A 57,278-nucleotide genomic window follows, 5' to 3' on the forward strand; every position below is an offset into this window, starting at 1 on the left:
GACGGGTCGGGTTCCGGGAACACATTTCATCAGCGTTTTGCTGTTCAGTTTTCAAGGTTCATGTTTGCCGCTCCGAAAGCGACTTCTCTATGATAGCACCGGTCAACTTCAGTGTCAACACTCTTTTTAAAGAAGTTTTGACGCCGCGTTTTCGCCGGCCGCCGCTCTCAAGCGACGTTTACTATCGTACTCAGTTCCTGTCTTTCCGTCAAGCGGTTTTTCAAAAAAACTCCGGATGCTCCCCAATCACTGTTCTGTGATGGGAGCCACCCGGTAGTTCCTGTGCTCGATCCTGCCGTCCTTGGCCTTCTTTCGTACAACTTCTATAAGGCCTCTTTCAATCAGATATTCAACAAACACTTCCAGGTCCACGGAATAGTTCCGGAGTTCATCGTGTTCGTGAAGCTCCTGGATTGTCCAGTCCTCTTTCTCGGACATTGCGGAGAGAATGTGGCGTGCTCCGTCCGTCACCTTGGAATTGATGAAAAACTCGCCCGCCAGGAACAGAAGCTCCAGTCGCTTTTCAAGCGTCTCGTCACTCAGCACAAGTTCTTCATATAGCTTATAGATGGCAGGGTCGATCTTTTTAACCTGTGACCAGACCGTCACTTCGGGAAGCAGCCCGCTTTCAAGCACTGCCAGACGGGCGAGCCCGTGTAGTGAGCGGACGACATGATTATAGGCGTCCAGAAAGTTCTGTTGTTCATAGAACATGCGCCCTTCCATATAGTTGCGGATCAGGCGTGCGAATTCGAGTCCGGTCTTGATCTGCCGTCCGTAAAACGGAAAATCCTTGAGTTCCGTCTTCAGATTTTCGATGTATTCGTTCCGATCGAAGAGGATGCGCCCGAAAAAGAGCCAGTCCACGATTTTGCGGTTTGTGCCGAGGAGGAGCCATTTCTTAAGCTGCCGCTCCGCGACAACATGCATGGCCGCCTTTTCCTGGCCGTCCGTATAATGTTTCGTGAATACCGGCCGCTCCGCATCCTGTACCAGGATGAGAAGAATGGCATCGAACGTATCGGTCACGGGGTCAAGCTTTCCCCGCTTCTCGACCAGAATGACACCAAGCGTGTTCGGGTCGCCCGCACGTTCCTGATAAATCGGCCGCAATAGATGCTCCATGGGGATTCCTCCTTTTATCTCCTGTTGCAAATTCGACAAGCATCGGCCGATTCCTTCCCGCCTCAGAAAAAAGGAAAGTCAAATTCCCCTTCCCTTCTTAAAATCGTCAATCTTGTGGATGCCTGACAGGAAACGGCGCCGGAGAATTGTGGTATAGTAGACGGGAAATGAGGAGGAAATCGATACATGAAACCATATAAGAATAAAATCAACCGGATCCGGTCCTTTGCCCTGGCATTGATCTTTATCGGATTTGTTGTAATGTACTTCGGAATCTTCTTTAAGCAATATCCGCTTGTCATGGTCATCTTCATGATTCTTGGGCTACTCTGCATCATCGCAAGCACCGTCGTCTACTTCTGGATCGGGATGCTGTCTACCAAGGCCGTCCAGGTCGTCTGTCCGAACTGCGGCAGAGAGACAAAAATGCTCGGCCGTGTCGATATGTGCGGCCACTGCCGCGAACCCCTCACGCTCGACCCTGAACTGGAAGGGAAAGAATTCGACGAATCCTATAACCGCAAAAAACCTGCACAATCCGGAGAATGATCCGTACAGCCGCCCCGTTGAAAGGGCGGTTTTTTTATTGGAAATAAAAAAACACACGGGGCAAGGCCCGCGTGAGTCCGGTCCTTTACTGGACCACTGAATTGGATTTGTTTTCTGCGCAGTCCGGGCATTTGCCGTAGACTTCCATCCTGTGGGTATCGACTTGGAATCCCGTAATGTGGGAGGCCAGATGCTCGACTTCGTCCAATCCCGGATAGTGGAAATCGACGATTTTTCCGCAGTCATTGCAGATGATGTGGTAATGGTGATGAGTCACAAAATCAAATCGACTCGAGGAATCTCCATAAGGAAGTTCCTTTACCAAGCCCGCCTCGCGAAATACGCGAAGGTTGTTATAGACGGTTGCGACACTCATATTCGGGAACTTATCCTCCAGCGCGCGATAAATTTCATCGGCAGTCGGATGGGACATGGAAGTTACGAGAAATTCAAGAATCGCATGCCGTTGGGGCGTAATTCTCACGCCGCTCGTCTTCAACGTATCCAGCGCATTCTGCAGCACAGTTTCAGACATGGACATGCCCACCTCTTTCCATAGAGATTCCTTTGTAATAATTGTTATAAATAGTTTATAGGAAAGAAGGCATTCCTGTCAATGAAACCCCCTTGCCGCTTTATTCCGCGTGAAGCACATCCTCCGAGCGCCCCAGCTTCATATTGACATAGCGCGCTGCAACGAACAGGAAGTCCGAAAGGCGGTTCAGGTAAGCGAGAACATCCGGATTTACATGATCACCGACCCGAAGGGCGCCCCGCTCCGCCTTGCGGACGACTGTCCTTGCATAGTGCAGCCCCGCTGCCGCCGGGTGTCCGCCAGGCAGGATAAAGTTTTTGAGCGGTGTCAGTTCTGCGTCGTACCGATCGATCCATTGCTCGAGCTTCTCGATTTCAGTTTTTTCCAGTTTCCACTTGACCTCTTTCCCCTCAGGTGTCGCAAGCTCCGCGCCTACATGGAAAAGCACTGTCTGGATCTGGTGGAAAGTGGCCAGAAGCTCATCCTTCCCATCAAAGAACTCCTGATGAAGGTGCGAAAGTCCGAGTCCGATTGCACTGTTGGCTTCATCACATGTCCCGTATGCATCAACGAGAGGGTCCGTCTTCGATACCCGCTTTCCATAGATGAGGGAAGTCTGTCCCTTGTCGCCTGTCCGCGTATATATCTTCATATTTAATATCCCCTTTCCGGATCGACCCGGTTTTCCATTTGATCCGCCTTTCCTTCCAGGTAGGCCCGAAGGTTCGGCATGAAGATTTCCAGGGACCGATCGATATACTTGCCCGAATGTGATGAGATGTGCGGGGAAACGGTCACATTTTCCATCTTCCAGAGGGGATTGTCCGCAGGAAGCGGCTCCGTTTCGAACACATCCAGAACAGCAGCGGCAGGACGGCCGTTCTCCAGGGCTTCGATCAGCACCTTTTCCTCGTAGAGATCGCCTCTCCCGAAATTGAGGAACAGTGCCGTGTCTTTCATCGCGGCGAAATGATCCCTGCCGAGAAGACCTTTGGTTTCCGGGGTGCTCGGCAGGACCGAGATGACGGTATCCATCTCGGGAAGCGCTTCAAGCAGACCGTCGAAAGAAACCATCTCATCCATATATTCCGCGGGCCTGCCGGAGCGGTTGCAGCCAAAAGTCCGGACACCGAAAGCCTGCAGAAGCCTCCCGACTTCTCCCCCGATTGCGCCCGGCCCCAAAATCAGCGCCTTTGAGTCGAGCAGTTCCGTGCCGCGGATCTTCTGCTTCCACTCACTCCGCTCCTGTTGGTCATACACATCCCTTAACTTCTTCTTATATGCCAGAATATGCGCCAGCATCGTTTCGGCCATCGGCGTCTTATGGATTCCCCGCACATTGGTTACGGGAATATCCATCTCCGCGATCCGGCCAAGTGGCATCTGTTCCACTCCTGCCGACGCCACCATGATCCATTTCAGATTCTTCGCGCGATCCAGGACATTTTCATCGATGTCCACACCATAGGTGACAATGATTTCACTCGTCTCAATTGCAGGGTCGTCCGTCTTCCGGTCGAACAGGAAATGGACTCCCGGAAACTCTTTCTCCAGCATTTCTTCATGATGTTCCCTGATCCTGAATAAAAACAATACATCCACAGCCGGCTCCCCCTTATTTGTCTGTCAGTTGCCCCAGTGTCTCCAGTGCCTCTTCGACATGCCCCTTCACGCGCACTTTCCGCCATTCCTTGACGACCGTGCCGGTCGGGTCGATCAGGAAAGTCGAGCGCTCGATTCCCATGTATTCCTTCCCGAAGTTCTTTTTCAGCGTCCAGACGCCGTATTGTTCCGCCACCTTGTGGTCCTCATCAACCAGCAGCCTGAACGGCAAGCCGTGCTTGTCGATGAATTTCGCGTGGCTGGCTTCGCTGTCCGGGCTCACGCCGAGGATAACCGCGTTCAGCTTTTCGAATTCTCCGTGGCTGTCCCGGAAGTCGCACGCTTGCGTCGTGCATCCCGGTGTGTTGTCCTTTGGATAAAAGTAAAGGATGACATACTGCTTCCCCTTATAGTCGGACAGCGAGACCATGTTCCCCTCGTTGTCTTTTAGTGAAAAATCCGGTGCTGTCAGGCCTTCCAGTGCTTCTGCCATTCCCAATCCCTCCATGAATTCGTTTTCTTCATCGTACCGGAGCGCACGGAGCATGACAATTTTTTTGGTGTTCGCGGCTCTCTTTGTCTACAATGAGAATCGGAGATTATGATTGGAGGGGTTCCATTGGAACGGAAACAGTCTGAACAGGTATACGGCGAAGCGCTGAAGCATATCGTAGGCGGGGTCAACAGCCCGTCACGCGCCTATAAGGCGGTCGGCGGAGGCGCCCCTACCGTAATGGAACGTGCGGAAGGCGCGTACTTCTGGGATGTCGACGGCAATAAATACATCGACTATCTTGCCGCGTACGGCCCGATCATCACCGGCCATGCGCATCCGCATATTACGGAAGCGATCACGCACGCTGCGCAGACCGGTGTACTTTACGGCACACCGACCCGCCACGAAGTGAAATTCGCAGAGATGCTGAAGGAAGCGATCCACTCACTCGACAAGGTGCGCTTTACAAATTCCGGCACGGAATCCGTGATGTCCACGATCCGTGTCGCCCGCGCCTACACCGGCCGCACGAAGGTGCTGAAGTTCGCCGGCTGCTACCACGGACACTCGGATCTTGTCCTCGTTGCCGCAGGCTCCGGCCCTGCGACTCTCGGCACACCGGATTCAGCAGGAGTTCCCAAATCCATCGCGGAAGAGATGATCACCATCCCGTTCAACGACACGGAATCCTACCGCAAAGCGATGGAACAATGGGGAGACGAACTGGCCTGCATCCTCATCGAACCGATCGTCGGCAACTTCGGCATCGTCGAACCGGAAGAAGGATTTCTCGAGCTGGTACACGAGCTGGCCAAAAAACATGGTGCACTCACCATCTACGATGAAGTCATCACGGCGTTCCGCTTCCACTATGGCGGCGCACAGGACCTTCTTGGCCTGACCCCGGATCTTACCGCGATGGGCAAGATCATCGGCGGCGGACTGCCAATCGGCGCTTACGGCGGCCGCAAGGAGATCATGGACCATGTTGCACCGCTGGGACCGGCCTACCAGGCAGGCACGATGGCAGGAAACCCTGCATCGATGCTGTCGGGCATCGCCTGCCTTGAAGTGCTGAAGGAACCGGGAGTCTACGAGGAACTCGATCGCCTCGGCGCAATCCTCGAAGAGGGCTTGCTCGAAGCTGCCCGAAAGCACGGCATCACCATCACGATCAACCGTCTGAAGGGTGCCCTGACGGTGTTCTTTACGGAGGAAACCGTTAAAAACTATAAGCAGGCCGAAGACAGTGACGGCGAACAGTTTGCGAAATTCTTCCGCCTCATGCTGGAGCGCGGCATCAACCTCGCCCCTTCCAAGTACGAAGCATGGTTTCTCACAACCGCCCATACGGAAGAGGATATCCGCGAAACGATCAAGGCGGCGGACGAATCCTTCGCTGAAATGGCCCGCGGATAACCGGGACTATCGGAAACGATTGATTTCCCTTCCGACGTTGGGGTAAAGTATGGAAACAAAGTAAACAGCGCGGAAAGGACAATCACTGAATGAAACTCGGTGCACGCATCTTAAAAACCGGTGTCGCGATCGTCCTTGCCCTGTTCCTTGCACAGACGTTCGGGCTGCCGACACCGCTCTTCGCGGGGATCGCGGCCATCTTCGCAATCCAGCCGTCGATCTACCGCTCTTTTCGGACTATCATCCAACAGGTACAGGGAAATGTCATCGGGGCTTTTATTGCGATCATCTTCGCCCTCATCTTCGGTGACCACCTGATCGGCGTCGGTTTTGCCGCCATCACGATCATCGCAATTATGCTGAAACTGAAGCTGAGCGATGCGGTCACCCTCGCACTCGTCATGATGATCGGGATCATGGAGCTGCCGGACGAACATTTCATCTTGTATGCCGTTCTCCGGTTTGCGACAATGCTGACCGGGATCTTCTCGGCATTTCTCGTCAACATGCTATTCCTGCCGCCGAAATACGAGCCGCGCCTGTTCCAGTCACTTTATGATGTGCAGGATGAGATCATCCGCTGGACGCGGCTGACCGGACGCCAGGCATCTGAGCACTCTGCAACGAAAAAGGCCATGGGCAAAATTAGTGACCGGTATGACAAGATCGACACGTATTATTCCCTTTTCAAAGAGGAACGGGGCTTCACGAAGGCATTCACCTTCCAGAAAGCGCGTAAGCTTGTCATCTATCGGCAGATGCTCGCTGCATCCCGGGACGGTTTCGATATCCTGAAACAGCTTCACCTCTATGAGAATGAACTGATCGATATGCCGCCGCATTTCCGGATGATGATCCAGGAACTTCTTGATGAACTGCTCACCTATCACGAGCAGATTCTCCTGAAGTTTGCAGGCAAGCTAAAGGACGACCGGATGAGCCGTTCCGGACTGGAAGGAAGAATGGACCGGCATGAAGTGATGGACATCTTCGTCAAGGAAATCAACATCGCCAAGCAGGAAGAGGAACAGGACTTCTCCGCCTATCACCTTCTGCACCTGCTTTCCTCGCTTCTTCAATACGAGGAGCAACTGGAGGACCTCGACCGGATGATTGTCCGGTACGTAAAGCGACACGGAGACGAAATGGACGAAAAACTGCAGGAAGACATCATCTAATGGCAAGAAACCCGGGGCATCCGATGCCCCGGGTTTTTTCAGTCTTTAAGCGTTTGAATTCGCCCCATACTACGATTTCCTGACCCATACTACGAGTTTAAACGTCATACTCCGATTTCAGTCGCGATAATCCGAAACTGCAAATTTAACTACGAATCCGGCTGCGATAGTACGATTTTCTTGCCCGTACTACGATTTTTGAAAGCCAAGCTGGCACGGTCCTCCCATCTGTCCGCTCAAGTGATTACTGTTTTCCACAGCAGGAGGCCCGGTTACATCATTCGCCCGGTAGGTTTCATCATCCACAGTCCCAATCTCGTCATTCGCCCCCTTCAGTAAAAACCGGCAGGGTAAACTCCGGTTCACAGCAAGACAAATTCGCCCGCTGATCAACAACAGCGGGCGCAGCATTAATTTAGCTTTTCATTTTCGGGTCAAGCGCGTCGCGCAGGCCGTCGCCCATCAGGTTGAACCCGAGGACGGTGAGCATGATGGCGAGTCCCGGGAAAATCATTGTCCACGGGGCGTCCCGGAGATAGTTGCGGGCATCCGACAGCATCTTGCCCCACTCCGGATCCGGCGCCTGGGCACCGAGACCGAGGAATCCGAGCGCAGCCGCCTCGAGGATCGCCGTGGCGACCGCGAGCGTACCCTGGACGATGACCGGGGCCATCGAATTCGGCAGGATATGAGAGAACAGGATTCTGGAATCCTTCATGCCAATCCCCTTAGCCGCGGTGATGTATTCATCCTGCTTGATGCTTAGCACCCTGGATCGGATGAGCCGCCCGAAGTTCGGGACGTTAATGACGGCGATCGCGATGAGCGCGTTCTGGAGTGATGGACCGAGAACGGACACGATTGCGATGGCAAGCAAGATAGACGGGAACGCAAGCATGATATCGAACAGACGGGAAATGATTGTATCGACCCATCGTCCGTAATAGCCCGCAATGATTCCGAGCAGGCTCCCGACGATCACTGACCCGATCACCGAGAAGAATCCGACCCATAGAGAAATTCTCGCACCGTGGACGACGCGCGACAGAATATCCCGTCCGAAGTCATCGGTACCGAACCAATGCTCAGCGCTCGGCGCCATCAGTCGTTTGGACATATCCTGCTCATTGATTCCTTCTGGCGCGATCAACGGACCGGCAAAGGCAAGCAAAACAAACATCAGGACAATTGCCGCACCGAAGAGGGCGGCCTTGCTTTTCTTGAACCCGGTCCAGGCCTCTCTCCAGGGGCCGGCCGCTTTCTCTTCCTGCGGCGATTCCGGAACCGGCTGTGTAATTGCTTCAGACATGGCGCATCCCCCTTTCCTCAGTCATACTTGATGCGCGGATCGACGACGCTGTAAAGGATGTCGACGAGCAGGTTGATCATGACAAAGAAGAACGCGACGACGAGGATTCCGGACTGGATGACCGGATAGTCCCGGAAGCCGATGGCGTCATAGATATAGCGCCCGATACCCGGCCATCCGAAGATGGTCTCGGTCAGTATGGCACCGCCGAGCAGGATCCCCATCTGCAGGCCGATCACCGTCAGCACCGGGATGATTGCGTTCTTGAGCGCATGCTTGTACACGACGAGCGACATCCGCTGTCCCTTCGAGCGCGCCGTGCGGACAAAGTCTGAACGCATGACTTCAAGCATGCTCGAGCGCGTCATCCTGGCAATGATCGCCATCGGGATGGTCGCAAGCGCGATTCCCGGCAGGACCAGGTGCCTGAGCACCTCACCAAGCTGGTCGAACCGCCCCTGGATGATCGTATCGATCACATACAGTCCGGTGATCGCGGTCACGGGATTCCGTACTTCCTCCCGGCCCGTCGTAGGCAGCATGTCCAGCTCGATGCCGAAGATCCACTGTTCCATGAGTCCGAGCCAGAAGATCGGCATCGACACCCCGATCAGGGCAACCACCATCGCCGCGTAGTCGAACCACGAGTTCTGGAACCAGGCGGAGATGATGCCGGCATTGACGCCGATTACGATCGCGATGATCATGGCGAACACGGCAAGCTCGATCGTCGCCGCCAGATACGGCCAGATTTCCTGTGCGACCGGCGCGCGTGTCCTGAGCGATTCGCCGAGATCACCGGTCAGGATGCCGGCAAGAAAGTCAAAGTACTGCGTATACCACGGCTGGTCAAGGCCGAGTTTGGCTTCGAGTGAGGCGACCGCCTCCGGAGATGCCTGCTGGCCGAGGATGACCTGCGCCGGGTTGCCCGGGATCGCCCGGATGATCATGAAGACGATGAAAGTCATCCCGAGCAGCACCGGGATCAGCTGCAAAAGCCGTTTTCCGATGTATTGGAGCATTGGTTACCACTCCCTGAGTTCAGATTCCATGAATGGGAAAGGGGAAGAGGCGGTCACGCCCTTCCCCTCCTTTTATCAGTTGAAGTCGACGTTGCTCAAGATGTCCGAACCCGTCGGATGCGCCTTGAAGCCGGTGATGTCCGCCGAGCCTGCAAGGAGCGGTGTGGAGTGAGCGAGCGGCACCCAAGGCGCGTCATCATGGATGATCTCCTGGGCTTTTGCATAAAGTTCGTTCCGCTTGTCTTCATCCACTTCGGATTGCGCTTCAATCAGGATGTTGTGAAGCTCATCGTTTTCATAGTACGTATAGTTGTTGCTTCCGATATTGTCCTGGTCAAGGAGTGCGTAGATGAAGTTGTCCGCATCCCCGTTATCGCCTGTCCAGCCGAGAAGGAATGCATCCGCTTCCCCTTTGCTCGCCTTTTCAAGGTAAGTGGCCCACTCATAGGAGACGATTTCTGCCGTCACGCCGATGTCGGCCAGGTTCTTCTGGATGACTTCCGCCACTTTCGCGCCATCCGGCATGTACGGACGAGGAACCGGCATCGCCCACAGCTCCATCTCGAAGCCGTCCGGGTAGCCTGCCTCGGCAAGAAGTTCCTTTGCTTTCTCAGGATCATACTCATAGCCTTCGATGCTGTCGTTAAATGCAGGGATCGACGGCGGAATCGGGTTCTTCGCCGGCTCTGCCGCCCCCTCGAAGAACGCATCGATGATCGCCTGCTTGTCAATTGCGTGGTTGAACGCCTGGCGTACAAGCTTATCGCCGAACGGTTCACGCGTCACGGTCATGCCAAGGTAACCGATGTTGAGCGACGGGCGTTCGAACAGCTGCAGATTATCATCACCGTCGATCGTTCCCTGGTCGGACGGGTTGATGCCGTCAGCGAGGTCGATGTCACCCGTGATGAGTGCATTGAGGCGGGCACCGTTGTCCGGAATGGAACGGAAGACGACGCGGTCCAGCTTCGGAAGGCCTTCCTTCCAGTACTCTTCATTTTTCTCGATTGTAATTGAATCGTTGCGCTTCCACTCGACAAACTTGAACGGCCCGGTGCCGACCGGATTTTCGCCGAAGCCTTCGGAATCCGCTTCAAAAGCTTCCGGGCTGCCGATGCCGAACATTGTCATCGCGAGGTTTTTCAGGAACGGTGCCTGTGGGCGTTTCAGTGTGAAGACGACTGTATGATCGCCATCAGCCGTCACCGACTCGATGACATGGCCCTCATCATCCTTGAAGCCGCCGAACATCGACTGGTAGTAAGGGAAGGTATCTGCATCCCCGTTTGCCCAGCGCTCGAAGTTCTTGACGACCGCTTCGGCGTTGAAATCGGTACCGTCGTGGAACTTGACGCCTTCCTCAAGCTGGAGTGTATAGGTCAGGCCATCCTCCGATGCCTCCCACTCTTTGGCGAGTCCCGGCTGAAGCGTCGTGTCCTGTTCGCCGAAGTTGATCAGTGTTTCAAAGATATTGGCCGCGACTTTCATCGACTCTCCGTCCGTCACGCGGGACGGATCAAGCGAAACGGAGTCACCGCCGCGTCCGAAGACGAGTGTCTTGCTTCCCCCACTGCTCTCGCCTGCATTATCGCCTTCTGCCTCTCCTTCGTTCCCGCTGTCTGCACTGCAGGCCGCGAGGACCATGGAGACGATCAGCAGGACGGCAAGCGTCCATAATTTCCCCTTTTTCACAATGACCCCTCCGTCACTAGTGTTTTATTATCATCGCCGCGCGCTTCCTCCGTATAGAGGTGGCACGCGACAGAATGACCGGTTTCCTGTTCCGTCAGAGCCGGAACCTTTGACTTGCAGATTTCCATCCTGAACGGGCAGCGCGAATGGAACGGGCAGCCCGGAGGCGGATCGGCCGGGCTCGGGATGTCGCCTTCGAGGACGATCTGCTCTCTGACAAATCCCGGGTCCGGCACAGGCACCGCCGAAAGCAGTGCCTGCGTATACGGATGGAGCGGCATCCCGTAAAGCCGGTCGCTTTCCGCAATCTCAACGATCCGTCCGAGGTACATGACCGCGACACGGTCGCTGATGTGCCGTACAACGCTCAGGTCATGGGAGATGAAGATGTATGTGAGCCCGAACTCCCGCTGGAGATCCTGCATCAGGTTCAGAACCTGGGACTGGATCGAAACGTCGAGCGCCGAAACCGGCTCATCCGCGATGATCAGCTTCGGGTTCGTCATAAGTGCTCTTGCGATACCGATCCGCTGGCGCTGCCCTCCGCTGAACTGGTGCGGATATCTGGAGGCATGGTAGCCGCTCAGCCCGACAATCTCGAGAAACTCCCGAACCTTCCGCTTACGCACTTTCGGGTCCTTCACTCCGTGAACAAGAAGCGGCTCCTCAAGGATTTTCCCGATTGTATGCCGGGGATTGAGTGATGCATAAGGGTCCTGGAACACCATCTGGATGTCCCTGCGCATCTTCCTCATCTCATCTCCGCCGAGCGCCGTAAGCTCCCTGCCGTCGAAAGTGACCTTCCCTTCGGTTGGCTCCAGAAGCCTCATCAAAAGACGCCCGGTCGTCGACTTCCCGCATCCCGACTCGCCGACTATGCCGAGCGTCTCACCCGGCATCACGTCAAAGCTGACTCCGTCGACCGCCTTCACGTGCCCCTTCACCCGGCCGAGCGCCCCCTTTCTGACGGGGAAGTGCTTTTTCAGACCCTCAACCTTCAGCAAGGGCTCCTTCATATGCGGCCGCCTCCTTTCTTTCTCTCAGGAAGCAGCGGGCACGATGACCGTCCCCTGTTTCATAGAGTTCGGGATCTTCCCCGGTGCACCGTCCGAATGCATATGGGCACCGTGCGGCGAAGCGGCATCCGGTTTGGATCGATCCAGGCCGCGGGACATTTCCCGGGATCGGGTCGAGCCGTTCCTGCTTGAACCGCATGTCGGGCACTGATTTCAACAGGCCTTCCGTGTACGGATGCTGGGGATTCCGGAAAATCTCCCCGACCGGGCCTTCCTCAACCACCTTGCCGGCATACATGACAATGACCCTGCTGCAAGTTTCCGCAACGACCCCCAGGTCATGCGTGATGAGAAGAACCGCGGTGTCCAGCCGCTCGTTCAGGTCCTTCACCAGCTTGAGAATCTGCGCCTGGATCGTCACATCCAGAGCAGTGGTCGGCTCATCGGCAATCAGCACTTTCGGCTCGCAGATGAGCGCCATCGCGATCATGACACGCTGGCGCATTCCTCCCGAAAGCTGGTGCGGGTATTCGTCCATGATTTCCTCGGCACGCGGTAGGCCGACGAGCCGGAGCATGTCGACCGCCTTGCCGCGGGCTGCCTTCTTGCTGATTTTCCGGTGGATGCGGAGCGGTTCGATCATCTGATCACCGATTGTGAACAGCGGGTTCAGTGAAGTCATCGGCTCCTGGAAAATCATCGCAATCTCATTTCCCCGGACTTTGCGCATTTTACGCTCATTGAGTTTCAGAAGATCCGTACCCCCATATACGATCTCCCCGCCGGTCACTTTGCCCGGCGGATTGGGGACAAGCCCCATGACAGAGAGCGATGTGACACTCTTGCCGCAACCGGATTCCCCGACAATCCCCAGCACCTCGCCCCGGTAAAGGTCAAAATCCACTCCATCTACTGCCGGCACGACGCCCCCGTCGGTAAAGAATGACGTACGCAGCCCGCTCACCTCGAGCACTTTCTGTCGGCTGTCCATGCCGTCTCCCCCTTTGTCTCTCTGCAGGTTTTTGCATTACCAGATTTGCATGCGCTTCCATTTTTCCGATGATTCTGCGTTATCTTATTATACAAATCCTTACCAGAGATTCAAGGCTTTCTTTGGAAGTCATACCTCTTACATGGTGAAATAGTCCCGAAATGACAAAAATCCCGATTCTCCTAGGAGAATCGGGATATAGAATCATTGCTTTGATGAAATTAAATCTGCTACTAGAACATAGCGTTCCGGAGATGCTCCGATAAAATCAAATGGATAACATGTGGTAACAGTTAATACAGCCTTGGGTTTTGGGACAATCACTGTCCGGTCATCCTTGTCAACAATACGGACATTTTTTACTTTATAAGTAAATTCCCCTGCAGATGTTTGAACGACAAGCAAATCCCCTATTCCTACCTCGCCCAGCTTGCGAAATACTGTATCACGATGCCCGGACAAAACTGAGTTATCATTTTCACCAGGCAAAACGCTGCCTGCGAAATGTCCGACTCCCTTTTCCAGTTCTTCTTCCGCAGTACCATGGTAGATCGGAAGCTTTGCCTCTAATTTCGGGATAATCAGATCCCCTATATTCTCCCCTTGATTTGGACGTTCAGGATATAGGGTTGCCGGTTCCTGTTCTATTGTTTGATCCCCTGTATGGATCTCTTCGAAGTCTTGTATCTTGTAGTCTTCAGCTGCTACTTCGCCAGTCTTAAAAAGCAGATAGCCTTTTAAAAACGTATAGGCATTTGAACTGCCGAACCACAGCCCAAAACCAATCAGCACAACTGATAAGGAAAGAAGAACCAAACGCCTGATGCGCCTGCTTCTTCTTTTGTTTGACCTTTTCATCAATCAGATCCCTTTGACTTTAAAGCGTCGAAGCAGGAAGACGCCAACCAGAACAATTGCCAGGCCGGCAATAGCGTTACCAGCGTAGTTGGAAGCCGTTTTTGGCAGCTTTCCTCCTTTGATTGTCTTGACGGATTGTTTCGGCTGAACGGACTTGGTGACGCCGGAAACAATTCCCTCTGCCTGTTTAATGTCATTTCCGGTTTCTTTAATGAGCTGAGAGCCAAACATGTCTGCTGTCAGCAATACGTCAGCAAGAAATACCCCTTGCTTGTTGTAGATCTCGATTAACAGGTCATAACTGTCTGTTGTGTCCATGTTCATCAATGTTTCAAATGAAACGGTCTGTTTTTCTCCATCTTTTACAAGATAGTATTTGGCATCCACTTGGAAAAGATTTAGCATGTCAGAGAAAATATCAATGAGTTCCGCGATTTGTTCAGCAGAAAGTTCGTCTGCAGTATCAAATTCCTCAAACGCCATCATTCTGTCGCTGAGTTCAATGAGTTGATTCAAAAAAGCAGGGTCTTCAAAATCAAGTGTCTCCAGATGAGCAAACAGTTTATCGAGCTCTTCATTAGTTAGGCCGATTTCTGTGAAAAGCCCATATATCTCTTCGTCCAGATATTCGTCAACCGGCGTTTCTTCCCAATCATTCAAATAAAAGTCGACACTTTCATGAAGTTCTTCAGAAAAAATAATATACGTACCTTCTAATACGTCTTGTCCTTCTTCCAGCTCCCCAAATTCAACGAGCAGATCATTTAGCTCTTCACGATTCAAACCGAATTCAGCAAGTACAGTTTGGACAGTTTCTTCGGTAATTGGTGTACCCAATTCATCGACGGACTCGAAATCCTCTAAATACCATCCTTTCTTTTCAAGATAATCAATATAATCTTGCTTATCCCAACCGATGCTTCTTAAAAACTCTTCGAAACCTGGTTCATTGGACTCAATCGCATAGGTCATCGCAGGTAAAGCTCCAATTCCAATTACAAAAGCCAACAGTACCGAAAGTAAACGTTTCATCACTTGCCCCCCATATCCTTTTAAATTTTCTAAAGTAGTATAATTCTCAAAAATCCGTTTGGGAATAGGCCTTATGAACCTCCAAATAACTAAAGAACTATATTAATCCAATAGCCCCTTGTATATTCTTTGCTGAATTGAATTTGACTGCCACAGCAAAAGGAACAGTGGATGTGCCGCAACCATAAAAACCCTGCTCCTCGCAGGAGGAGCAGGGTTTTATCGTCATTTATCCGTTACATCCAGTTCCTGGACCTGGAACAAGTCATGATAGATTCCGCCTTGTTCGATTAGTTCGGAATGGGTGCCGCTTTCCTTGAGTTCACCGTGGTCGATGACGAAGATGTTGTCGGCATGGGTGATCGTGGAAAGGCGGTGGGCCACGATGATGGTGGTCCGGTCATGCGCGAGCCGTTCCAGCGAGTCCTGGATGAGGGCTTCGCTTTCCAGATCAAGAGCGGAAGTCGCTTCATCGAGAATCAGGATCGGCGGGTTTTTCAGGAACACCCGGGCGATCGCGATCCGCTGCTTTTGTCCGCCGGAAAGCTTGACGCCGCGTTCCCCGACTTCCGTGTCATACCCTTCAGGGAGACCCATGATGAAGTCATGCGCGTTCGCGGCTTTTGCGGCCGAAATCACTTCTTCATCCGTGGCCTCAGGCTTGCCCATCAGGATATTGGATTTGACCGATGCGCTGAACAGCAGATTATCCTGCAGGACGATTCCGATATTCTTCCGCAGTGACCGGACTGTCACATCGCGGATGTCATGGCCGTCGATCCGGACAGCCCCTCCGGTCACATCATAGAACCGGGGGATCAGGCTGATGATTGTCGACTTCCCGCCGCCGCTCATTCCGACAAATGCGACCGTTTCGCCCGGGCTGACAGTAAGGTTGATACCCTTCAGCACATCCCCTGCTTCTTCCTCGTATCGGAAACGGACATGGTCGAACTCCACTTTGCCCTTGGCTTCCGGCATGGCGGACGCACCCGGCTTATCCGTGATGTCGTATTCCTCATCCATCAGTTCGAATACCCGGTCCATCGACGCAATCGACTGGGTGAGTGTCGTGGACGAGTTGACAAGCCGGCGGAGCGGGTTATACAAACGGTCGATATAGGCGATGAACGCAACCATCGTCCCGATCGACAGGTCACCGCCGATCACATGCCAGCCCGCATAGGCAATGACGAGAAGCGGCGCGACATCAGTGATCGTATTGACGACAGCGAACGCTTTGGCGTTCCACTTCGTATGGTCGATCGCGGCGTCGAGGAATTCGCCGTTCGTTTCGTCGAATAGCCCCTTTTCCCGTTTTTCGAGCGAAAAACTTTTGATGACGCTCATGCCCGATACCCGCTCATGCAGATAGCTCTGGACGTTTGCGAGCTTCTGTGAACGTGCACGGGTGAGTTCACGCAGCCTGCCGAAGAAGTGCTTGACGCTCCATGCGTAGAAAGGGAAAGCGAGAAGCGTCACGAGGGTCAGCTTCACGTCCATCGTCAGCATGATGCCGACCGCAATCAGGATTGTGGCAAGGTCAAGCCAGACGTTCATGAGGCCGATCATGACAAAGTTCTTTGTCTGCTCGACATCATTGATGACCCTGGAGATGACCTCCCCCGCGCGTGTATTGGAATAATACTTGAGGCTCAGCTTTTGAAGATGTTCGTAAATCTGGCTCCGGATATCGAAGAGAATCTTATTCGATGTGTACTGGGCGTAATACTGCCGGAAATACTCGACCGGCGGACGGACGAGGAAAAACACCAGCATCGTGCCGCCGAGCCACCAGAGAAGCTGTTCTTTCTTATCTGCCGCGCTCATTGTTTCCACCGTGATGATATTGTCAATTACGATCTTGATGAGATAAGGAATAAAAAGAGGGATTGCAAACTTTAAAATCCCGATGAGTAGCGTGAGGATAATCATCCAAGTGTACGGTTTGACGAACGCCATGTACCGTTTCATGCTGCCGATGCTGCATCATCCTTTCAATAAAGACAACGGAACAGCCCGCCCGGATGTGGGCAGGCTGTCATTTCCGCGTCTGGAACTGTTTCTGGAATTCATAACGGGACGTCCAGACGTCGATAAAGTCCGGTGCGAACGGTCCGCGCCGCTGTTTGATCCATCCGATCAGTTTATCGACGTTGCGCTTCAGGATTTTGTCGATGACGTCAGGATACTTCATTTTCGCCTTATGGTCTTCATACTCATCCTCATCCAGGATGTTGTATGACATGTCCGGAAATACCTTCACATCCAGGTCATAGTCGATGTACTTGACCGTATTGTTATCAAAGACGAAGGGAGAGCTCATGTTGCAGTAGTAATAGACGCCGTCATCCCTCAGCATGCAGATGATATTGAACCAATGCTGCGCATGGAAATAGACAATCGACGGTTCTCTTGTCAGCCAAGTGCGGCCGTCGGATTCGATGACCAGCGTGCGCTCGTTTGCTCCGATCACTACATTGCGCGTTCCTTTCAGCACCGTCGTTTCCTGCCAGACCCGATGGATTTTTCCATCATGCTTGTAGCTGTGAATCTGGATCGTTTCCCCTTCTTTCGGGTTTGCCATAATCAACCCACCTTTGTCTGACGGCTGTTCGGAATGTTTTTGTATCGTTCTATTATATCAATGAACCCCTGAAAGCGAAATCAAAAAGAGCCGGCAGGGCAAATTGCCCCGCCGGCCGGTGGTTTCCATCCATTCCGTTATTTGTTGAAGCGATTGTTCGCGCGACCAGAGTTCTGCTGCTTTTTAGCTTCAGACTGCTGGTTTTGGCGACGAACCTGCTGCACGTCCGTTTCAGAACCGAACTCTTCGTTGCGGATCTGTTTGCGAACTTGCTGAATGTCCGTCTCAGTGCCAAATTCTTCACGCTGAGGCTGCTGCTGGTTGTTGCGCTGGTTGTTGCGTTGGTTGCGCTCATCCTGCTGGTTACGCTGCCTGTCGTTGTTCTTCGTCATGGATTTCTCACCTCCGTGCTCATTAAGATGGCTCGCAGGCGGGTGGAATATTCAACTGGATTTTTTTTTATTTTTCAAGGGTGGAAATCGGCTGCAGAGCAACTGCTCCCGGTGCGGTACACCTCTCGCCCTGCATATGCTCATATTCAGAGCGCTGCCCGCACCTTTTTCGTGGGATTGGGCAAAGTAAGGGCATCAAGCTCCTCGGGCAGGAACCAGCCGCTCCGGTCCGCGGGTGTGCCACCATCCGGAACGGATGCAGTGTATGCAGTGACTTCCCAAATCCGGTGGGTGAACACATGCCGGAAACGGACCGCTTCTTCAATCGGGCCGACAGACAGGCCGTGGCGTTCCGAGATCATTCGGACAGCCTCTGCCGGATCCGCGGTTTCCGCAGTGGGAAACTGCCACATGCCTGCGAGCAGCCCTTCTTCCGGCCGCTGCTCCATGAGCAAGCGACCTTCCCGGTCCTGTACGGCGATGACTATATAGGGGTAAGACTGCTGTTTTTTCTTTTTCGATTTGACCGGAAGCTCTTCTTCCCTGCCTTCATGGTAAGCTCCGCAAAAATCCCTCACGGGGCACAGCAGGCACTTGGGCCGCCTCGGTGTGCAGACGACGGCCCCCAGTTCCATCAGTCCCTGGTTAAACGAGGAGGGATCTTCCGTGTCGATCAGATCCATGACCGCCTCTTCAAACAGGCGGCGGGTCTTCGGCTTGGCGATATCTTCATCGATCAGCAAGATACGCGAGAGGACCCGCATGACGTTCCCGTCAACTGCCGGTGCCGGGATGCCGTAGGCGATGCTCATGACCGCGCCTTCCGTGTAGGGTCCGACACCTTTCAGCTTGCCGAACCGTTCCGGGTCAGCCGGCACCTCTCCGTAGGTTTCGTAGGCCTCCCGGACGGCCGATTGCAGATTTCTAGCCCGCGAATAATAGCCGAGCCCTTCCCACATTTTCATCAGTTCCTCTTCAGGAGCATAAGCAAGTTCCTTCATATCGGAAAATCGCTCTGTAAACCGGGCATAATAAGGGATGACCGTATCAACCCGGGTCTGCTGCAGCATCACTTCCGAAATCCAGATAAAATACGGGTTACTGGTGTGCCGCCACGGCAGGTCCCGCTTTTCTTCACGGTACCAGCCGGTCAGCGCTTCCCGGAATTCTTGTTTCCAATTCAGCGGCTTCACGTCTTGCCTCCTGTTCGTGTTATGCTACGATTACTCCAAAACATTCAAGGGTATATTATTGTGTAGATTCCGGACGCACAAAGCGCCCGGCAAGAAAGGGGGATGGCGCAGATGGATACGGGAACCCATATAGTGATGGGGCTTGCGCTGTGCGGACTCGCACAGGCCGACCCTCTTGTGGCAGAGCATGTGCCGACGGCGACCGCTGTCTATGCCGGCCTCATGCTCGGCTCCCAGGCACCGGATGTGGACACCGTCCTGAAGCTCAGGAACAACGCTGTCTATATCCGCAACCACAGGGGATTCACCCATTCGATCCCGATGGTGCTCGCCTGGCCGCTCATCATCTCGCTCCCCCTCGCGCTGATCCTGCCTGAAGCGGATCTTCTCCATCTTTGGCTCTGGACACAGCTTGCTGTCTTTCTCCATGTGTTTGTGGATATATTCAATTCATACGGCACGCAGGCGCTCCGGCCGTTTTCAGAACAGTGGGTGGCACTCGGTGTCATCAACACCTTCGACCCGATCATCTTTTTTGCACATCTGGTGGCGCTCGCCGCCTGGTTTTTCGGTGCCGAACCGGTTCTGACGATGCTGATCCTGTACGCATTGCTGGCGCTTTATTATTTTGTCAGGTTTTCCGTACAGGCGGCCGTCCGCCACGCCGTCCGGAAGACGATTCCGGATGCGGGCGATATCATCATTGCTCCGACGATGCGGTTTTACCAGTGGCGCATAGCGGCATGCTCCGATACCCACCATTATGTGGGCCGGGCATACGGCCGCTCCATCACCATTCTCGACAAGTTTCCGCGTCGGCCGATTCCGGACAACGAACTTGTCCGGACCGCTTTCACAGACCCGAATTTCCGGGCATTCATCGCATTCTCCCCAATCTACCGCTGGGAGATCACCGACCTTGGAACGGTCTGCGAAGTGCGGCTGATCGACCTTCGCTACCGCAGCAAGGAATATTATCCGTTTGTCGCCGTCGCTCATATCGATGAGGAGATGGAGATCCGGAATTCATTCACCGGCTGGATCTTCAGCGAGGATAAATTAAGGAAAAAGCTGAGCTTCGCACACGAAGAGGGCTGAAAACAAAAGCGCAAGCGCCCGTTCAGCAACGTACAAACTGGAGCCCTTCGCAATGAGATAAAGGAAACACGGCGAGGAACGAGCCGATGTTGACTTATCGCAGTCTGGAAGTGGCCAACACGTGAATAATATGATCCACAGAGTAAAGTTTTAGAATTCCCTATGCTACAAGGGAAACCGCCGGACCGGGTTGGCCTGGCGGTTTTTTCGTGTGCGGATTCAGTGAAGCATCCCATCTTTCCCGAGCAGTTCCCTGATCCTCGGGTTCGAAGCGACAAACTCATCAAGCCGGTTCCCATAGGCGTCAATCCAGCGCATAATCATCTGGGAAACTTGTTCTTCGTCCATCATCCCGTACCCGGCTTTGGCATAGGAGGATTCAATGTCAGACGCCATGAGTTCGATCCAGGTTCTCGCCTTGTGGGCGGACAGCTGAGCGTTGCCATCCATCAGGCGGACTGCCAGACGTTCGATCAGATCCGGTGACATCCGGTTCACTTCCCCTTCTTGAGATTCTGGAGCATCGAGATCGGCAAAGCTTCCGTATGCAGTTCGCCGCCGAGCCGGTGACCCCAGGCAAACCGTCCCTTCAGATAGTCCACTTGGAAGAAGTTTCCTTCATCACCGAGGATCCGGTACACTTCCCCCGGAATGATCTCTTTCGGGTCCATCATATAAGCCTGCGCCATCAGCGCCTTCCGTTCGTATACCGCAAATTCATTGATGATGCCGAGCTGCTCGGCCTTGCGGGCCTTTTCCTTCAGGCGCGCGATTTCCTGCCTGAGTTCGTGCTCGGTCATTTCGCTGTAATTTTTCTCACTCATTTTCCAATTCTTCCTCCTTCGCCTCGATGAACCGGCTGATCCGATCCGGCGGGATGCCCTTCTGGTACATCGCCTGCTGCACACGGCGCCGGAGTTCTTTGCCGCTGTGCTTTCTGCTGTAGGTGCGCCAGGCTTTTTCGCCTGTTTTTTCCGTGAGCTCGTCCCATTCGTCTTCTTCAGGCTCGAGATCGGTTTCAATCCTCTCGATGGCCGTGCTGATGATGTCATAGGAATAACCTTTTCGCATGAGTGAGTCCTGGATTTTCTGACGGATCTGCTGTGGCGTCTTTCCTGAAGAGCGTGCGGCGATCTTCCCCGCCAGTTCTTCCGCCAGCTTCAGCTGCTCCTCCTCGGGAAACGCGTCAAGGGCTTCTTCCTGGAGCTCCTTGCTGATTCCCTTCCGGACCAGTTCCTGCCTGATTGCTCCAGGGCCTTTTTTGGCGGTCCGCTTGCGTGTCTCGAGAAGCGCCTTTGAAAACGAGTCGTCGTCGAGGAACTTCTGCTCCTTCAGCTTATTGATGGCCTCCAGCGCCACCGCCTCGCCGAATCCCGATGCCATCAGTTTCTCCTTCACTTCATGCTCGCTGCGCATCCGGAATCCGAGAAAATGAAGCGCCTTATTGTAAGCTTTGCGGATCTCGTCGCCAAAGATGATCTCATCGATCTCCCAATCGTCGAGCACTTTGCCCTTGGTCAGGCCGAACTGGATCAGCACCTGCTCATCGGCGCTGAATGAATACTTTCCGTCCAGGAAAATATTATATCGTTCCGCATTGTTTTTCTGCGTTGAAATCTTGGTGATTTCGGGCATTATCCGTACCCCCAATCTTCCTTTCCATTATACCTGTTCGGGGAGATTCCTTCATCCATGCGGCATGGATGGTAAAACGGGTATACTGGTTGAAAATGGAGGGATGCCGACATGAGAGTGGCCATAGCGGGAGGGACCGGATTCCTCGGTTCCGTCCTGGTGAGACTGCTGAAAGAAAACGGACATGAGGCCATCATCCTGACGAGAAGGTCGGAAGCCTCAGATAATCCCCGGATGGTCGGGTACCTTTCTGAAGGTGCCAGGCCCGAGCGGGAACTCAAAGATATCGATGCATTTGTCAACCTGGCCGGCACCTCGATCAATGCCGGAAGATGGACGGAACAAAGGAAGCAGGACATCCTTACAAGCCGGATTACGGCGACAGATGAGATTGTCAGGATCATCCGGTCCATGAAAAAGAAGCCGGATGTGCTCGTAAATGCAAGTGCCATCGGTCTTTATCCGACGTCAGAAACCGCCATCTACAATGAAGAAGGCGACTCAGGCAACGATTTTCTTGCAGATGTCGTGAAAACTTGGGAGCACCGGGCCGCGGAAGCCGGCAAAGAAGGTGTCCGGACCGTGTTTATGCGGTTCGGCGTGATCCTGGGCAAAAACGACGGAGCCCTGCCGCTGATCACGCTGCCTTACCGCCTTTACGCCGGCGGAACGGTCGGCACCGGCCGGCAGTGGGTCAGCTGGATACATGTGCTGGATGCGGCGCGAGCCATCCTGTTCGCATTAGAAAACGACTCGGTCAGAGGGCCTGTCAACACTGTGGCACCGAACCCGCTCCGCATGAAAGAGTTTGGCCGGACGGTCGGCCGTGTACTCGGCAGGCCGCACTTCCTGCCGGTTCCCTCCTTCGCACTGAAAGTGGCACTCGGGGAAAAAAGCAAGCTTGTCCTGGAGGGCCAGCGCGTTGCACCGTCAAAGCTCGGCAGCCTTGGTTTCCGCTTTCTGTATCCCGATGCAGAAGAGGCGCTCCGCGAAATTTTAAAAAACGAATAATCCCAAGCCTCTTGCGCAACCTAACGAAAAACGAAAGGTTGCGTTTTATTATGCTCAGAAACCATATCGCCGGTTTTATGCTGGCTTCGGTCCTGATTGCCGCGGGGCTGGTGATGAGCCCGTTCACTGCGGAGGCGGGCGAATTCCACTGGGGCTTCAAAAAGGCTACTGACGGAATCCCGCCGGATGCAGGCGCGGAGATGAACACCCTCCTTGAGAATAACGGCGCGCTCTACAAAGGCTCGCCGGACAAGAAAATCGTCTACCTTACGTTCGACAACGGCTACGAGGCCGGGTATACCGAATCGATCCTGGATACGCTTAAAAAAGAAGACATATCCGCGACCTTCTTCCTGACGGGACATTACCTGAACAGCGCGGATGGCCTCGTCAAACGAATGGTCAAGGACGGACACACGATCGGCAACCACTCGTACGGGCATCCGAATATGGCAAAAATGTCTCCTGCGGAAATGGAGGCCGAATGGAAAAAGTTCGATGACCGCCTCCGCGAAGTCGCCGGCGTCGAGCGGACGCATTACGCCCGGCCGCCGGAAGGGATCTTCAACGAGCAGGTGCTCAAGACCGGCAACAAGCTCGGCTATCGCCATATCTTCTGGTCGGTGGCGTACATCGACTGGCACCGGGACAGGAAACAGGGCGGCCAGTATGCTTATAATGAACTGATGAAGCAGCTTCATCCGGGCGCGGTCATCCTCATGCATACCGTCTCCCCGGACAACTCCGACGGACTGCCTGACTTTATCCGGGATGCCAAAAAACAGGGCTACACATTCGGGACGCTGGATGAGCTGGTAGAAGAGGCATTCATGCCGGATATGTAATATAACGAACAAACGGCAAGGACCCACTCGTCCTTGCCGTTTCCCATATATGTATTTCGGCTGGCCCCTCTTCACACTTCCTTCGGCTTCGTCTTCCCGAACAGAAAGACGGCGAAAAGCGCAGCGACAAAAAGGGAGATGAAGGTCAGATAACTTGTTCCCGATTCGACGATGACACCGCCCAGAATCGGTCCTGAAAGGCTCCCGATACTAAAGAAAATTCCGCACAGGAGATTGCCCATCGGCAAAAACGGTTTGGGGGTCAGGTCAGTCATATATGCGATGCCGAGCGTGAACGTGGAACCGACCAGCATTCCCGCTATCATGACTGCAGCCAGCACGCCCCATTCGCTGCTTCCGGCAAGGCCGCCGGCAAAGAAGGAGAAAATCCCGCCGATCAGCGCAAGCAGCAACACATTGCGCCGGCCGATCCGGTCACTCAGCATGCCTAGCGGTATCTGGGACAGGATTGCCCCGACCGAGAAGGATGCAAGGATCACCGAAACCATTCCGACATCGATTCCCGTCCTTAGGGCATACACCGGGTAGATGGCATTCAGCGAAGACTCCAGAAACCCGTATCCGAATGGCGGAATAAACGCGACCCACGCATATTTCATCGTCGTAAGCACCCTTGTGTGAAACTTCATTGCCGCTTCCTTTTCCTGAACGGCTTCCGGCCGGCCGTTGTCCAGGAAAAAGACGAGCGACCAGGCAGTCATGCAAAGCACTCCCGACACGATGAACGGCAGCCCTTCAAAAATACCGATCAGCGGGACGAAAAGCGGGCCGACGGCGAAACCGGCACTGAACATGAGACCGTAGACGGCGATGTTGCGACCGAGCCTCGCCTGAGGAGAAGTGCTCGTAATCCACGTCTGGGTGGCGAAATGAAGCGCATTGTCCCCCATTCCGATCAGCAGACGGAGGATGAACCAGAAGGTCACACTCTTATAGAGGGGAAACAGGAAAAGTGCCAGGAACACGGTCAGGCCGCCCACTACAATGACCGGCTTGTAGCCGAACCGCCTGAGCGGCGCCTCCATGAACGGGGAGATCAGCAATGTCCCGATATAAAGACCTGTCGCATTCAGCCCGTTCAGCGTGGATGAAACCCCGTCCTGTTCAAAAATGACCGAAATCAGAGGCAGGAGCATGCCTTGAGAGAATCCTGATATGGATACGATGATGACGAGAATCCAGAATCTCGTCCTTTCCGAAAGCCGTGCAGCCAAATGTTGAAGCCTCCCGCGCCGGCATTCCATTCGAATCCGGCAGTCAAATCCTGTACAATTCTATCATACCAAGGAGGGATTCAGATGAAGTTTTCCATGACTGAACACGGCTTTGAAACCACTACTCAATACGGCACACTCCATATTTCTCCCAAGGATGAACACGGCTTCCGCCCCTACCAGCTCCTCGTCTCATCAGTAGCTGTCTGCAGCGGTGGCGTGATGAGGAAAGTGCTCCAAAAAATGCGCATGCCGGCGGATGACATCCAGATTGAAGTGAAGGAAGTCCACAGGAATCCAGATGTCGCTGACCGCGTCGAACGCATCCATCTTCACTTCACGGTCATGGGAACCGAAATCGACGAATCCAAGATGCCCCGCATCATGGAACTCACATCGAAAAACTGCTCGATGGTCCAGTCCGTCAAAGACGCCATCGACATCCGGGAAACCTATGAAGTCGTCCGCTGACTTATACAATAAGCGCATTAAAAAGCCCAGTCCCTCCGGCGTTCCGGACGGCTGGGCTTCAGCTTCTATTGCACCTTTTTAAATTGTCCATTTTTATCGTATTCAAGGGGCGCATTCGCCCGTGAAATGTCCGAATCCCCTCCTTCGCTTTCGTTCAGGATTTCAATTCTGACTTTTTCACCTTGGCCTCCCCTCTGTGTTGAAGTTAAGTTCATGTTAACACGTTATTAAACTTTTGTAAATATTCAATTATCATTTTTTCTGATTTTTTTTTGTGGCATCCTTGCAGGGCCAGCCGGGTAAAGCAGAGTAAATGCCCTTTTCTGCCGGGCGTTGATTCCCGGACGGTTTCCCTTTAAAATCAACCATAGGAATTGAGGTGTACTGATGGAACCGACTGAACACAAGCAGCAGGTGGACCTGCTGAAAGAACGGCTCAACGATTTCCTCGAGACGCTTGATCATCTGGAGCCGGAAACTGCCGATCTCGAGGAGATCGACCGGCTGATCTCCATGATCGATGAAATCGATGCCAAGGTCGCACAGCTCAGGAACAGCGAAAATTGAACCGGGCAAATATCGTGCCAGTTTCATAAACTGATGGTAAAATATAGTCATCAATAGAAGCACTGGCACCAAAATAGTACGAAAGCTGGTTTCCCGTCACGGGGAACCGGCTTTTGTGCTATAAGGGGAACTTTGATAACCAGTCTCATTCTCAATGATAGGGGGATTCATATGACCACTGCCGGACAGGTTGCAGCTCGCGGGCAGATGGAACGGTTCGCGTGGCTTAACGGAGAAATGATTGCCGCCTTGGGTGCAGGTGTCCTGATTGTCACGGCCTATTTTGTCGGCGAAGCGGGATTTGGCACGGCATCAGCCATGATCTATCTTCTCGCTTTTGTCATCGGGGGCTACGCCAAGGCTAAAGAGGGCGTCACCGAAACAATCCGGAACAGAACACTGAATGTGGAGATTCTGATGATCCTCGCCGCAATCGGTTCCGCTGCCATCGGCTATTGGACGGAAGGCGCAATCCTGATCTTTATATTTGCGGTCAGCGGCGCGCTCGAAACGTACTCGATGGAAAAAAGCCGGAAAGAAATTTCTGCACTGCTCAACCTCAAACCCGAGGAAGCATTGCGCCTGAAGGAAGACGGTTCGACCGAACGGGTCGGAGTGTCGGACATCAGGGTCGGTGATTCAGTTCTTGTCAGGCCAGGAGAACGGATACCGGTCGATGGCACGATCGTGAGCGGAATGAGTTCAATCGACGAATCCGCAATAAGCGGCGAGTCACTGCCTCTGGAAAAAGGCACAGACCATGAAGTGTTTGCCGGCACCGTCAACCTGAGCGGCGCACTGACCGTGGAGGTCAATAAGCTCAGTTCGGATACCCTTTTCCAAAAAATCATCGACCTTGTGGAAGAAGCACAAAGTGAAAAGCCTCCTTCCCAACAGTTTATCGAACGGTTCGAAAGCACTTATGTGTATGTGGTTCTTGGCGTGGTAGTCCTGATGATGTTCCTGCCCCATTACCTGTTCGGCTGGGACTGGACGACAACGATCTACAGGGCGATGGTGCTATTGGTGGTCGCCTCCCCGTGTGCACTGGTCGCTTCGATCATGCCCGCCACCTTATCCGCCATCTCAAACGGCGCGCGACATGGGGTTTTGTTCAAGGGCGGAAGTCATCTGGAAAGTTTGTCTTCTGTCAAAGCAATCGCATTCGATAAGACCGGCACCCTGACGGAAGGGCGTCCGGCAGTGACCGACCTGATCATCAGGGACGGCCTGGACCGCTCGGAGACCCTTTCTCTTCTCGGTACGATTGAATCGCTGTCCTCCCACCCTCTAGCCGTGGCGATCCAGGCTTTTGCGGAACGGGAAGGGGCCGGGCTGCTGCAGGGTGTTGAAATCCGCGACATACCAGGATCGGGCCTTGAAGCCGACTGGGAACGGAGAACCTATCGAGTCGGAAAACCCGGATTCGTAGGCAAGGAGGAAGCAACCGTGTTTGCGGATGGTGCGCTGGAACGGCTCGGGAACGAAGGAAAGACAGTGGTTTTCCTTCGTGACGATACCGGGATCCTGGCGCTGGCAGCACTTAAAGACACGCTGCGCCCGGAAGCCGTGGAAGCCCTGGGCGCCCTCCGTGCAATAGGCATCCGTACGGTGATGCTGACGGGTGACAATGAACAGACAGCACGGGCGATTGCCGAAGAAGCGGGAATCGACGAATATACGGCAGAATGCCTGCCGGAGACAAAGGTCGCCAGACTAAAAGAGCTCGAGAAGGATTACGGCACGGTCGCGATGATCGGAGATGGAATCAACGACGCTCCGGCCCTTGCCACTGCATCGATCGGAATCGCGATGGGCGACGGAACGGGCGTGGCGCTTGAGACGGCGGACGTGGTCCTCATGAAAAACGACTTGAGACGCCTTCCTTACGCCAGCAGGCTGTCCGGCCGGATGAACCGGATTGTGAAGCAGAACATCATTTTCTCCATTTCCGTGATCCTCCTGCTCGTGCTGTCCAATTTCCTGCAAGTCATCGATCTTCCGCTGGGTGTCCTGGGTCACGAAGGCAGTACCATCCTGGTCATCCTGAATGGCCTCCGGTTGCTGAAAAGCGGCGACTGAACATACGAAAAGCGGCGTTGCCGGGGTCATGCCCCGACAGCGCCGCTTTTGGCTTTCGCTTTATTTTCTTCCCGTCTTTCCTGCATGACGGCATTTACCTGCCCGCCAAGTATCAGGATGATGGATGAGAGATACATCCATATCATCAGCACGATGATGCCACCGATACTGCCGTACATATTGGAGTAATTTGCGAAGTTACCTACATAGAACGAGAATGCCAGGGAGGAAAGAATCCAGCCGACTGTCGCAAAAACGGCACCGGGAATCGCATCTATGATCCTGACTTTCGCTGCAGGCACCAGCCAGTAGACCAGCGTGAATACCACGAAAATCAGAAGCGGCGGAATCGTCCACCGGATGCTGTTCCACACTGTCAGGAATTCCTCATCCAGTCCCATATAGGAGAAAATGGTTTTGCCGATCTGCTCGCCGAATACCGGAAGTACAAGCGCCACCGCGACCACTGCAATCAGCATGAGGGTGAACACGATCGAAAGCACCCGCTTCTTGATGAATGACCGCTTAACGTGTGAAAAATACGATTGGTTGAGTGCCCGGGTCAATGCATTCATGCCATTTGACGCGGACCAGATGGTACCAATGATACCGATCGACAGCAGGCCGCCGCTTCGATTTTCCAGCACTTCGCCTAATGTATTCTCGATGATGTTATACACGTTTGTCGGTGCATATTCCTTAATGAAGTCAAAAAGTGCCGAATGGTCGATGTTCAGATACGGCAAAAGCGTAAGCATGAAGATAAGGAGCGGAAACAGGGATAGGAGAAAGAAATAGGCAAGCTGGGAGCCCAGCCCGACGACATCCACCAGCTTGACGCGGGTTATGAGTTCTTTGAAGAAGCCCTGGCCCGTCGTTACGTCGAAGCGATCCAGATCACCCTCCTTCACGTCCCCGACAAATCCCATCACTTTCTCTTTCAGGCTATCGTCCCGGTTGTCCGGATTATCCGCACCCGTTTCCAGCCTCTTATCATCCGCCATCTGTCATCCGCCCCCTTCCCCGTGCATCAGTTTTTCATAGTGTCCCGGGCTTCTCCGGCCACTTGGCCCTCCCGGTAAGCCTCTTCCGGTACAAACGTGCCTTTAGAAGCGTTTCCGCCTGATGAGCTTTTCCCGGTTGCGCCGCCGTCAACCTGGCCTTCACTGTAAGCCTCTTCCGGCACGAATGTTTCGTCGGTGCCCGGGTGGTTGCCTTTGAACGCTTCGGTCGCCATCTGCTTGTAGTCGTCTTTGGCTTCCATGACCGCATCCTTCGAGTCGACGAAAGCCGTTTTCGTATCTTCCACCAGCGTCTTGACGGTAGGCGTCAATTGCTTCAGTTCTGACGCCTTTGATTGGATATACTGCTTATCCGAGTCAAACTGCTCATAGAGTGCCTTCAGCTTGTCGGATTTGTCCTGGATCTTCCACCGGAGCACATCCGGGTTTTTCATGTAATACTTTGCATCCTCGCTTAGTCCCTTGGCTCTGCGTGACATTTCTGACCTCGTCGTCTTGTCGAACATGCTGATGACCGCTCCTGTAAGCGCACCGACCAGCACCAATTTCCCAAACTTGCTTCCTGCCATTAAGAATCCCTCCATCACTATGGTTTAGACGCTTTGCATACTCCATTATACCCTCACTATTCCGGGCACAAACAAGGAGTCAGGAAGCCCATTTTTAAAATTGGGTCTTGACGGGAGAGCGGAACTTTCGGAATATTAGTTCTAAGGTGATATAGAACAGTAGGTGATATGGAGCAGAATTGCACAGACAGCAATGATTTTCGGGGGAACGTTCACTAAATAAAAAGGGGGAACAAAAAATGGAAGCTTTTGAGAACTTCTTGGGAACACTGAGCGGCCTCGTTTGGGGACCGTGGCTGCTCGTCCTGCTTGTAGGTACCGGGATATTCCTTACCTTCAGGCTCGCATTCATTCAGGTACGGTTACTGCCTTATTCTCTTAAACAGGTATTTTCCCGCAAGCATGATAAAAAAGCGGAAGGCGACATTTCGCAGTTCCAGGCACTGATGACCGCCATGGCGGCGACCGTCGGGGTCGGCAACATCGTCGGTGTGGCAACCGCTGTTGTCCTCGGGGGACCCGGTGCGGTCTTCTGGATGTGGCTTGCCGGCTTCTTCGGGATGGCCACCAAATACGGTGAAGCGATTCTTGCCGTCAAATACCGCACAAAGGATGCAAACGGCCAGATGGCCGGCGGACCGATGTACTATCTGGAACATGGCCTGAAGGCCCGCTGGCTTGGAGTCAGCTTCGCCCTGTTCGGCACGCTTGCTGCGTTCGGCATCGGGAACGGGACCCAGTCCAAAGCTGTAGCAGACGCCATGAACATGAACTTCAACACGCCGTACTGGGTCACGGGCCTTGTCCTGATGGTCGTTGCGGCGGCCGTCATCCTCGGCGGGATCAAGTCGATCGGCCGTGTCGCCGCCTTCTTTGTTCCGATCATGGCACTCTTCTACTTTATTGCCGGTGCGATTATCATGATCACGAATTTCGAACTTGTCCCTTCTGCATTCGCTACGATCTTCTCTTATGCGTTCGGCATTGAGTCGTTCGCGGGCGGAGCAGTCGGTGCAGCCATCCGCTTCGGGATTGCCCGCGGTCTGTTCTCGAACGAGGCCGGTCTCGGTTCCGCACCGATTGCAGCTGCAGCAGCCCGTACGGATATGCCTGGTCGTCAGGCACTCATCTCCATGACCCAGGTGCTGTTCGATACCCTGATCATCTGCTCGATCACGGGCATCACAATCGTTATGTCGGGAGCGTGGCAAGATGAAGGAGCCGAAGCGGGGACGCTCACAGCCATGGCGTTCGGCACATTCTTCGGAGATGCAGGACAGTATATTGTCGGACTCGGCATCGTCTTCTTCGCCGCCTCCACTATTTTTGGATGGGCTTATTACGGAGAAAAGTGCTTCCAGTATCTTTTCCCGAATCCGAAACTTCTCAAGTTCTACCGTTTGGTATTTGTAGTGGTGGTTTATTTCGGCGCCACAGCCACGCTTGATGTCGTCTGGCTGTTCTCCGATGTCATGAACGGCCTCATGGCCATTCCGAACCTGATCGGCCTTCTGGGCCTGTCCGGTGTCATCGTGGCGGAGACCAAGCTCTTCCAGAAAAAAATCAAGGAAGAGAAAGAGGCCGAATTGGCAGCTGTTCCGGCTGTCAACCCTAACGACTGATTGCCATATTTGAACAGCCTCCGGGATGCCATTGTTCCCGGAGGCTGTTTGACTTCGCATTCTAATAGTGTAAGAATAATGGCAATCCGATGAAAGGCAGGAACACCAAAAATGGACCTTACGAATCCCACTGCGGAAAACGTGGAGTATATGATCAGCGCCATCAAGGAAAAGCTTCGAATGGTCAATGTCGATGCGATGAAGTCCGAGCACTTCAATACATCCGACTATGAAGATCTGCGCGATATCTATGACATGGTCATGAAACGCAGCAACTTCAGCCCAAGCGAGATGCAGGCGATTGCAGCCGAACTCGGCAGCCTGCGTAAATAAGCACACTTCCTTCCCCCGTCTGCTTCCGCAGACGGGGGATTTTCCGTTGCCGGCCATACCCGGCTCTTGGTAGACTATGGTTAGAACAGAAAGGGGATTTGGACAATGGGGACATTTGAAGAAAATCTCGACAAGTATGCAGAACTGGCAGTAAAAGTCGGCGTGAATATCCAGCCCGGACAGCCTCTCTACATCGGTGCGTCGACCGAGTCCGCAGAATTCGTGCGGCTTGTAACGAAAAAGGCATACGAAGCCGGTGCAAGGCATGTCGTCGTTGACTGGCAAGATGATGAAATTTCACGTCTCCGGTACGAGATGGCACCTGAAGATTCTTTCAGTGACTTCCCTGCCTGGATTCCAAAAATGCGTGAAGAGCTGGTCGGCATGAATGCAGCGTTCATGAATATCGTGTCCCAGAGTCCCGATCTTCTGAAAGGAATCGATCCGACGAGGATCGCCAACTTCCAGAAGGCTGCCGGCCAGGCCCTGGAGTCCTATCGCCAGGCCGTACAATCCGATAAGGTGAGCTGGACGGTCATTGCGGCCCCGTCGAAGGCATGGGCAGCAAAGGTGTTTGCCGACCTGCCTGAAGAGGATCAGGTGCCGGCCCTTTGGGATGCCATCTTCAAGGCTGTCCGTGCCGATGCCGACGACCCGGTCGAAGCATGGAAAAAGCATGATGAGACGCTTCACGAAAAAGCGGAGCACCTGAACAAGAAGAAATACTCAAAACTCCATTACACGGCTCCTGGAACAGACCTGACCATCGGCCTGCCGGAAGGCCATATCTGGGCAGGTGCCGGCAGCATCAACGCCCAAGGTGCTTCTTTCATGGCCAACATGCCGACCGAGGAAGTATTCACGGTCCCCCACAAAGACCGGATCGACGGCTTTGTATCAAGCACGAAGCCGCTCAGCTATGGGGGCAACATCATCGACAATTTCAAGATCACGTTCAAAGACGGGCGGATCACAGAAGTTGAGGCCGAACAGGGCGAAGATGTGCTGAAACACCTGATCGAGGCGGATGAGGGCGCGAAATCGCTGGGAGAAGTTGCGCTCGTTCCGCACTCCTCCCCGATTTCGACTTCCGGCCTGCTTTTCTATAACACGCTATTCGATGAAAATGCCTCGAACCACCTGGCGATTGGCAGCGCATATGCATTCTGCATAGAAGGCGGCAAGGAAATGGACAGCAATGAGCTGAAAAAGCATGGTCTCAACCAGAGCATCACTCACGTCGACTTCATGATCGGCTCGGACAAAATGGACATCGACGGCATTCTTGATGATGGTACGGCAGAGCCCGTCCTCCGCGGCGGCGAGTGGGCTTTCTGATCCCATTTCATCAGGACAGCATGGCCATTCGCCTTGGAAGATAGGTTCACATTTGTCACAATTGAGGCGGATTCCAGCAATGTCCTATTAAAAACAGGCATATTTTGTTGTATAATGAGTTATAGAAATAAAGAGGATAAGTTATAGAGAGGAGCATTCCGATTATGTGGCTGATGTTTACAACCGTTTTCGGTTTCACAGTTCTGCTGATTATAGGTATGCTGGTCATGGTCCACTTCCTGCAACGTGCGATGATCTCGGAAGACTCGACGACCATCGACGAGAAACCCGAGACGACATACAACCTCAACTCGTAAAGAACTGCCGGATTTCCGGCAGTTCTTTTTTATTACAGATGAAATTTCTCTTACAATCAGGTTTCAAATCGTGTTGAATTCTGTAACATTCTGTCCTAATCGCTTTAGCAGGATTCCATTATAAGGTTATATATGGTCCTAAAGAATCACCATCACTTGTCATATTCCAATATCTACTAATTTGCGGACAGGATATTTTCTACTATACTTATCATCAGCAGAAAGTATCGTTACCGGGAGGCAATTTACATGTGGAATTCTACTGATATCGGCATCGACCTTGGCACCGCCAATTTACTTATCTATACAAAATCCAAAGAAATCGTATTTGATGAACCCTCTGTCGTCGCCGTCGACCCTGCTGGACGGCTGATCGCCATCGGCCACGAGGCGAAAGTGATGCTCGGAAAAACACCTGAACAGATCACAGCAATCCGTCCGCTCCGTGATGGAGTCATCGCGGACTATGACATGACAGCAGAACTGCTTAAATCCGCCATGGCCAAGGCATCAAAGAAACTGGGCCAAACACTCCGGAAGCCCCGTGTGGTCGTTTCCATTCCTTGTGGCGCGACATCCGTCGAACAGCGCGCAATTGTGGACGCCGTAAAATCCGGAGGTGCCAAAGAAGTTCATCTGATTGAAGAACCGGTAGCGGCAGCCATCGGAGCCGATCTCCCTGTGAGCGAACCGATAGCGAACGTCATCGTCGATATCGGCGGCGGCACGACTGAAGTCGCCATCATCTCGTTCGGCGGTGTCGTCTCTTCCAATAGCGTGAAATTTGCCGGCGACAAGATGGATGAGGAAATCATCCATCACATCCGGAAGCGTCATAACCTCATCATCGGGGAACAGACGGCCGAAGCGATCAAGAAAGAGATCGGTTTTGCGCCGATCGCCCATGAGGCAAAAACAATGGATATCCGGGGCCGCGATGTCGTCACCGGCCTGCCGAAGACCATCACACTCCACTCCCGGGATATTCAACAATGTCTTAAAGAGGGAATGGAAACGATTCTTGAGGCCATCCGCACGACACTCGAGCAATGCCCGGCGGAACTGTCCGGCGACATCGTTGACCAGGGCATCGTCCTCACCGGAGGCGGCGCCCTCATGAACGGCATGCAGGACTGGCTGTCAGAGGTTATATCCGTACCGGTCCATACCTCCCCTGATCCGATGAAGGCAGTGGTATTCGGCACCGGAAAGGCCCTCGGCACGATCAAAACGATGCGAAAAATTGCAAACTGAACATGACAAGTCCCCCCGGGAATGCAGCCCCTGCTTCCCGGGGTTCTTACGTTCACAACACAAAGCAAAAGGACCCTGTTCCGGCTCATGGCCGGAATAGGGTCCTCAGTTTTGCAATGGGTTTCCGCAAAGCGGCCTTACCCTTTCAATGCCCATCCTCAATGATGGAATAGATGTAGTGGTCCTCCCATACACCGTTGATGAAAAGCAGTTGGCGCAGCAAGCCTTCCCGCTCCATGCCGGCCTTCTCAAGCACCCTGACCGATGCCTGGTTCCTCGGGGAAACATAAGCCTCGATCCGGTGCAGCCCTGCACGCTCAAATCCGAACTGCAGCACAAGCCTCAGTGCCTCTGTCGCGATGCCGCGGCCCGCTTCCCCTTGGTCGACCGAGTAACCGACAAAGCCGCTCAGGAAAGGCAGCCGTTTAAGTCCGTACAGGGAGATATGGCCGATCAACCGGCCGTCCTCCGCCCGGAAAATGCCGAAACTGTATTCCCGCTTTTCCCTGAGCTGCTGGAGGGACTCACGGATCTTTTCCCGCTGGACGCCTACCGTATAGTAGGAACTGTCATGCCGAGGCTCATAAACCGACCAGTAATACTTGTTCCTGGATACGAGGTTGGTCATGGCGAGAGCGTCGTCGTCGGTGAGGACGCGTAAAATGACTTTTTCGCCCTTCAGCGTGATCACGTCGGCTCACCCTTCATCGGACGTCAGGCTGAGAAACTCTTCCACGTCCCGGATGCAGAGCCGGACGCCCTTTTCCCAGAAGTCCTGCTTCGTGATGTCTTCGCCGAGATGCTTCATGGCCAGGTCCTCTGTCGTCATGATGGCCGTGTCCCGCAGGAGTGCCATATACTTTTCCTCGAACGCCTCCCCTTCCTCGAGCGCCTTTGCATAGATGCTGAGGGAGAACAGGTAGCCGAACGTGTACGGGAAGTTGTAGAACGGGACACCCGTGATATAGAAGTGCAGTTTGGATGCCCAGAAGTGCGGGTGTGTCTCTCCGAGTGCACCGGCGTATGCTTCACGCTGTGCTTCTTCCATCAGTTCGTTCAGGCGGTCAGACGAGACCACTCCCTTTTTCCGCTCTTCATAGAATCGCGTCTCGAACAGGAAGCGTGCATGGATGTTCATGAAGAAGGAAACACTTCGCTGGGCCTTGTCTTCAAGCAGTGCGATCTTTTCTTCCTTTGTCCCTGCTTCCTTTACCGCCGCATCCGCCATGATCATTTCGGCAAATGTCGACGCGGTCTCCGCCACATTCATCGCATATTGCCTGTTCAGCTGATGGACCGGCCGGAGTGCGTACGAGTGGAAAGCATGCCCAAGCTCATGCGCGAGCGTGGCAACGTTGGACATGGAACCGCTGTATGTCATGAAGATGCGGGATTCCTCGGAAAGCGGCATGCCGGTGCAGAACCCGCCCGGCCGCTTGTTCGGACGGTCTTCCGCTTCGATCCAGCCGTTCTCGAATGCCATGCGGGCGAACGACTCGAGTTCCGGACCGAACTTTCCGAAATGCTTCAGGATGAATTCTGCGCCTTCCTGATAATCCAGTTTCGAAGTTGATTCGGAAACCGGCGCGAAAAAGTCATACCAGTCAAGCTGCTCTTTGCCGAGCAGGGCTGCCTTGCGCTTCAGGTATTCCGCAAACGGCTGTTTATTGGCCGAAATGGCGCCCCACATCGCATCCAGCGTCTCCTGCTTCATGCGGTTGTACTCGAGCGGCTCGCGGAGGACATGGTCCCAGCCCCGCTTCTCGTAAACCTGAAGGCGGAACCCTGCAAGCGAGTTGAGTGCTTTTGCGAAGAACTCTTCTTTTTCGGCCCATGCCACTTCCAGCTTTTCAAACGCTTCTTTGCGGACAGCAGGATCGGGATGGGTGCCGAGGTTGTTCGCCTGTCCGACGGAAAGAACCTTCTCCTCTCCGTCAACCGTGACCTTCACATGCATGTCTCCGACAAGCAGGTCGTACAGTTCGCCCCAGCCGTGGTAGCCGTCAACGGACAGCGCCGTGATGAGCGCTTCCTGCTCTTCCGGGAGCTTGGCCCCGGCTTTTTTGCGCCATTCGTCCAGGATGAACGAAAACTCTTGGAGCCGACCGGAGGCAATCAGCTCTTCCCAAAGCTTGTCATCTGTCTTCGACAGCTTCTGCTGGAACGACATGAACGCCGTCTGGAACTTCGCACCGAGCGCGGACGTTTCTCCCTGCAGGAGATTCGCTTTTTTATCTGTCGTGTCCTGAGCGAGGAAGCAGCCGATGACCGCGCCGGCTTCTCTCAGATGGGCAGAGGTGTTCTTCGTCTCTTCGATCAGGACCGCAATCTTCTCTGCAGCGTCTGTGTCTTCCGGTGTGCTGAAATCCCCGACCGCTTTTGCATAGCTTCGGACTTTTTCCGCTCCTTCATCAAGATGGGCGCGGAGTTCTTCAGAATCGCTTCCGCCTCTGAAAAACGTCTCCAGGTCCCAGGTGACCGGATACGTGGTTGTTGACATCCCAATTCCCCCTGACTGTTTGCCAATTTTCTAATAACATTTTCCTTACAATTATAACACGGTTGTTCGGAAGGCGAAACTTGCCAACTGGCAAAAAAGCGTCACACTTTCCGCCGTTAATGTCTTAAAACCCATGTATACTAATACGGGTAGGAGGTGAAGAAGATTGATCCGAAAACTGTTGATGGGGATCGCCCTGATTGCGGCGGTCGGCTTCCATGCCTCGGCGATGTTCATGCCGGCGTTCGGGCGGCCCGCCGGGGAGATTGCTGCGCGGCTTCCGGTCGTCTTCATGCCGTCCATGTTCTCGGCGCTGATCCTGCTTGTCCTCGTGCCGCTGCTGGCGCTGTACGTCATCCGGGGCGGCGGGCAGGCGGACCGGCCCGCAATCGCCAATCTGCGTGCCGCTCTTTTCATCACGGCTTCCATTCTTCATATTATCGAACTCATCACTTGGCAGGAAGAACGGTTTCTCCTGTTTACAGCGTCCGAAGTTGCCATGCTGGCCGTTTTGGCTGCCCTCTACTTCACTTATCCGAAGAAAGAAAACCGCCTTTCCGGACGGATTCCCATTTCAGGGATGTTCTCTTACTTCTTCTTCAGCCTCCTTGTCGCGGTCCACTACACGCTTGAGGCAAATGACTGGGGCGGGCTTGGCCTGAGTGATGCACTTTGGGCGATCATCACGCTGACATTTGCCGCGGCAGTCGCGCTGCATTTCCTTTATCATCACAGTGATGATATGTTTGCGGGCGTCTTTGCCTGGATGTCTATCATGGTCGCCGCGAGGAACGGGATTGACGAGCCGCTTGTCTCCGCTGCTTCCCTTTTCCTTGCCGGCACCGTCATCACCTGGATGGTCATGAGCAGAAGGCAAAGCAAAAAAGTGTCCCGAACGGCAGAAGATTAATCATCATACGCAAAATGGTCCCGGGATATTTTCCCGGGACCGTTTTTTAATCTTCGCTGATGTCTGTGATGAGCAGCGGGCCGTCCGCAGTAACGATGACAGTGTGCTCGATCTGGGCCACGAGCGACTTGTCCGGCGTGATGAACGCCCAGCCGTCTCCGCCTTCGATGATGTGTTCCGCCTTCTGGGATATGAAGGGTTCGACCGCAAGGACCATGCCTTCCTTCAGGAGCGTGGTATCCCACCGGTCATAATAGTTCAGCACATGGCTCGGCTCTTCATGCAGGGAGCGGCCGACGCCATGGCCCGTCAGGTTCTTGATGACATGCAGGCCGTTGTCGCTCGCCTCACGGCTGACCGCTTTGCCGAGCTGATTCAGCCGTCCGCCCGGCCTCACCTTCTCAATCGCCTTGTCGAGTGCCGACTTCGCGACGTCGATGAGCTTTTGTTTTTCCTCGTCCGGCTCGCCGGCCACAATCGAAATGCCCGTGTCGGCAAAGTAGCCGTTGTACGAACCCGACACGTCGATGTTGACCATGTCGCCGTCCTTGATCACATAGTTACTCGGGATGCCATGCGCCACCACTTCGTTGACGCTGATGCATGTGAAGCCGGGAAAATCATATTCGCCCTTGGGACCGGATACAGCCCCCTTTTCCTCGAACATGCGGCCTGCCATATCATCCAGCTGTTTGGTCGTGACGCCCGGTTTCGCGGCGTCTTTCAGCGCATCGCGGATCTCCGCACAAATGCGCCCGATTTTTTTGAGATTCTCGAAGTCTTCGGTCGTCTTCGCGATCATTCGATTCAGCACTTCCTTCTGTGGATTCAATTTCCACTATACCACAGACCGGACCTCCGCCAAACAGTCACGATTTCAGCGCCCGGATTCCCGCCGCTGCACACCAGACAAACGCCGCCCCCTGAAAAACGGCATATAAAAGAGACAGCAAGGCAGCAGTGCCCGCATGCCCGAAAGACGGTGCCATGCCGGTGAACGCCGCTTCCCTCACCTCGTTCGCCGCGATGATCGTGGTGACAAGAAGGGCTGCGAGCGGCACGGCCGGAATCAGCTGGATGGCAAGCGCCCGCTTCGCGTGGCGCCGGACCATCCCGTCGCCCGATGCGAAAAGCAGAACAAGCGGGAACAGGACGGGAGCGAACAGGATGCTGAAGTAGTTGAATGAAGCGATCAGGCGGGGATTGTCCATGAGGCCCTCCTTCCGGAATGTGGCACAGCAGCTGTTATCATCGTATGACGGGCCGGGTTGAAAACGGCGGGCGGGTAGTCTAAACTTGGAGTGTCCATACTGAATAGTTGAACCACAAGGGGAGCCGCGGATTGTCGCGGCTGAGAGTGGGCGGACGGCGCCCAGACCCTTTGAACCTGTAAGGTCATGCTTGCGCAGGGATGTGGATGGAAAACGATGCCTGCAGGCGTCCGGCTCTGTCCCGGACGCTTTTTATATTGGTCATCCCCATCTTGCGACAATATTAATTGGGGGGAATCTTCCGATGCAACGGAATCAACGTCTTCAGTTCCTGATCGAGGTCGCAATCTTTTCCGCGATCGGCTTTGTCTTGGATCAGATATCCATCAAACTCTGGTTTCAGGGCGGCTCCATCAGCCTCACGATGGTGCCGATCGTCCTGATGGCCTTTCGCTGGGGACTCGGGGGTGGCCTGCTTACCGGCCTGATCCTCGGAATTCTCCAGACATTTGCCGGAGCCTACATTATCCATCCGGTACAGGGCTTCCTGGATTATATCGCGGCATTCGTCGTGATCGGCGCGGCCGCTTTCCTCCGCCCGATGGTGCTGCGGGGCGCCGACGCCGGCGAAAAGGGACGGATGGTGACCGGCATCGTCATCGGTACGGTCATCGGCGGCCTGCTCCGCTACGTCATGCACGTCCTGTCGGGCGTCGTATTCTTTGGCGCTGCTGCGATTGATGCCGGAGACAATGTCTGGTGGTATTCAATCGTCTACAACGCAGGCTACATGATCCCGTCGATCATCCTGACTGCCGCCGCCTGCGCACTCCTCTTCAGCACAGCGCCTCGGCTGCTGAAGCGATAAGCCCAGCCTGCCCATGCGGCGGCTGGAATAAACCGGAATTCAGATGGACAGACGGACCCCCGCCGGGATCGGCGGGGGTTTTGGATTAGGGACGTTGCAACTGAGATTGTCAACGTTTCTCGACCTTATCAGATAAACGAAAACCCCTCCGGCGATTCGGAGGGGTTAAAGTAAATGGCATGGATGCCCTGAAGATGTTCATCGACTGCAGATCGGGACGGTGTCTCGCCACCGCCATAAGCACTTCGCCCGTCCGCTTCCTGCATCCGCCTGTTCATCTCCTCAAACGAGACCGGGTTCGGCGGCGGCACCTCCCACGGTTCGACGGTCAGACGGTAAGGGGAGTTTTCAAAGAAGGCGTTCGCCATCCGCCGGTATCCTTCAAGCGTCGGATGGACGTCAGCCGGGTTCGGAAGCAGCTGGCTGCCTTCTGAGGCAAACGCCTTTTCTACCGGTACGAACACGGCTCCCGCAGCCTCCGCCTCCTGTTTCAGGATCGCATTCAGCCGGCCGAGCTCTTTTCGGAGACCCGATTTCATCTCCTCACGGGCATGTGGATACGGGAAATAATAGCCCATGATGTAAACAGTCGCCCGCGGCGCCCGCTCCGCCAGTTCATCCAGTATGGACGCCACATTCATCCTGACCCCGTTCAGCGCATAATCAGCCGGGATCCGCTCGTAGGCAATCGTGCCTGCCCGGGAATCGTAGCGCACCAGACCGAGGAGGTCATTGGCGCCCGCGGAAACCGTGATCAGTGTGGACCGTTCCAGAATAGGCCTTGCTTCATCCGACCGGACCCTCTCCAGCACCTGGCCGCTCGTGAGCCCCGGATAGCTGAGGTCCTTTGAATAAAAGGCGACCGGTACATGCCGGCGCATCTCCATCGCGATCATGTCCGCATAGCCGAAATCGATCGCCCGGTCCGGGGTCTGGCCGGCTGCAAGAGAATCGCCGAGTGCGACATAGGAGACGGGAGCCGCGGCCTGTACGTTTCCGGCCTGCGGAATCAGAAGGAAAAGAGCGCCTACAAGGAAGGCAAGACGCCTCATCGGCGTTTCCCGCCCTTGTTCCCTTCCATCTTCTTGCCGTTCCGCTGTCCCTTGCCGGCATTGCCCGCCGGCTTCCCGGATGACGCGGCCTGCACGGTCTTGGAGGAGCCTTCGATCAGGCTCCCCTTGTGCCAGACTTTCTGGACCGGTTTGCCCGTCAGCGCACGGGTCAGCTTCCGGTACGTCTTCTCGTCCGGGTATGAAACGAACGACAGCACTTCTCCGTCTGCACCCGCGCGCCCCGTCCTGCCCGAGCGGTGCGTGTACTGTTCTTCAGTGCGCGGCACATCGATATGGATCACATGCGTCAGGCCGGTGATATCAAGCCCGCGTGCCGCAACATCGGTCGCGATGAGGATGCGCACCGTACCGTCACGGAACCCGTCAAGCGCCTGTTTGCGCTCCATCTTGTTCATGCCGGAATGAAGCACGGCCACCGGCGCTCCCTCGAACTTCAGCTTCGACTCCTTCATGAGCAGCTGGTCCGTATTGTTGATAAAAGCAAGCGCCCGCAAGCCTTCCACATGGGACAGCCTGCGGATCAGGTCCGTTTTGTCACGCTCGTCCACCTTGGTGAAGGAATGGATGACCTCGCCCTGCTTCGGCAGCTCTTCCGCGGTCACTTTCAGCTGGAGCGGATCATCCATGAACCGCTCCGCGACAAGTCGGATTTCATCGGTGATGGTTGCCGAGACGACCGCGACCCGGCAGTCGGATGCGGCAGCACTGATCAGCGATTTGACGTCGGTCCGGTGGTCGCGCCCCAGAAGCTGGTCCCCTTCATCCAAAACGATATGCCGGATGTCATGCATCTTCAGCTTCCGGTCATTCGCCAGCTCCCAAACGCGTCCCGGCGTCCCGACGACAATCGTCGGCTTCTTTTTCAGCTTCTCGATCTGGCGCTGTTTGTTCGCGCCTCCGATCAACTGCGTGACCGTGACGTCCGTGCCTTCCGTCCATTCGCGGAACACTTCGACGATCTGCATGCAGAGCTCCTGGGAAGGCGCCATGACAAGTGCCTCCGTTTTCTTTGAAGTGCCATCAACAAGCGACAGAAGCGGGATGACATAGGCGAGCGTCTTCCCCGACCCTGTCGGCGATTCCGCGACAATGTCCCGTCCGTCGATCATTGCGGGAATCATCTTTGACTGAATCGGCATCTCCTCTTCAAATGTCCATTTTTCCCGGAACTGCGGCTCCAGCCGTTCGATCCAACTCATCATCCATTCCCCGTTTCACAACAATATTTTTCTCCATTCCATTGTTTCTCCGAATTAATCATCGATATGCAAAACGGATGGCAGAGAAACGTTTACCATCCGCATGATCTTCATTTATCTATTCTGAGACTGTGGCCGCATGCCAGGATCGCCTTTTCTGCAAGAACGAGAAGCGAATCGATGTAATGATCATTCAACGACAGCTCCTTTTTCACTATAGACAGTTCGGTGCAGCCGAGCACGACTTTGTCACAGCCTTTTTCCTTCATATCCTCTTCCACCCTGGCCCACAAATCGGGGTCTGCCGGGCGACCGGCCTTTACATAATCATAAATAATCGACATGACGGTTTTCTGAACATCTTCATCCGGCAAGACCGGCATGATCCCTTTGGCTTCACATGCATTCTGATAAACCCGGCTGATAAGGGTCCCGTCCGTTGCCAGGATACCAAGCGTCTCGGCTCCCTCTTCGGCTGCACGTTTTATCGTCTCTTCGATCATGTTCAGAACCGGCACCGGGGACGCCGCTGCGATCTCCCGATAAAATGAGTGGGCCGTATTGCACGGAATCGCAATCAGGTCCGCCCCTGCCCTTGCAAGCCGCTCTGTATCGCGGACAATGAAAGGGACAGGGTCAGTCTCTCCCGGATCGATGATGAAGGCTGTACGGTCAGGAATGGCTGTGTTATTTGTGATCACCATGTCCACGTGATCCTGATCACGATCAGCATCCGTATGCCGGACAATCATCTCTCCGATATACATCGTGGCGAGCGGTCCGACTCCCCCGAGGATTCCAAGTGTTTTCTTCTCCATGTTGTCCAATCCTTTGCTGTCTATCTGTTTATGGGTGTAAATTATATCACAGAAGGCATTCGTTTCGATATAAATGCCATTACTCGTTCGGCGGCTTGACGCGCCCCTGCTCCCGCTGCTCAAAGGCGTAAGCGAATCCGATCAGAAGCGGTTCTGCGAATGCCCTGCCATAGAAAGCGATGCCGAATGGCTCGCCTTCCTCTGTCTTCCCGGCCTGCACGGCGACGCCCGGGTAGCCGGCTGCAGCGCCAAAGCTGAGGCCGTGGGACTGCGGAAAGACGAGGGCAGTGATATCATGTTCGCGGAATGCCCGTTCCAGTGCGAGTTCGGACGACAGATGCCTGTTCCGCTCGAGCGCTTCCAGATAGGCACGCTCGGTCAGCGTCCCCGATGTCCGGTCCGACTGTTCCAGCATGTTCTGGCCGAACTTCAGCGTTTCCTCCGGATGTCGATTGTTGAATTCGATGACGTCAGACAGTGTCCGGACCGGATTGCTTGCGGGCGTCCTACCAAGGTAGGCGTTTACCGCTACCTTGAATTCATGCATGAGCACATCATAACCCAGGTCATCTTCCATGACGCCAAGGTCAATGTCATCGATGATTTCAGCTCCGCACGCTTTCAGTACTTCCAGCTTTCGGTCGAACAGGTCCTGGACCTCACTGTCCGCCTCGTTTTCGAAGATGTTGCGGGCAACGCCGATGCGCGCACCTTTTAGCGCATCCGGATCAAGGCAGGCTTCCCAGTCCTGGCCTTCCCATGCACCGCTCAGGGATGTCACCGGGTCAGACGGATCCTCTCCGACCATCTCCCGGAACAAGAGCAGCGCATCTTCCACGGTCCTGGCAAGCGGACCGGGGATATCCTGTGTCATGGACAGCGGGATGACACCGGTCCGGCTGATGGCGCCGACGGTCGGCTTGATCCCGACAAGGCTATTCTGCACGGCCGGCTCGATGATGGACCCGGTCGTTTCAGTGCCGACCGATGCCGCCGCCAGGTTTGCAGCGACTGCCACTGCCGCACCCGAGCTTGAGCCGCCGCAGTCAAACTGTCCGTAAGGGCTCTTGACCTGTCCGCCCCTTGAGCTGTAGCCGTTCGTCATTTTGTCGGACATGAAGTTTGCCCACTCGGTCATGTTCGTCTTGCCTAGGATGACTGCACCGGCCTCCCGCAGTTTCTTGACGAGAAAGGCGTCTGCGGCTGCGTAATGATCGGCCAGGGCAAGCGCCCCGCAGCTGGTATGCATCTTGTCACCGGTATCCATGTTGTCCTTTAGAAGGACCGGGATGCCGTGGAGTGGTGATCGCATCCCCTTCACCTGACGCTCATAGTCCAGCTGCCTGGCGATCTGGAGGGCATCCGGGTTTACCTCAAGGACGGCGTTGACGTTGCGGCCGAATTCCGAAATCCTCGACAGGTACATGACCGTGAGCTCCTCCGCCGTAACCTCCCCTTTCACCATCTTCTGCTGCATCTCCCGGATGGTCGCCTCTTCCAGCCATTCATCCCTGATACGTTCCAGTCGTTCGTTCTGCATCCTGATCCCTCCGATAGAAAAAGCCGGCCGGCTGATGGCCGTCCGGCATACGATTATTGTTCGTGAAGTTCGGTGTATTGCTTCAATAATGTATAGATGGGTAGCTCATACAGTTGCTTGCCGTCGATCTTGAAAATCCCTTCATCCACCAGCTTATCGATAATGGACTGCTTTTTTTCATCCATCGGTCCTTCATGTAATTCTCTCATGGTGCATTCTTCTCCTTGCTCATGATGATACCGACTTCATCTTTCCCGTATTGGACGAAAACGAAACCGGATTTGTTCCATCGGTCAAAGGAAGAAGAACCCGATGCCCATGATCAGATAGGCGGCAAGCAGGGTCAGCCCCTCGAACCAATTTGACTCCCCATCCAGCGTGATGACGATTGTCAGCAGTGCCGCCGTGATCATCGCGACCAATTCCGCGACCGTGAACACGAGCGGCATCTGCACCGGCATCATCAGGGAGATGAGGACCAAGGCAGGTGCAACGAACATCGCGACCTGGAGTGTCGAACCGACGGCGATCTCCACGGATACATCCATCTTGTTCTTGACCGCCAGGATCAGGGCGGAAGCGTGTTCCGCGGCATTTCCGACGATGGCGACGATGATGACCCCGATAAAGAGCTCCGACCATCCGAAGCGCTCTCCGATGTCCTCAAATGTATGGACAAGGTTCTCAGACACAAATGCCACCGCTGCCGTAGCCAGAAGCAGAATGAGGATCGCTTTCCCCTTTGACCATTCTGCCTCTTCTTCTTCCTGCTCGCCATGACTTTCTTTGTCGGATCCCGTAAAATATCCCCGATGTGTGACCAGCTTGAAAAACAGCCCGGCCAGATAAAGAAGGATCATGATGACCGAGATCCCGATGCTCAGGCTGATCGTGCCGCGGTCGTCCATACCCTGGGAGAAAATCTCGGGGATGACGAATGCGACAATGATGGCGAAAATCAGGAGTCCCGCATTATATCGGGCATCCCGCAAACTGAAGTTCTGCCGTTTGTGCTTGAGACCGCCAATGAAAAATGACAGCCCGAGCACAAGAAGCAGGTTGCCGATCACCGAACCGGTCAGTGAAGCAAGAACGATTCCGACCAATCCAGCCTTGAGAGAGAAAATGGCGATGATCAGCTCTACTGCGTTCCCGAACGTCGCGTTCAGCAGACCGCCAATACGCGGTCCGGATATGATTGTCAGTGATTCGGTCGCTCTTCCCATGATTGCGGACAGGCCAATGATGCTCACACAACAAAGGATGAACATGATGACACTTGACCAGTGGAGAAAAGAGCCTGCCACAACGAGCGGCACACCGACGAACGAAACGATTGTAAAAATCCTATTCAACGAATTCCCCTCCATTGCGTCGACCATTATGAGGAACTATACCCCACTGCGATTTGGGTATAACCCGGATCATGGCGGCAGGGCCGGGAACTGAGCGGCGATCATCAGAGGACATTGGTCATAAAAGATAGAAAACCGCCCTGTGGACGGAATATTCTCCGGCCACAGGGCGGTTTAGGTCTGCGCTCAGCGACGCAGTTTCTTTTTCAGTTTCTGAAGCTTCGGCACAACATTGACGAACATTGTATAGAGCAGCGGGTTATAGACTTTGTCCACTTCGCCGATGTATTCCGTATGCCCATCCTTATCACAGAAGCTTTTCTTGAACAGATACAATCCGTCTTTCGGACTCAGTTCAAAGACGCCTCCAAAGTCATATTGTTCGGCGCCTTCCGAGATTCCCCATTTGATCATCTCATAGTTCATCAGATGGTTCGGGTTCAGGTTGCGCTTCTCGTTGGTGCTTCCTGCATACAGATAGTACAGCTTGCCGCTGTAATTGATTGTCAGCCCGGCAGCCAGCTGGTCACCTTCATGTTCGGCAATATAAATGCGGAAGTTTTCCCCGAACGCCTCGCGCATCCGCTTAAAGTAATCGATCGAGCGCGTCGTGATTCCGTTCCGCTCCGCCATCGTCCTGTAGATCGAATAGAAGTCTTCCAGGTACTCGTCGCTATCACCATAACTCACAGTGACGCCCTTCTTGATTGCGCCCCGGATGATATTCCGGCATTTCTTCGAAAACTTCATCATGATCGACTCTTCGTCGTGATCCTCAAAATAGAGGATCATGTTGAGACGGGGCTGGATGAGTGCTTCCTTTTCCTCATCACGGTTATGGACTTTGAAGCCCATCGATGTGAACTGCTGTTCAAGCGATCCGGAATAGCGCACTTCCGGATCGAACTTTAAAGCAAACGCCTTATGTTTCTTCACCAGCGGCTCGACTTCTTTCACGAGCCTGAAAAGGAGTTCCCGGTCGGTGACATCGCATACCGGACCCCGGGGTGCATACAGCAATGAGAACCCTCCAGGCACTTTCCTGACGAGAATCGACATTGCCGCTACGATCTCTCCATCCTGTTCCACATACACCTGTTCATTGCCCCAGTCGTTCTTCACTTTCGACCATTGCAAGTCCTGCGTGATGGCGCGGTGCGGAGATGTTTTCACAAACTCTTCATACCTGGCCGTCATTTCTTTGTTGTTGCGATCTAAGATTGGCACCCTATGTAAACCTCCATATCCATCAGCAAGAAAACCCGCCTCCAAGCAAGGCGGGATCACCCTCTCGGATTGAAGTATTCTTCAAACCGCTGATGGTAAGTCTTATAGTATGAGTAAAGCTTGAATCGGCGGATAAAGCTCCGGTCCTTTTCATAGTAAAGCGTCGAGGCGGTCTTCCCTTCCCGAATCAGGCGCTGGACCTGTTCTTTCAGCTCCGGGTCGGTCGTGTATTTCACGACGATATCGAGAGGGATGCCATGCCAGAGCACTTCGTTATCCCCGTAGACGACAGGGTTGTCACGGTGATAGACCCTGTCCTCTACAAGATATTTCGACATGTTGTATCCGTTTGCAGTCACAAAAAAGCTGCTTCGGCCCTGGCGGATGTTCAGTTCAAAGATCTTGAACTTCCCGTCACGCCGGTCGTACTTCAGGTCGATGTTCGCAAAGCCTGTGAAGTTGATCGCTTCCAGGAAACGCTTGTACTGGTCATACAGTTCCTGATTTTTGTCACCGACAATGGCCACATAATTGCCGATCAGGATCGGAGTCGGGTCTTCCAGAACCACATGGCCGAGGCACATCATCCGGACTTTGCCGTTCCTGTCGCAATAGGCGTTCAATACGTACATCGTCGTGTCATCACCCGGGATATAGTCCTGGATGATGAGCGTCCCGTCATACGTGGAACCGTAAATCTTGGTGATTGCGTCGACGAACTCTTCACGGCTGTCGACAACGTATGCCTTTTTCTTCCCTTCGAATTGTGCATTGAAATAGCGCATGCTATCCGAAGGCTTCACAACGGCCGGGAAGTCGAACGGCAATTCCATATGCGGGTCCATTCCTTTTTTGAAGATGACTGTTCCGGGATAATCCAGTCCGTACTCCTCGCACATCGAATAGAACTTTTCCTTGAAGATGATATCGTCCATCATCTGCTCACTGACGAAAGGAAGGATATAGTGCGGTTCCAGGACCGCCCGCGCCCGGACAGCAAGCTCTACATAGTTCTCATTGCTGGCGACCAATATCAGCTTTTCCGCCCGCTCTTTCAGTTCGTCCTTTAATGATAGCAAACTCTCCGCGAAAGTCTTCGGATCGTCGAAATTCTCAAAGATCTTCTTTTCTAAGATTTTGCTGTGCATCGTGGACAGGAGATGCCCTTTCGTCGCCACGATGCTCCTGATGCCGTACTCCTCATGGAAGGCACGCGCCATTCCATACGCATTATCATCCGATCCCAAAATAACGGGCAAGAAATCCATTTTCGGCATAGTTTAAACCCCTTCATTCTTGTACGGTGCCATCATTTTTCGACATCCGCAAATCAACTTTCAGTCTATCTTACGCCGCTCTGTCAAGTCAAGGAAGCCGCGGACCCGCGGTGTGGTCATGATGGGAACGGAATGGGGAGCCCGTGGGTTCCCTTCCCTGACTTTCTTCCCCTTTCAAGAACGGGTTTTTCGCAATATCAGACATGATTCGATAATCCGGTTGACGAGTTCATTTCTGAAAGCTAGATTTAATGAAGCGGGATGGAAGAAATAGACTCATCCGCCAAATTATCAAAAGGGGAACCGTCATGAATCTGAATACTATCACGTCACCGAGGGAAACGGTTTATCTGATCCTCTCGGCAATTGCGAGCGTCCTGATTTATCTGGCCGCCGCGGTATCCATCATCGGGATCGGCATCGCGCTCATCGTGTTCGCGTTCGTCCTGTTCACCAATGCGATCATGCTCGGATCGGTCCGGGGCAATGGCGTCCGTCTTTCTGAACGCCAGTTTCCGGATGTATATGGGCGTGCGGCTGAACTGTCTGCAAAAATGGGGCTGCGCAGCGTGCCGGACATCTTCCTCGTACAGTCCGAAGGGGCGCTGAATGCCTTTGCCACCCGCTTTTTCGGGCGGAATATGATCGTCCTGTATTCCGAAGTGTTTGAGCTGGCCCGCGAGAAAGGGGAAAAGGAACTGGATTTCATCATCGCCCATGAGCTGGCCCATATCCGGAGACGCCACATCTGGAAAAACCTCCTCATCATGCCGGCCCGTTTCATCCCATTCCTTGCGCAGGCCTACAGCCGGTCCTGTGAATATTCATGTGACCGGGAAGCCGCATATATAACCGGGGACGGCGCTGCGGCAAAGCGAGCGCTCACATTGCTCGGTGCCGGCAAGGGGGTCTACAGGGAAGTCGACGAGACGGTCTGGCTGGAACAGATTCATTCCGAATCAAACGGCGCCGTCTGGCTGAGCGAAATCCTCTCTTCGCATCCCAACCTGCCGAAACGCGTACAGGCAGTCGGCCATTTCATGCAGGTTGAGGGCACGCCCCATTACCGGCAGAACAACGGGCGGATTGCACTCTGGGCCGCGGGATTGACTGCGATTGCGGTTGCCGTCTATGTCGGTGTCCTCGTTTCCTTTGCCGGAGGCGGTCTAGTCTACGGCAACTTGCTGCCGGCCGCTGTCGCAGAACCGGAAGCGTTTTTCGAGGAATACGATCTTCCTCCCCTCTCGGATGCGGTCTATGAGTTCGATGACGACCGGCTCAGGGAACTGATCGCGGACGGAGCGGATCTGGAAGAAACCGACGAAGACGGGACGACCGCGCTTCACTATGCCTCCTATGCGGGCAATGCTCCTGCAGCCGCCATCCTCCTTGAGGCGGGGGCCGACCCGAATGCAACTGACATTAACGGCACCGCCCTCACCACCGCTCTTGATTTCGGCTATTATGATATCGCGCTGCTTCTTTACGAAGCCGGTGCAGATCCGTATGCCAAAAGCGTGGAGGGCATAGATGCCCTTGAATCCCTCGGAGTCACAACACCGGAGGAATTTGAACAAGAACTGAAAAACAACCTTTAACTGAACGGACAGCACCCCGGAGAATACGCGCAGAGCGTGGTTCCGGGGTGTTTTTCAACGTCTTTCCCAACATCAGGATTCAAACACGGGCAATCAGGGCAAACAACAAGGTAGATATCCTTTCTCGATTTAATTGTTATAGAAATCGAATCCCTCCGACTACTTTTATTATTTCAATATAGAATTTATATTCAGAATAACGCTTTAATTCTTGATTATTCACTGGAATAAAATTATTTTTGACAATTGAAAATGCCGGGAGTAGTATAAGATGGTCTACAATTAAGGAGGTAGCACAACATGTCGCGTCTATCGCACCGTGAAATTGTGGAAAGTGTCCCTCAGAAAGGGTTCTTCGGACATCCGAAAGGACTGTTCACCCTCTTCTTCACTGAATTCTGGGAACGTTTTTCCTACTACGGGATGAGGGCCATCCTCGTCTTCTATATGTACTACGAAGTTTCAGAAGGCGGTCTCGGCCTCAGCGAACCGCTTGCCCTTTCGATCATGTCGATCTACGGCTCGCTCGTCTACATGTCCGGAATCATCGGCGGCTGGCTAGCCGACCGTGTGTTCGGCACATCGAAAGCCGTCTTCTACGGCGGTATCCTCATTATGTTCGGCCATATCGCCTTGGCCATTCCGGGGAATGTCGCCCTGTTCTTTATCTCGATGGTGCTGATCGTCCTCGGTACAGGTCTTCTGAAGCCGAACGTATCGAGCGCAGTCGGCGAGATCTACCCTAAAGACGACCACCGGCTTGATGCCGGGTTCTCCATCTTCTACATGGGGATCAACCTCGGCGGGTTCCTTGCACCGCTGATTGTCGGCGCTCTCATGGGCGTAAGCTTCCACCTTGGATTCGCTGTCGCTGCGGTCGGGATGTTCATAGGCCTCGTCACGTTCGTCATCACAAAGAAAAAGAACCTGGGACTTGCAGGCACGCAAGTACCAAACCCCCTGACTCCAGACGAAAAGAAAAAGTGGATCAGGAACACGGTCATCGGCCTGGTTGTCATTGCAGTCATTCTGGCAGTGATGATTCCACAGGGCCTGGTCACGATCGAGGGCGTCATTGCGCTTGTCGGTGTACTCGGGATCCTGATTCCGACCGCCTACTTCATCGTCATGTACCGCAGCCCGAAAACGACGCCGACCGAGCAGTCGCGTCTCATCGCATACATCCCGCTGTTCATCGCATCGGTCATGTTCTGGGCGATTCAGGAACAAGGTTCCACCATCCTGGCGCGCTATGCGGACAAGCGGACAGACCTGAATGCATTCGGCTTTGAGATCTCTCCTGCCTGGTTCCAGTCGCTGAACCCGCTGTTCATCATTATCCTGGCGCCGGTGTTTGCCTGGATGTGGACGCGCCTCGGTGACCGGAACCCGACGATTCCACGGAAGTTCTCGTTCGGTCTCCTGTTTGCAGGTCTGTCGTTCCTCGTCATCCTCCTCCCGGGTATGCTCGGAGGAGAAGGCGCCCTGGTCAACCCGATGTGGCTTGTCCTGAGCTACTTCCTCGTTGTCCTCGGTGAGCTTTGCCTGTCACCTGTCGGCCTCGCTGCGACAACGCGTCTCGCGCCTGCAGCATTCTCCGCCCAGACCATGAGCCTCTGGTTCCTGTCGAACGCGGCTGCACAGGCGATCAACGCACAGATCGTCAAGCTGAACACACCTGAAACAGAAAACATTTACTTCGGAACTATCGGAGGCCTGGCGATTGTCCTCGGGATCATCCTCTTCCTCGCAGCACCGAAGATTATGAAATTCATCAAAGATTAAGAACAAAAGCGCAAGCGCCCGCTTAGCAACGTACAAATTGGAGCCCTTCGCAATGAGATAAAGGAAACACGTCGAGGAACGAGCCGATGTTGACTTATCGCAATGGAGAAGGGTGAAGTTTGCTAGTTGCTGGGCGCTGGAGCTGGCCGTGGAAGCCAAGTGAATAGTGTTATCCACAGAGTGACGATTTATAATTTCCTGAGCAACATACGAAAAGACGCCCGCCATCATGGCCGGGCGTCTTTTGCTGTTACCGCAGAAGTTCAGAGAATGTATCGCCGTGATCAAGGTCGCCGTATTTAAATCCTCGGTTGAACCAATCCATCCGCTGCTCAGATGTACCGTGGGTGAAACTTTCCGGAACGACGTATCCCCGGGACCGGCGCTGGATCGTATCGTCCCCGATGGCGCTGGCCGCGTTCATCGCTTCCTCAAAGTCGCCTTCCTCCAGGTAGCCCCGTTCCTGGGCATGCTTTGCCCAGACACCGGACAAGTAGTCGGCCTGAAGCTCCATTGCAACAGAATAACGGTTGTACTCTTCCTTGCTCACCTGCTGGCGGACCCGGTTTACTTCCTCGTTGACGCCGAGAAGCGTCTGGACGTGGTGGCCGACCTCATGGGCGACGACATATGCCATTGCAAAGTCTCCGGGTGCATTGAACTGGTTTTTCAATTCGTTATAAAAACTCAGATCGATATAAAGCTTGTGGTCGCCCGGACAATAAAACGGACCGACCGCGGCGCTGTTGAAACCGCACGCCGACTGGACGCTTCCGGTATAAAGGACGAGTGTAGGCTCCTGGTAAGTCATGCCGTTTTCCTCAAAGATGTCTCCCCAGATTTCTTCGGTATCGGCCAGAACGACTCCAACGAAATCCGCCAGTTCCTCTTCCTCGGCCGTCTCCACATAACCTGTGCCGCCTTCCTGTCCTCCCGAACCTGCCTGATCCGAGCCGCCCATGCCGAACAGCCCGTCCAGTCCGCCGCCGAACAGCAGGAACAGGATAATCCCGACAATTCCGAGTCCCCCGCCGCCGATCGCGACAGGGCCACCGAACCCGCCCGGACTTCTCTGTCCGCGCCGGTCCTCGATATTTGAACTTTGTCTCCTGCCTCTCGTCTTCATGCTATTTCCTCCCTGCCGTTCTTCATGCAAATGTCATTGATTGTTCTTTACCCAAAAACATCACAGGTCATACGCAGGGATATGATTTCAGGGTTATGCAGCAAAGACAAAAGGCCGCCCGCCGGCAGCCTGATATGTAATGGTATTATCTTCCTTGTCCCGCTGCATCCTCCAGCGCCTGCCTGAGCGATCCGTAGGTACGGATCATGCCGAAGTCGATCCCGAGGTGAATCGAAGTCTGCGCGATTTCAGGCCGGATGCCGGTCATGGTGGAGCGCATACCGAGCAGGCTGAGAATCTGGGTAAGTTCATACATCTGCTGGGCAACCATTGTGTCGATGATGGTCACGCCGGACAAGTCGATGAACAGGTGAACGATATCCAGTTCCAAACAGCGCTCCGGCACCGCCGTTTTAAGGATTTTGGCCCGGCCGGTATCGATATCGCCGATCAGCGGAAGGATGCCCCGCTCCCCGTCAATTTTAATCACAGGCGTACCAAGCTCCCGGATCAGCGACTGCTGTGCAGTCAGCCGTTCTTCTGTGATTTCGTGGTAGGCCATGGAAAACTCATGGAACAACTCATCAAAAGACTCATTCATTTCGCTTCCCCACCGCAAGACGTCCGCACGCAGGACTTCATCATTATTCGCGCGGATAAAGCGTTCGATAAACGACCAGTAGATGGTGCGGAACCGCATGACCGCATCGAACACTTCATGGATCGGTGTATTGCTCCGGATCCGGCTTTCCGCCACCAGCTCCGCCCAATTCTTTTTCAGCCTCTCAAAATGGCCTGGCTGGCCGGACAGACGGGTTGCGATGGAACGGATTGTCAGCCGATTCTGTTTACGCAGCGTCTCGACCGCATGATCGTCTGCTGATGATGAATAAACCGAACCGATTTTAAAATCCCGATTTGACAGCCATTCGTCGGTCATGTGTTCCGCATTCTCCAACAGATAATCATAAAGCTTTTCGTTCACTAAATTCACAAGAACAGGCCCCCTTTTCTGCTCGTGTATCTTCCTTATTCCTTTAGTTTACCATTAACACCATTTCATTTCAGAAAGGGCGGTGACTCCGGTCCTTCTTCCGATTATTAAAATACGGCGCAGGGTAGAGAAGGTCAAACAGGGAAAGAAGGGATCTGATGGAACTCTTTCGAGTAGACGGAAAGATGGACGGAAAAAAATTAGCTGTCGCCATCGCCGTTCCGCTTATTGGCGGAGCGGCAGCGGGATGGCTGGCCAACCGGAATGCACAGGATAAATTCAAGCGTCTCGATAAACCCGGATTCGCCCCGCCGCCGGCTACTTTTCCGATTGTCTGGAACATCCTCTACACAACGATGGGCATTGCACGCTATCGGGCCGGCATGAGCCGGACCCACAAAGGGATGGAGGAATCCTTTCCCCCGTATAACATCCAGCTTGGCCTGAACTTCCTCTGGTCTTTTCTGTTCTTCAAGTGGCGGCTGCGCGGAACAGCACTGATTGAGATGACAATCCTTCTTGGCGCGATTGCCCTGACGGCGGAACGATTCTACAGGGAAGACTGCACCGCCGGATTGCTGATGGTTCCTTATATGGGTTGGGTGCTATATGCACTCGCACTGAATGCATCCATATGGGAAAAGAATGATCTGGAGTAAGAAAAAAGCCGGCACCAGCCCTACAGGGCGCGTGCCGGATTCTATTTGTATGGGGAATCATCCTTGCCGTCCGGCCATCAGGTTTGCAAAATCGGATTTTACGGTCACTTTCAGATCCTGCACCCTTTTGTCGCGCTGGGCAGTACGTTCTTCCGTCAATTCATCACGCACCATTTTTTCCAGCCGGTCCTGAAGGTTCCTGGCATGCTCGATCTCTTCCTGGACTTCCGCAGCCCCGAAGCGTTCGGTGACGGAGGTGTAACCGCCGAACAGCTGATCAAGCGGAGCCTGGTCCAATTCCTGGACAACCGCGACGATGGCGATATGCCCGTCCTTCATCCGGAGCGTCATGGACCAGAAGAGGTTGGCATCAGGCATCATGTGAGGGGCGTTTTCATCTGTTCCGACCGAACCGCCGACACCTACACTGAGCAGCGTCCCGACCGGTCCCGCGATGACCCCTGTGATTCCCCCGATGATGCCGCCGATGATCGACTCGTCGGCTTCCGCTCCCGAATCGAAGGAACGGCGAAGACTGATCATCCCCTGTTCTTTTTTGAAGATGCCGACCTGTGCGACCTGCGTTTCGCCACTTGCTTTCTGCAAGCTTTCCAAATCCGCCAGCGCGTCAAGCGTGGCCTGTTCTTCACTGAAATAACCCACAATGACACTTTCCAACGCGATAAACTCCTTTCGCCTTTAAAATCCTCTTGTCTTTATTGGTATTCCCGCTTCAGCGGAATTCAAGCCAATGCTTTTGCAGCCCGGTTCCGGTCGGCCCATCCGTCAGGACAAACAGGAGCAGAATCCTCCCTCCCCAAGAAACACGAACATTCGATACCCAAAACCCTTAATTTCTTGCTTTTTATAATGAAAACCCTTACAAAAGTTCATTCTTATAAAAATAAAGTCCCGAAATCCGAATGATGGGTTGACATCCGTTTTTAGCGTGTTATGATAGTCACAACTTAAGAAATCGTCTAACAATTTCGAGGGAGACATGCGTCAGAGTCCAGGGATTTTCAGAGAGCCGGTGTTTGGTGCAAACCGGCAATCCCACCCAGGCGTTCCGCTCCTGATGTTGGCGGGCTGAAACCGAGTAAGCCCGTCCGGCCATGGCCGTTATCCATGTCAACGAAGGCCGCCGGATTCCGGCGGCGAATGAGGGTGGCACCGCGTGGCTGAAAGCCGTTCGCCCCTTGCAGAAACTGCAGGGGACGAACGGCTTTTTTCATTTCATTTTGATCTGACCGAGGAGGAAACAGACATGCTGAAAGACCAACAGTATCTTCGTATTCCGGGACCGACACCGGTACCGCCCAGCGTCCAGCGCGCCATGGCGCAGCCGATGGTCGGCCACCGCGCAAGCGAGACCGCCGAGCTGATCCGGCGCATCCGTCCGGGTCTCAAGAAAGTGTTCGGCACGGAACAGGACGTCATGATTTTTGCGGGAAGCGGCACATCCGGCCTCGAAGCGGCAGTTGTCAATACAGTCGGTGAAGGAGACGAAGTCATCGTTGCCGTCACCGGAGCATTCGGCAGGCGTTTTGTGAAGATCCTTGACGCTTACGGGGTGAACGTCCATGAGATCGAAACGGAATGGGGACATTCGGTCACGCCTGACGAGGTACGTGAAGCACTGAAGAATCATCCGGAAGCCAAAGCAGTCTTCGCCACTTTCTGTGAGACGTCGACCGGCGTACTGAACCCGGTGGCCGAACTGGCACAGGCAGTCCATGAAGAGTCGGACGCGCTGTTCATCGTCGACGGCGTATCCTGCATCGGGGGTGTCGATTCAAAAATGGATGAATGGGGCATCGACATTCTCGTCACCGGTTCACAAAAAGCGATGATGCTACCGGGCGGCCTCATGTTCGCAGCCTGCAGCGAACGCACATGGAACGTGATCGAAGCGAACCCGCGACGTGGATTTTATCTCGACTTCACGAAATACCGGGACAACCTGAAAAAGGATTCGACCCCGTTCACTCCTGCCACTTCCCTTCTTTACGGTCTGGAGCAGGCGATCCGGCTGATTGAGGAAGAAGGATTCGAGGAAGTCATCGCCCGGCACGAACTCATGAAAGACATGACACGCGCCGCATACAAGGCACTCGGCGTCCCGCTACTGGCAAACGACGAAGATGCCTCCCCGACCGTCACGGCGGTCCGGCCGGATGCCTTCGATGCCGCCAAGCTGCGCAAAGTGCTGAAGGAAGAATTTAACCTGATTATCGCCGGCGGCCAGGAACATCTGAAAGATGCCATCTTCCGGATCGGCCATATGGGCTACTGCTCGCCGGGTGATGTCCTGCAGACACTTGCAATGATTGAAATCGGCATTTTCAAGTCGGGCATGGAGATTGAACTTGGCAAAGGTGTCGCAGCCGCACAGCAGGTTTACCTAGGGAAAGGGGATCATCAATGATGAATACAACGATCGAAAAGACCACAGTGAAAAATGCAGTCATCCTTATCAGCGACCCGCTCAGCGAAGAAGGGCTTCAGCCACTCCGTGAAGCGGAAGGCGTCGAACTCAAAATCCAGACCGGCATGACACCCGAGGAACTGCTTCATGCCGTAAAAGACGCGGATGCCCTCCTCGTCCGCAGTCAGACCCAGGTGACCCGCGAAGTCATCGAAGCTGCCGGCAACCTAAAGATCATCGGACGCGCCGGAGTCGGGGTCGATAACATCGACCTTGAAGCGGCCACTGAGCGAGGCATCATCGTCGTCAATGCGC

58 protein-coding genes and 1 riboswitch (1 of these 59 running past the window's edge) are annotated in these 57,278 nt (G+C 54.0%); of the genes, 21 read left to right on the plus strand and 37 right to left on the minus strand.

Annotated features, from left to right (window positions below; all coding sequences use genetic code 11):
- Nucleotides 1-246: 246 nt before the first annotated feature.
- Nucleotides 247-1,125 carry a nucleotidyltransferase-like protein gene (locus DZC51_RS00410; protein WP_157293387.1) on the minus strand — a complete coding sequence of 293 codons (879 nt, stop codon included), beginning with the start codon at nt 1,123-1,125 and terminating at the stop codon, nt 247-249.
- Nucleotides 1,126-1,311: 186 nt separating this feature from the next.
- Here DZC51_RS00410 and DZC51_RS00415 point away from each other — a divergent pair, with 186 nt between their 5' ends.
- Complete coding sequence (locus tag DZC51_RS00415) at nt 1,312-1,674, plus strand: YgzB family protein (protein ID WP_157293388.1); 363 nt, start codon at nt 1,312-1,314, stop codon at nt 1,672-1,674.
- An 85-nt stretch (nt 1,675-1,759) separates the two neighbouring features.
- Here DZC51_RS00415 and perR read toward each other — a convergent pair whose 3' ends face one another.
- The 4 genes from perR to bcp form a co-directional block, all read right to left on the minus strand.
- Nucleotides 1,760-2,209 (minus strand): peroxide-responsive transcriptional repressor PerR, encoded by a 450-nt coding sequence (gene perR / locus DZC51_RS00420; RefSeq protein WP_198304021.1) that lies wholly within the window; start codon nt 2,207-2,209, stop codon nt 1,760-1,762.
- A gap of 100 nt (nt 2,210-2,309) precedes the next feature.
- A complete protein-coding gene (locus DZC51_RS00425) occupies nt 2,310-2,861 on the minus strand; it encodes a cob(I)yrinic acid a,c-diamide adenosyltransferase (protein ID WP_157293390.1) in 552 nt (183 codons plus the stop codon).
- Between the two features lie 2 nt (nt 2,862-2,863).
- Entirely contained in the window at nt 2,864-3,811 is a 948-nt protein-coding gene (locus DZC51_RS00430; RefSeq protein ID WP_157293391.1) for a D-2-hydroxyacid dehydrogenase, read from the minus strand.
- Between the two features lie 13 nt (nt 3,812-3,824).
- A complete protein-coding gene (gene bcp, locus DZC51_RS00435) occupies nt 3,825-4,304 on the minus strand; it encodes a thioredoxin-dependent thiol peroxidase (protein ID WP_157293392.1) in 480 nt (159 codons plus the stop codon).
- A 126-nt stretch (nt 4,305-4,430) separates the two neighbouring features.
- On the opposite strand from bcp, the gene DZC51_RS00440 reads away from it, so the two are divergent.
- Together DZC51_RS00440 and DZC51_RS00445 are read left to right on the plus strand one after the other, a co-directional pair.
- Complete coding sequence (locus tag DZC51_RS00440) at nt 4,431-5,726, plus strand: glutamate-1-semialdehyde 2,1-aminomutase (protein WP_157293393.1); 1,296 nt, start codon at nt 4,431-4,433, stop codon at nt 5,724-5,726.
- A gap of 89 nt (nt 5,727-5,815) precedes the next feature.
- Nucleotides 5,816-6,904 (plus strand): FUSC family protein, encoded by a 1,089-nt coding sequence (locus DZC51_RS00445; RefSeq protein ID WP_157293394.1) that lies wholly within the window; start codon nt 5,816-5,818, stop codon nt 6,902-6,904.
- A gap of 415 nt (nt 6,905-7,319) precedes the next feature.
- Here the strand turns inward: DZC51_RS00445 and nikC are convergent, their stop codons facing one another.
- The 11 genes from nikC to mutY all read right to left on the minus strand — a co-directional run bounded on the left by nikC (nt 7,320) and on the right by mutY (nt 18,996).
- Nucleotides 7,320-8,213 (minus strand): nickel transporter permease, encoded by an 894-nt coding sequence (gene nikC / locus DZC51_RS00450; RefSeq protein ID WP_157293395.1) that lies wholly within the window; start codon nt 8,211-8,213, stop codon nt 7,320-7,322.
- A gap of 17 nt (nt 8,214-8,230) precedes the next feature.
- Nucleotides 8,231-9,235, minus strand: coding sequence for an ABC transporter permease (locus DZC51_RS00455; RefSeq protein WP_157293396.1), 1,005 nt, complete (start codon nt 9,233-9,235; stop codon nt 8,231-8,233).
- 75 nt (nt 9,236-9,310) lie between these two features.
- Nucleotides 9,311-10,879 (minus strand): ABC transporter substrate-binding protein, encoded by a 1,569-nt coding sequence (locus DZC51_RS00460; protein ID WP_157293579.1) that lies wholly within the window; start codon nt 10,877-10,879, stop codon nt 9,311-9,313.
- 44 nt (nt 10,880-10,923) lie between these two features.
- The gene (locus DZC51_RS00465; RefSeq protein ID WP_157293397.1) at nt 10,924-11,943 is read right to left on the minus strand and encodes an ABC transporter ATP-binding protein; all 1,020 of its coding nucleotides are present in this window, start codon (nt 11,941-11,943) and stop codon (nt 10,924-10,926) included.
- Nucleotides 11,918-12,934: an ABC transporter ATP-binding protein gene (locus tag DZC51_RS00470; RefSeq protein ID WP_157293398.1), complete on the minus strand. Its 1,017-nt coding sequence runs from the start codon at nt 12,932-12,934 to the stop codon at nt 11,918-11,920. The genes DZC51_RS00465 and DZC51_RS00470 overlap by 26 nt, the downstream gene beginning before the upstream one ends.
- 204 nt (nt 12,935-13,138) lie before the next feature.
- Nucleotides 13,139-13,792: a class D sortase gene (locus DZC51_RS00475; protein ID WP_157293399.1), complete on the minus strand. Its 654-nt coding sequence runs from the start codon at nt 13,790-13,792 to the stop codon at nt 13,139-13,141.
- A 3-nt stretch (nt 13,793-13,795) separates the two neighbouring features.
- A complete protein-coding gene (locus DZC51_RS00480; protein WP_157293400.1) occupies nt 13,796-14,824 on the minus strand; it encodes a processed acidic surface protein in 1,029 nt (342 codons plus the stop codon).
- Nucleotides 14,825-15,049: 225 nt separating this feature from the next.
- The gene (locus DZC51_RS00485; protein WP_157293580.1) at nt 15,050-16,807 is read right to left on the minus strand and encodes an ABC transporter ATP-binding protein; all 1,758 of its coding nucleotides are present in this window, start codon (nt 16,805-16,807) and stop codon (nt 15,050-15,052) included.
- Nucleotides 16,808-16,865: 58 nt separating this feature from the next.
- Nucleotides 16,866-17,411: a nucleoside tri-diphosphate phosphatase gene (ntdP, locus tag DZC51_RS00490; protein ID WP_092095774.1), complete on the minus strand. Its 546-nt coding sequence runs from the start codon at nt 17,409-17,411 to the stop codon at nt 16,866-16,868.
- Between the two features lie 137 nt (nt 17,412-17,548).
- Nucleotides 17,549-17,803: a gamma-type small acid-soluble spore protein gene (locus tag DZC51_RS16365; RefSeq protein ID WP_008300574.1), complete on the minus strand. Its 255-nt coding sequence runs from the start codon at nt 17,801-17,803 to the stop codon at nt 17,549-17,551.
- 146 nt (nt 17,804-17,949) lie between these two features.
- Nucleotides 17,950-18,996 carry an A/G-specific adenine glycosylase gene (gene mutY / locus DZC51_RS00500; protein WP_198304025.1) on the minus strand — a complete coding sequence of 349 codons (1,047 nt, stop codon included), beginning with the start codon at nt 18,994-18,996 and terminating at the stop codon, nt 17,950-17,952.
- 111 nt (nt 18,997-19,107) lie between these two features.
- On the opposite strand from mutY, the gene DZC51_RS00505 reads away from it, so the two are divergent.
- Nucleotides 19,108-20,094, plus strand: a complete 987-nt coding sequence (locus tag DZC51_RS00505) for a metal-dependent hydrolase (RefSeq protein WP_157293401.1) — start codon at nt 19,108-19,110, stop codon at nt 20,092-20,094.
- A gap of 219 nt (nt 20,095-20,313) precedes the next feature.
- Here the strand turns inward: DZC51_RS00505 and DZC51_RS00510 are convergent, their stop codons facing one another.
- The 3 genes from DZC51_RS00510 to recX are packed head-to-tail and all read right to left on the minus strand — an operon-like array spanning nt 20,314 to nt 21,729.
- Complete coding sequence (locus DZC51_RS00510; RefSeq protein WP_157293402.1) at nt 20,314-20,583, minus strand: YfhJ family protein; 270 nt, start codon at nt 20,581-20,583, stop codon at nt 20,314-20,316.
- A 5-nt stretch (nt 20,584-20,588) separates the two neighbouring features.
- Complete coding sequence (locus DZC51_RS00515) at nt 20,589-20,918, minus strand: YfhH family protein (RefSeq protein WP_157293403.1); 330 nt, start codon at nt 20,916-20,918, stop codon at nt 20,589-20,591.
- Nucleotides 20,911-21,729 (minus strand): recombination regulator RecX, encoded by an 819-nt coding sequence (gene recX, locus DZC51_RS00520; RefSeq protein WP_198304026.1) that lies wholly within the window; start codon nt 21,727-21,729, stop codon nt 20,911-20,913. Before recX ends, DZC51_RS00515 begins: the two co-directional genes overlap by 8 nt.
- A 111-nt stretch (nt 21,730-21,840) precedes the next feature.
- Between recX and DZC51_RS00525 the strand changes: the two genes are divergently transcribed.
- Both DZC51_RS00525 and DZC51_RS00530 read left to right on the plus strand, forming a co-directional pair.
- Nucleotides 21,841-22,740: a TIGR01777 family oxidoreductase gene (locus DZC51_RS00525; RefSeq protein WP_157293405.1), complete on the plus strand. Its 900-nt coding sequence runs from the start codon at nt 21,841-21,843 to the stop codon at nt 22,738-22,740.
- A 50-nt stretch (nt 22,741-22,790) separates the two neighbouring features.
- Complete coding sequence (locus tag DZC51_RS00530) at nt 22,791-23,585, plus strand: polysaccharide deacetylase family protein (protein ID WP_157293406.1); 795 nt, start codon at nt 22,791-22,793, stop codon at nt 23,583-23,585.
- A 71-nt stretch (nt 23,586-23,656) separates the two neighbouring features.
- Here DZC51_RS00530 and DZC51_RS00535 read toward each other — a convergent pair whose 3' ends face one another.
- The gene (locus DZC51_RS00535) at nt 23,657-24,820 is read right to left on the minus strand and encodes an MFS transporter (RefSeq protein ID WP_232524035.1); all 1,164 of its coding nucleotides are present in this window, start codon (nt 24,818-24,820) and stop codon (nt 23,657-23,659) included.
- An 84-nt stretch (nt 24,821-24,904) separates the two neighbouring features.
- On the opposite strand from DZC51_RS00535, the gene DZC51_RS00540 reads away from it, so the two are divergent.
- From DZC51_RS00540 to DZC51_RS00550, 3 genes are all read left to right on the plus strand, one after another.
- Nucleotides 24,905-25,291 carry an OsmC family protein gene (locus DZC51_RS00540; protein WP_157293408.1) on the plus strand — a complete coding sequence of 129 codons (387 nt, stop codon included), beginning with the start codon at nt 24,905-24,907 and terminating at the stop codon, nt 25,289-25,291.
- A 387-nt stretch (nt 25,292-25,678) separates the two neighbouring features.
- Nucleotides 25,679-25,858: an SE1561 family protein gene (locus DZC51_RS00545; RefSeq protein WP_157293409.1), complete on the plus strand. Its 180-nt coding sequence runs from the start codon at nt 25,679-25,681 to the stop codon at nt 25,856-25,858.
- Nucleotides 25,859-26,065: 207 nt separating this feature from the next.
- Complete coding sequence (locus DZC51_RS00550; RefSeq protein ID WP_157293582.1) at nt 26,066-27,940, plus strand: heavy metal translocating P-type ATPase; 1,875 nt, start codon at nt 26,066-26,068, stop codon at nt 27,938-27,940.
- A 26-nt stretch (nt 27,941-27,966) separates the two neighbouring features.
- On the opposite strand, the gene DZC51_RS00555 is transcribed toward DZC51_RS00550, so the two are convergent.
- Nucleotides 27,967-28,944, minus strand: coding sequence for a YihY/virulence factor BrkB family protein (locus tag DZC51_RS00555; RefSeq protein WP_157293410.1), 978 nt, complete (start codon nt 28,942-28,944; stop codon nt 27,967-27,969).
- A 26-nt stretch (nt 28,945-28,970) separates the two neighbouring features.
- Nucleotides 28,971-29,531, minus strand: a complete 561-nt coding sequence (locus DZC51_RS00560) for a YtxH domain-containing protein (RefSeq protein ID WP_157293411.1) — start codon at nt 29,529-29,531, stop codon at nt 28,971-28,973.
- Between the two features lie 239 nt (nt 29,532-29,770).
- Here DZC51_RS00560 and DZC51_RS00565 point away from each other — a divergent pair, with 239 nt between their 5' ends.
- From DZC51_RS00565 to mreBH, 5 genes are all read left to right on the plus strand, one after another.
- On the plus strand, nt 29,771-31,153 hold the full coding sequence (locus DZC51_RS00565; protein WP_157293412.1) for an alanine/glycine:cation symporter family protein: 1,383 nt from the start codon (nt 29,771-29,773) through the stop codon (nt 31,151-31,153).
- A 111-nt stretch (nt 31,154-31,264) separates the two neighbouring features.
- A complete protein-coding gene (locus tag DZC51_RS00570) occupies nt 31,265-31,486 on the plus strand; it encodes a DUF1128 domain-containing protein (RefSeq protein WP_008300554.1) in 222 nt (73 codons plus the stop codon).
- Between the two features lie 105 nt (nt 31,487-31,591).
- Nucleotides 31,592-32,824, plus strand: coding sequence for an aminopeptidase (locus DZC51_RS00575; protein WP_157293413.1), 1,233 nt, complete (start codon nt 31,592-31,594; stop codon nt 32,822-32,824).
- Nucleotides 32,825-32,988: 164 nt separating this feature from the next.
- Nucleotides 32,989-33,141: a hypothetical protein gene (locus tag DZC51_RS16180; protein ID WP_198304027.1), complete on the plus strand. Its 153-nt coding sequence runs from the start codon at nt 32,989-32,991 to the stop codon at nt 33,139-33,141.
- A gap of 249 nt (nt 33,142-33,390) precedes the next feature.
- The gene (mreBH, locus tag DZC51_RS00580) at nt 33,391-34,395 is read left to right on the plus strand and encodes a rod-share determining protein MreBH (RefSeq protein WP_157293414.1); all 1,005 of its coding nucleotides are present in this window, start codon (nt 33,391-33,393) and stop codon (nt 34,393-34,395) included.
- A 145-nt stretch (nt 34,396-34,540) separates the two neighbouring features.
- Here the strand turns inward: mreBH and DZC51_RS00585 are convergent, their stop codons facing one another.
- A complete protein-coding gene (locus tag DZC51_RS00585; RefSeq protein ID WP_157293415.1) occupies nt 34,541-35,086 on the minus strand; it encodes a GNAT family N-acetyltransferase in 546 nt (181 codons plus the stop codon).
- A gap of 6 nt (nt 35,087-35,092) precedes the next feature.
- On the minus strand, nt 35,093-36,895 hold the full coding sequence (locus tag DZC51_RS00590; protein WP_157293416.1) for a M3 family oligoendopeptidase: 1,803 nt from the start codon (nt 36,893-36,895) through the stop codon (nt 35,093-35,095).
- 166 nt (nt 36,896-37,061) lie between these two features.
- Here DZC51_RS00590 and DZC51_RS00595 point away from each other — a divergent pair, with 166 nt between their 5' ends.
- Nucleotides 37,062-37,805 carry a hypothetical protein gene (locus DZC51_RS00595; protein WP_157293417.1) on the plus strand — a complete coding sequence of 248 codons (744 nt, stop codon included), beginning with the start codon at nt 37,062-37,064 and terminating at the stop codon, nt 37,803-37,805.
- A gap of 46 nt (nt 37,806-37,851) precedes the next feature.
- On the opposite strand, the gene map is transcribed toward DZC51_RS00595, so the two are convergent.
- A complete protein-coding gene (gene map / locus DZC51_RS00600; RefSeq protein WP_157293583.1) occupies nt 37,852-38,607 on the minus strand; it encodes a type I methionyl aminopeptidase in 756 nt (251 codons plus the stop codon).
- A 67-nt stretch (nt 38,608-38,674) separates the two neighbouring features.
- Nucleotides 38,675-39,016, minus strand: a complete 342-nt coding sequence (locus DZC51_RS00605) for a magnetosome magnetite crystal formation protein family (RefSeq protein WP_157293418.1) — start codon at nt 39,014-39,016, stop codon at nt 38,675-38,677.
- Between the two features lie 107 nt (nt 39,017-39,123).
- Nucleotides 39,124-39,234: riboswitch (TPP riboswitch) on the plus strand.
- An 86-nt stretch (nt 39,235-39,320) separates the two neighbouring features.
- Here DZC51_RS00605 and thiT point away from each other — a divergent pair.
- Entirely contained in the window at nt 39,321-39,884 is a 564-nt protein-coding gene (gene thiT / locus DZC51_RS00610; protein ID WP_157293419.1) for an energy-coupled thiamine transporter ThiT, read from the plus strand.
- A 128-nt stretch (nt 39,885-40,012) separates the two neighbouring features.
- On the opposite strand, the gene DZC51_RS00615 is transcribed toward thiT, so the two are convergent.
- From DZC51_RS00615 to DZC51_RS00650, 8 genes are all read right to left on the minus strand, one after another.
- Nucleotides 40,013-40,936 (minus strand): SGNH/GDSL hydrolase family protein, encoded by a 924-nt coding sequence (locus DZC51_RS00615; RefSeq protein WP_157293420.1) that lies wholly within the window; start codon nt 40,934-40,936, stop codon nt 40,013-40,015.
- Entirely contained in the window at nt 40,933-42,156 is a 1,224-nt protein-coding gene (locus tag DZC51_RS00620; protein WP_157293421.1) for a DEAD/DEAH box helicase, read from the minus strand. Before DZC51_RS00620 ends, DZC51_RS00615 begins: the two co-directional genes overlap by 4 nt.
- Before the next feature lie 110 nt (nt 42,157-42,266).
- Nucleotides 42,267-42,974, minus strand: coding sequence for a cysteate racemase (gene cuyB / locus DZC51_RS00625; protein WP_157293422.1), 708 nt, complete (start codon nt 42,972-42,974; stop codon nt 42,267-42,269).
- 79 nt (nt 42,975-43,053) lie between these two features.
- Nucleotides 43,054-44,514, minus strand: a complete 1,461-nt coding sequence (locus tag DZC51_RS00630; RefSeq protein WP_157293423.1) for an amidase family protein — start codon at nt 44,512-44,514, stop codon at nt 43,054-43,056.
- Nucleotides 44,515-44,567: 53 nt separating this feature from the next.
- Nucleotides 44,568-44,723 carry a Fur-regulated basic protein FbpA gene (locus tag DZC51_RS00635; protein ID WP_157293424.1) on the minus strand — a complete coding sequence of 52 codons (156 nt, stop codon included), beginning with the start codon at nt 44,721-44,723 and terminating at the stop codon, nt 44,568-44,570.
- Nucleotides 44,724-44,807: 84 nt separating this feature from the next.
- The gene (gene cax, locus DZC51_RS00640; protein ID WP_370513665.1) at nt 44,808-45,869 is read right to left on the minus strand and encodes a calcium/proton exchanger; all 1,062 of its coding nucleotides are present in this window, start codon (nt 45,867-45,869) and stop codon (nt 44,808-44,810) included.
- A gap of 186 nt (nt 45,870-46,055) precedes the next feature.
- Nucleotides 46,056-47,096, minus strand: coding sequence for a lipid II:glycine glycyltransferase FemX (locus DZC51_RS00645; RefSeq protein WP_157293425.1), 1,041 nt, complete (start codon nt 47,094-47,096; stop codon nt 46,056-46,058).
- A 56-nt stretch (nt 47,097-47,152) separates the two neighbouring features.
- Nucleotides 47,153-48,373, minus strand: a complete 1,221-nt coding sequence (locus DZC51_RS00650) for a carboxylate--amine ligase (protein WP_157293426.1) — start codon at nt 48,371-48,373, stop codon at nt 47,153-47,155.
- A gap of 308 nt (nt 48,374-48,681) precedes the next feature.
- Between DZC51_RS00650 and DZC51_RS00655 the strand changes: the two genes are divergently transcribed.
- Both DZC51_RS00655 and DZC51_RS00660 read left to right on the plus strand, forming a co-directional pair.
- Nucleotides 48,682-49,971 carry a M48 family metallopeptidase gene (locus DZC51_RS00655; protein WP_157293427.1) on the plus strand — a complete coding sequence of 430 codons (1,290 nt, stop codon included), beginning with the start codon at nt 48,682-48,684 and terminating at the stop codon, nt 49,969-49,971.
- A 300-nt stretch (nt 49,972-50,271) separates the two neighbouring features.
- Nucleotides 50,272-51,756 carry a peptide MFS transporter gene (locus tag DZC51_RS00660; protein WP_157293428.1) on the plus strand — a complete coding sequence of 495 codons (1,485 nt, stop codon included), beginning with the start codon at nt 50,272-50,274 and terminating at the stop codon, nt 51,754-51,756.
- A gap of 250 nt (nt 51,757-52,006) precedes the next feature.
- Here DZC51_RS00660 and ypfJ read toward each other — a convergent pair whose 3' ends face one another.
- The gene (gene ypfJ / locus DZC51_RS00665; RefSeq protein WP_157293429.1) at nt 52,007-52,882 is read right to left on the minus strand and encodes a KPN_02809 family neutral zinc metallopeptidase; all 876 of its coding nucleotides are present in this window, start codon (nt 52,880-52,882) and stop codon (nt 52,007-52,009) included.
- Between the two features lie 145 nt (nt 52,883-53,027).
- Nucleotides 53,028-53,876, minus strand: a complete 849-nt coding sequence (locus tag DZC51_RS00670) for an STAS domain-containing protein (protein ID WP_157293430.1) — start codon at nt 53,874-53,876, stop codon at nt 53,028-53,030.
- Nucleotides 53,877-54,034: 158 nt separating this feature from the next.
- On the opposite strand from DZC51_RS00670, the gene DZC51_RS00675 reads away from it, so the two are divergent.
- On the plus strand, nt 54,035-54,535 hold the full coding sequence (locus DZC51_RS00675; RefSeq protein WP_157293431.1) for a TspO/MBR family protein: 501 nt from the start codon (nt 54,035-54,037) through the stop codon (nt 54,533-54,535).
- Nucleotides 54,536-54,592: 57 nt separating this feature from the next.
- Here DZC51_RS00675 and DZC51_RS00680 read toward each other — a convergent pair whose 3' ends face one another.
- Nucleotides 54,593-55,213: a hypothetical protein gene (locus DZC51_RS00680; protein ID WP_157293432.1), complete on the minus strand. Its 621-nt coding sequence runs from the start codon at nt 55,211-55,213 to the stop codon at nt 54,593-54,595.
- Between the two features lie 589 nt (nt 55,214-55,802).
- On the opposite strand from DZC51_RS00680, the gene DZC51_RS00685 reads away from it, so the two are divergent.
- Together DZC51_RS00685 and serA are read left to right on the plus strand one after the other, a co-directional pair.
- Nucleotides 55,803-56,963, plus strand: a complete 1,161-nt coding sequence (locus DZC51_RS00685) for a pyridoxal-phosphate-dependent aminotransferase family protein (protein WP_157293433.1) — start codon at nt 55,803-55,805, stop codon at nt 56,961-56,963.
- Nucleotides 56,963-57,278 carry the 5' end (the start) of a phosphoglycerate dehydrogenase gene (gene serA, locus DZC51_RS00690; protein ID WP_157293585.1) on the plus strand. The gene runs 1,301 nt beyond the window's last position, so the window shows 316 of its 1,617 coding nt (coding positions 1-316); the start codon lies at nt 56,963-56,965; its stop codon lies beyond the right edge, outside the window. The genes DZC51_RS00685 and serA overlap by 1 nt, the downstream gene beginning before the upstream one ends.

Origin of the sequence: Bhargavaea sp. CC-171006, assembly GCF_009761675.1 — a bacterium.
GTDB lineage: Bacteria > Bacillota > Bacilli > Bacillales_A > Planococcaceae > Bhargavaea > Bhargavaea changchunensis.

Coding starts and splice junctions, on each gene's coding strand:
- DZC51_RS00480 (WP_157293400.1), bottom strand. CDS start 14,824: ATGAAACGTTTACTTTCGGTACTGTTGGCTTTTGTAATTGGAATTGGA.
- DZC51_RS00620 (WP_157293421.1), bottom strand. CDS start 42,156: ATGAGTTGGATCGAACGGCTGGAGCCGCAGTTCCGGGAAAAATGGACA.
- DZC51_RS16365 (WP_008300574.1), bottom strand. CDS start 17,803: ATGACGAAGAACAACGACAGGCAGCGTAACCAGCAGGATGAGCGCAAC.
- DZC51_RS00630 (WP_157293423.1), bottom strand. CDS start 44,514: ATGCAGAACGAACGACTGGAACGTATCAGGGATGAATGGCTGGAAGAG.
- mreBH (WP_157293414.1), top strand. CDS start 33,391: ATGTGGAATTCTACTGATATCGGCATCGACCTTGGCACCGCCAATTTA.
- DZC51_RS00460 (WP_157293579.1), bottom strand. CDS start 10,879: ATGGTCCTCGCGGCCTGCAGTGCAGACAGCGGGAACGAAGGAGAGGCA.
- DZC51_RS00445 (WP_157293394.1), top strand. CDS start 5,816: ATGAAACTCGGTGCACGCATCTTAAAAACCGGTGTCGCGATCGTCCTT.
- DZC51_RS00675 (WP_157293431.1), top strand. CDS start 54,035: ATGGAACTCTTTCGAGTAGACGGAAAGATGGACGGAAAAAAATTAGCT.
- DZC51_RS00475 (WP_157293399.1), bottom strand. CDS start 13,792: ATGAAAAGGTCAAACAAAAGAAGAAGCAGGCGCATCAGGCGTTTGGTT.
- recX (WP_198304026.1), bottom strand. CDS start 21,729: ATGCCCGAAATCACCAAGATTTCAACGCAGAAAAACAATGCGGAACGA.
- DZC51_RS00410 (WP_157293387.1), bottom strand. CDS start 1,125: ATGGAGCATCTATTGCGGCCGATTTATCAGGAACGTGCGGGCGACCCG.
- DZC51_RS00560 (WP_157293411.1), bottom strand. CDS start 29,531: ATGGCAGGAAGCAAGTTTGGGAAATTGGTGCTGGTCGGTGCGCTTACA.
- DZC51_RS00515 (WP_157293403.1), bottom strand. CDS start 20,918: ATGAGTGAGAAAAATTACAGCGAAATGACCGAGCACGAACTCAGGCAG.
- cuyB (WP_157293422.1), bottom strand. CDS start 42,974: ATGGAGAAGAAAACACTTGGAATCCTCGGGGGAGTCGGACCGCTCGCC.
- bcp (WP_157293392.1), bottom strand. CDS start 4,304: ATGGCAGAAGCACTGGAAGGCCTGACAGCACCGGATTTTTCACTAAAA.
- DZC51_RS00550 (WP_157293582.1), top strand. CDS start 26,066: ATGGAACGGTTCGCGTGGCTTAACGGAGAAATGATTGCCGCCTTGGGT.
- DZC51_RS00685 (WP_157293433.1), top strand. CDS start 55,803: ATGCTGAAAGACCAACAGTATCTTCGTATTCCGGGACCGACACCGGTA.
- DZC51_RS00570 (WP_008300554.1), top strand. CDS start 31,265: ATGGACCTTACGAATCCCACTGCGGAAAACGTGGAGTATATGATCAGC.
- DZC51_RS00575 (WP_157293413.1), top strand. CDS start 31,592: ATGGGGACATTTGAAGAAAATCTCGACAAGTATGCAGAACTGGCAGTA.
- DZC51_RS16180 (WP_198304027.1), top strand. CDS start 32,989: ATGTGGCTGATGTTTACAACCGTTTTCGGTTTCACAGTTCTGCTGATT.
- DZC51_RS00650 (WP_157293426.1), bottom strand. CDS start 48,373: ATGCCGAAAATGGATTTCTTGCCCGTTATTTTGGGATCGGATGATAAT.
- DZC51_RS00660 (WP_157293428.1), top strand. CDS start 50,272: ATGTCGCGTCTATCGCACCGTGAAATTGTGGAAAGTGTCCCTCAGAAA.
- nikC (WP_157293395.1), bottom strand. CDS start 8,213: ATGTCTGAAGCAATTACACAGCCGGTTCCGGAATCGCCGCAGGAAGAG.
- ntdP (WP_092095774.1), bottom strand. CDS start 17,411: ATGGCAAACCCGAAAGAAGGGGAAACGATCCAGATTCACAGCTACAAG.
- perR (WP_198304021.1), bottom strand. CDS start 2,209: ATGTCTGAAACTGTGCTGCAGAATGCGCTGGATACGTTGAAGACGAGC.
- DZC51_RS00465 (WP_157293397.1), bottom strand. CDS start 11,943: ATGAAGGAGCCCTTGCTGAAGGTTGAGGGTCTGAAAAAGCACTTCCCC.
- DZC51_RS00590 (WP_157293416.1), bottom strand. CDS start 36,895: ATGTCAACAACCACGTATCCGGTCACCTGGGACCTGGAGACGTTTTTC.
- DZC51_RS00415 (WP_157293388.1), top strand. CDS start 1,312: ATGAAACCATATAAGAATAAAATCAACCGGATCCGGTCCTTTGCCCTG.
- map (WP_157293583.1), bottom strand. CDS start 38,607: ATGATCGCGAAGACGACCGAAGACTTCGAGAATCTCAAAAAAATCGGG.
- DZC51_RS00530 (WP_157293406.1), top strand. CDS start 22,791: ATGCTCAGAAACCATATCGCCGGTTTTATGCTGGCTTCGGTCCTGATT.
- DZC51_RS00525 (WP_157293405.1), top strand. CDS start 21,841: ATGAGAGTGGCCATAGCGGGAGGGACCGGATTCCTCGGTTCCGTCCTG.
- DZC51_RS00635 (WP_157293424.1), bottom strand. CDS start 44,723: ATGAGAGAATTACATGAAGGACCGATGGATGAAAAAAAGCAGTCCATT.
- DZC51_RS00615 (WP_157293420.1), bottom strand. CDS start 40,936: ATGAGGCGTCTTGCCTTCCTTGTAGGCGCTCTTTTCCTTCTGATTCCG.
- DZC51_RS00470 (WP_157293398.1), bottom strand. CDS start 12,934: ATGGACAGCCGACAGAAAGTGCTCGAGGTGAGCGGGCTGCGTACGTCA.
- DZC51_RS00425 (WP_157293390.1), bottom strand. CDS start 2,861: ATGAAGATATATACGCGGACAGGCGACAAGGGACAGACTTCCCTCATC.
- DZC51_RS00565 (WP_157293412.1), top strand. CDS start 29,771: ATGGAAGCTTTTGAGAACTTCTTGGGAACACTGAGCGGCCTCGTTTGG.
- DZC51_RS00540 (WP_157293408.1), top strand. CDS start 24,905: ATGAAGTTTTCCATGACTGAACACGGCTTTGAAACCACTACTCAATAC.
- DZC51_RS00455 (WP_157293396.1), bottom strand. CDS start 9,235: ATGCTCCAATACATCGGAAAACGGCTTTTGCAGCTGATCCCGGTGCTG.
- DZC51_RS00555 (WP_157293410.1), bottom strand. CDS start 28,944: ATGGCGGATGATAAGAGGCTGGAAACGGGTGCGGATAATCCGGACAAC.
- DZC51_RS00545 (WP_157293409.1), top strand. CDS start 25,679: ATGGAACCGACTGAACACAAGCAGCAGGTGGACCTGCTGAAAGAACGG.
- thiT (WP_157293419.1), top strand. CDS start 39,321: ATGCAACGGAATCAACGTCTTCAGTTCCTGATCGAGGTCGCAATCTTT.
- DZC51_RS00605 (WP_157293418.1), bottom strand. CDS start 39,016: ATGGACAATCCCCGCCTGATCGCTTCATTCAACTACTTCAGCATCCTG.
- DZC51_RS00510 (WP_157293402.1), bottom strand. CDS start 20,583: ATGTCACCGGATCTGATCGAACGTCTGGCAGTCCGCCTGATGGATGGC.
- DZC51_RS00655 (WP_157293427.1), top strand. CDS start 48,682: ATGAATCTGAATACTATCACGTCACCGAGGGAAACGGTTTATCTGATC.
- ypfJ (WP_157293429.1), bottom strand. CDS start 52,882: ATGAAGACGAGAGGCAGGAGACAAAGTTCAAATATCGAGGACCGGCGC.
- DZC51_RS00505 (WP_157293401.1), top strand. CDS start 19,108: ATGGATACGGGAACCCATATAGTGATGGGGCTTGCGCTGTGCGGACTC.